This is a genomic window from Sneathiella glossodoripedis JCM 23214 (genome assembly GCF_000616095.1).
GTDB classification, from domain to species: Bacteria; Pseudomonadota; Alphaproteobacteria; order Sneathiellales; family Sneathiellaceae; genus Sneathiella; species Sneathiella glossodoripedis.
This window is the reverse complement of the sequence record NZ_BAMS01000003.1, coordinates 57,395-115,065: the sequence shown is the minus strand read 5'-3', so window position 1 is coordinate 115,065 and position 57,671 is coordinate 57,395. Positions and strand designations below refer to the sequence as shown.

Annotated in this window: 49 protein-coding genes and 9 pseudogenes (2 of these 58 running past the window's edge); 21 read left to right on the top strand and 37 right to left on the bottom strand. The window is 49.7% G+C overall.

Annotation, left to right across the window (positions count from 1 at the left end):
• Positions 1 to 857 carry the 3' portion of an MBL fold metallo-hydrolase gene (locus JCM23214_RS12800; protein ID WP_025899283.1) on the top strand. It extends 49 nt beyond the left edge of the window, so the window shows 857 of its 906 coding nt (coding positions 50-906); its start codon lies off the left edge, out of view; it ends in the stop codon at positions 855 to 857.
• Positions 858 to 871: 14 nt separating this feature from the next.
• Here JCM23214_RS12800 and JCM23214_RS12795 read toward each other — a convergent pair whose 3' ends face one another.
• The 9 genes from JCM23214_RS12795 to JCM23214_RS12755 form a co-directional block, all read right to left on the bottom strand.
• Positions 872 to 1,357: a YajQ family cyclic di-GMP-binding protein gene (locus tag JCM23214_RS12795; RefSeq protein ID WP_025899282.1), complete on the bottom strand. Its 486-nt coding sequence runs from the start codon at positions 1,355 to 1,357 to the stop codon at positions 872 to 874.
• A gap of 10 nt (positions 1,358 to 1,367) precedes the next feature.
• On the bottom strand, positions 1,368 to 2,957 hold the full coding sequence (locus tag JCM23214_RS12790; protein WP_025899281.1) for a peptide chain release factor 3: 1,590 nt from the start codon (positions 2,955 to 2,957) through the stop codon (positions 1,368 to 1,370).
• Positions 2,958 to 3,059: 102 nt separating this feature from the next.
• Complete coding sequence (locus tag JCM23214_RS12785; protein WP_148301880.1) at positions 3,060 to 3,656, bottom strand: GNAT family N-acetyltransferase; 597 nt, start codon at positions 3,654 to 3,656, stop codon at positions 3,060 to 3,062.
• 74 nt (positions 3,657 to 3,730) lie between these two features.
• Positions 3,731 to 4,741: an NADP-dependent oxidoreductase gene (locus JCM23214_RS12780; protein ID WP_025899279.1), complete on the bottom strand. Its 1,011-nt coding sequence runs from the start codon at positions 4,739 to 4,741 to the stop codon at positions 3,731 to 3,733.
• 94 nt (positions 4,742 to 4,835) lie between these two features.
• Entirely contained in the window at positions 4,836 to 5,399 is a 564-nt protein-coding gene (locus tag JCM23214_RS12775; protein ID WP_025899278.1) for a hypothetical protein, read from the bottom strand.
• A 1-nt stretch (position 5,400) separates the two neighbouring features.
• Positions 5,401 to 6,123, bottom strand: coding sequence for a M48 family metalloprotease (locus tag JCM23214_RS12770; RefSeq protein WP_025899277.1), 723 nt, complete (start codon positions 6,121 to 6,123; stop codon positions 5,401 to 5,403).
• Complete coding sequence (locus tag JCM23214_RS26050) at positions 6,120 to 6,572, bottom strand: M48 family metallopeptidase (protein WP_025899276.1); 453 nt, start codon at positions 6,570 to 6,572, stop codon at positions 6,120 to 6,122. Before JCM23214_RS26050 ends, JCM23214_RS12770 begins: the two co-directional genes overlap by 4 nt.
• Entirely contained in the window at positions 6,569 to 7,609 is a 1,041-nt protein-coding gene (locus tag JCM23214_RS22590; protein WP_025899275.1) for a hypothetical protein, read from the bottom strand. Before JCM23214_RS22590 ends, JCM23214_RS26050 begins: the two co-directional genes overlap by 4 nt.
• A 125-nt stretch (positions 7,610 to 7,734) precedes the next feature.
• On the bottom strand, positions 7,735 to 9,363 hold the full coding sequence (locus JCM23214_RS12755) for a 3-(methylthio)propionyl-CoA ligase (protein WP_025899274.1): 1,629 nt from the start codon (positions 9,361 to 9,363) through the stop codon (positions 7,735 to 7,737).
• A 175-nt stretch (positions 9,364 to 9,538) separates the two neighbouring features.
• Between JCM23214_RS12755 and JCM23214_RS12750 the strand changes: the two genes are divergently transcribed.
• Together JCM23214_RS12750 and JCM23214_RS12745 are read left to right on the top strand one after the other, a co-directional pair.
• A complete protein-coding gene (locus tag JCM23214_RS12750) occupies positions 9,539 to 9,952 on the top strand; it encodes a hypothetical protein (protein WP_025899273.1) in 414 nt (137 codons plus the stop codon).
• Entirely contained in the window at positions 9,949 to 10,857 is a 909-nt protein-coding gene (locus JCM23214_RS12745) for a sterol desaturase family protein (protein WP_025899272.1), read from the top strand. Before JCM23214_RS12750 ends, JCM23214_RS12745 begins: the two co-directional genes overlap by 4 nt.
• Here JCM23214_RS12745 and JCM23214_RS20710 read toward each other — a convergent pair.
• Positions 10,858 to 11,562: pseudogene (locus JCM23214_RS20710) on the bottom strand (alpha/beta fold hydrolase); the annotation flags it as partial. It lies immediately after the preceding gene.
• Complete coding sequence (locus JCM23214_RS24680) at positions 11,502 to 11,777, bottom strand: alpha/beta hydrolase (RefSeq protein ID WP_199899585.1); 276 nt, start codon at positions 11,775 to 11,777, stop codon at positions 11,502 to 11,504. The pseudogene JCM23214_RS20710 and the gene JCM23214_RS24680, both read right to left, overlap by 61 nt.
• 134 nt (positions 11,778 to 11,911) lie before the next feature.
• On the opposite strand from JCM23214_RS24680, the gene JCM23214_RS12735 reads away from it, so the two are divergent.
• The gene (locus JCM23214_RS12735) at positions 11,912 to 13,318 is read left to right on the top strand and encodes an aspartate aminotransferase family protein (RefSeq protein ID WP_025899271.1); all 1,407 of its coding nucleotides are present in this window, start codon (positions 11,912 to 11,914) and stop codon (positions 13,316 to 13,318) included.
• A gap of 28 nt (positions 13,319 to 13,346) precedes the next feature.
• Here JCM23214_RS12735 and JCM23214_RS12730 read toward each other — a convergent pair whose 3' ends face one another.
• Positions 13,347 to 14,084: an SDR family NAD(P)-dependent oxidoreductase gene (locus JCM23214_RS12730; protein ID WP_037493643.1), complete on the bottom strand. Its 738-nt coding sequence runs from the start codon at positions 14,082 to 14,084 to the stop codon at positions 13,347 to 13,349.
• A 134-nt stretch (positions 14,085 to 14,218) separates the two neighbouring features.
• Between JCM23214_RS12730 and JCM23214_RS12725 the strand changes: the two genes are divergently transcribed.
• Positions 14,219 to 14,554, top strand: a complete 336-nt coding sequence (locus JCM23214_RS12725) for a PilZ domain-containing protein (RefSeq protein WP_025899269.1) — start codon at positions 14,219 to 14,221, stop codon at positions 14,552 to 14,554.
• Here JCM23214_RS12725 and JCM23214_RS20705 read toward each other — a convergent pair.
• From JCM23214_RS20705 to JCM23214_RS12710, 4 genes and pseudogenes are all read right to left on the bottom strand, one after another.
• Positions 14,551 to 15,177, bottom strand: coding sequence for a sensor histidine kinase (locus tag JCM23214_RS20705; protein ID WP_304945157.1), 627 nt, complete (start codon positions 15,175 to 15,177; stop codon positions 14,551 to 14,553). The two genes, JCM23214_RS12725 and JCM23214_RS20705, sit on opposite strands and share 4 nt — an antisense overlap.
• Before the next feature lie 8 nt (positions 15,178 to 15,185).
• Positions 15,186 to 16,589 (bottom strand): PAS-domain containing protein, encoded by a 1,404-nt coding sequence (locus tag JCM23214_RS22585; RefSeq protein ID WP_051548163.1) that lies wholly within the window; start codon positions 16,587 to 16,589, stop codon positions 15,186 to 15,188.
• 156 nt (positions 16,590 to 16,745) lie between these two features.
• A pseudogene (locus JCM23214_RS20700) lies at positions 16,746 to 19,855 on the bottom strand (efflux RND transporter permease subunit).
• 49 nt (positions 19,856 to 19,904) lie between these two features.
• Positions 19,905 to 20,966: an efflux RND transporter periplasmic adaptor subunit gene (locus JCM23214_RS12710; RefSeq protein ID WP_025899268.1), complete on the bottom strand. Its 1,062-nt coding sequence runs from the start codon at positions 20,964 to 20,966 to the stop codon at positions 19,905 to 19,907.
• A 115-nt stretch (positions 20,967 to 21,081) separates the two neighbouring features.
• Between JCM23214_RS12710 and JCM23214_RS12705 the strand changes: the two genes are divergently transcribed.
• The 7 genes and pseudogenes from JCM23214_RS12705 to JCM23214_RS12680 all read left to right on the top strand — a co-directional run bounded on the left by JCM23214_RS12705 (position 21,082) and on the right by JCM23214_RS12680 (position 27,165).
• Positions 21,082 to 22,011 (top strand): histone deacetylase family protein, encoded by a 930-nt coding sequence (locus JCM23214_RS12705; protein ID WP_025899267.1) that lies wholly within the window; start codon positions 21,082 to 21,084, stop codon positions 22,009 to 22,011.
• 34 nt (positions 22,012 to 22,045) lie between these two features.
• Positions 22,046 to 22,297 carry an exodeoxyribonuclease VII small subunit gene (locus JCM23214_RS12700; protein WP_025899266.1) on the top strand — a complete coding sequence of 84 codons (252 nt, stop codon included), beginning with the start codon at positions 22,046 to 22,048 and terminating at the stop codon, positions 22,295 to 22,297.
• Positions 22,298 to 22,333: 36 nt separating this feature from the next.
• A complete protein-coding gene (locus tag JCM23214_RS12695; protein WP_025899265.1) occupies positions 22,334 to 23,224 on the top strand; it encodes a polyprenyl synthetase family protein in 891 nt (296 codons plus the stop codon).
• A gap of 68 nt (positions 23,225 to 23,292) precedes the next feature.
• A pseudogene (gene dxs / locus JCM23214_RS26740) lies at positions 23,293 to 25,169 on the top strand (1-deoxy-D-xylulose-5-phosphate synthase).
• Between the two features lie 5 nt (positions 25,170 to 25,174).
• On the top strand, positions 25,175 to 25,723 hold the full coding sequence (locus JCM23214_RS20685; RefSeq protein ID WP_199899584.1) for a TlyA family RNA methyltransferase: 549 nt from the start codon (positions 25,175 to 25,177) through the stop codon (positions 25,721 to 25,723).
• Positions 25,704 to 25,913: an SAM-dependent methyltransferase gene (locus tag JCM23214_RS26735; protein ID WP_369405906.1), complete on the top strand. Its 210-nt coding sequence runs from the start codon at positions 25,704 to 25,706 to the stop codon at positions 25,911 to 25,913. Before JCM23214_RS20685 ends, JCM23214_RS26735 begins: the two co-directional genes overlap by 20 nt.
• Complete coding sequence (locus JCM23214_RS12680) at positions 25,903 to 27,165, top strand: class I SAM-dependent RNA methyltransferase (protein WP_025899264.1); 1,263 nt, start codon at positions 25,903 to 25,905, stop codon at positions 27,163 to 27,165. The genes JCM23214_RS26735 and JCM23214_RS12680 overlap by 11 nt, the downstream gene beginning before the upstream one ends.
• A 121-nt stretch (positions 27,166 to 27,286) precedes the next feature.
• Here JCM23214_RS12680 and JCM23214_RS12675 read toward each other — a convergent pair whose 3' ends face one another.
• A complete protein-coding gene (locus JCM23214_RS12675) occupies positions 27,287 to 28,417 on the bottom strand; it encodes a YlbF family regulator (RefSeq protein ID WP_025899263.1) in 1,131 nt (376 codons plus the stop codon).
• A gap of 283 nt (positions 28,418 to 28,700) precedes the next feature.
• Between JCM23214_RS12675 and JCM23214_RS12670 the strand changes: the two genes are divergently transcribed.
• The gene (locus JCM23214_RS12670; protein ID WP_025899262.1) at positions 28,701 to 29,084 is read left to right on the top strand and encodes a hypothetical protein; all 384 of its coding nucleotides are present in this window, start codon (positions 28,701 to 28,703) and stop codon (positions 29,082 to 29,084) included.
• 66 nt (positions 29,085 to 29,150) lie between these two features.
• Positions 29,151 to 29,378, top strand: coding sequence for a sulfurtransferase TusA family protein (locus JCM23214_RS12665; RefSeq protein ID WP_025899261.1), 228 nt, complete (start codon positions 29,151 to 29,153; stop codon positions 29,376 to 29,378).
• Position 29,379: 1 nt separating this feature from the next.
• On the opposite strand, the gene JCM23214_RS12660 is transcribed toward JCM23214_RS12665, so the two are convergent.
• From JCM23214_RS12660 to JCM23214_RS12645, 4 genes are read right to left on the bottom strand one after another with little or no spacing between them, the layout of a single operon-like run.
• On the bottom strand, positions 29,380 to 30,585 hold the full coding sequence (locus JCM23214_RS12660; RefSeq protein ID WP_025899260.1) for a mechanosensitive ion channel family protein: 1,206 nt from the start codon (positions 30,583 to 30,585) through the stop codon (positions 29,380 to 29,382).
• Entirely contained in the window at positions 30,578 to 31,669 is a 1,092-nt protein-coding gene (locus tag JCM23214_RS20680) for a threonine aldolase family protein (RefSeq protein WP_234397729.1), read from the bottom strand. Before JCM23214_RS20680 ends, JCM23214_RS12660 begins: the two co-directional genes overlap by 8 nt.
• Positions 31,656 to 32,123 (bottom strand): M67 family metallopeptidase, encoded by a 468-nt coding sequence (locus JCM23214_RS22580; protein ID WP_025899259.1) that lies wholly within the window; start codon positions 32,121 to 32,123, stop codon positions 31,656 to 31,658. Before JCM23214_RS22580 ends, JCM23214_RS20680 begins: the two co-directional genes overlap by 14 nt.
• Positions 32,113 to 32,469: a hypothetical protein gene (locus JCM23214_RS12645; RefSeq protein ID WP_025899258.1), complete on the bottom strand. Its 357-nt coding sequence runs from the start codon at positions 32,467 to 32,469 to the stop codon at positions 32,113 to 32,115. The genes JCM23214_RS22580 and JCM23214_RS12645 overlap by 11 nt, the downstream gene beginning before the upstream one ends.
• 40 nt (positions 32,470 to 32,509) lie before the next feature.
• Between JCM23214_RS12645 and JCM23214_RS12640 the strand changes: the two genes are divergently transcribed.
• The gene (locus tag JCM23214_RS12640; RefSeq protein WP_025899257.1) at positions 32,510 to 33,481 is read left to right on the top strand and encodes an RluA family pseudouridine synthase; all 972 of its coding nucleotides are present in this window, start codon (positions 32,510 to 32,512) and stop codon (positions 33,479 to 33,481) included.
• Positions 33,482 to 33,600: 119 nt separating this feature from the next.
• Positions 33,601 to 34,478: pseudogene (gene rpoH, locus JCM23214_RS20670) on the top strand (RNA polymerase sigma factor RpoH).
• Positions 34,479 to 34,547: 69 nt separating this feature from the next.
• Here the strand turns inward: rpoH and nikR are convergent.
• A complete protein-coding gene (gene nikR / locus JCM23214_RS12630) occupies positions 34,548 to 34,949 on the bottom strand; it encodes a nickel-responsive transcriptional regulator NikR (RefSeq protein WP_025899256.1) in 402 nt (133 codons plus the stop codon).
• Between the two features lie 98 nt (positions 34,950 to 35,047).
• Here nikR and JCM23214_RS25520 point away from each other — a divergent pair.
• Positions 35,048 to 35,610: pseudogene (locus tag JCM23214_RS25520) on the top strand (HupE/UreJ family protein).
• A 64-nt stretch (positions 35,611 to 35,674) separates the two neighbouring features.
• Here JCM23214_RS25520 and JCM23214_RS12620 read toward each other — a convergent pair.
• The 7 genes and pseudogenes from JCM23214_RS12620 to JCM23214_RS20655 all read right to left on the bottom strand — a co-directional run bounded on the left by JCM23214_RS12620 (position 35,675) and on the right by JCM23214_RS20655 (position 44,148).
• On the bottom strand, positions 35,675 to 36,034 hold the full coding sequence (locus tag JCM23214_RS12620; RefSeq protein ID WP_025899255.1) for a putative quinol monooxygenase: 360 nt from the start codon (positions 36,032 to 36,034) through the stop codon (positions 35,675 to 35,677).
• Between the two features lie 60 nt (positions 36,035 to 36,094).
• The gene (locus tag JCM23214_RS12615; RefSeq protein ID WP_025899254.1) at positions 36,095 to 36,601 is read right to left on the bottom strand and encodes a hypothetical protein; all 507 of its coding nucleotides are present in this window, start codon (positions 36,599 to 36,601) and stop codon (positions 36,095 to 36,097) included.
• A complete protein-coding gene (locus tag JCM23214_RS12610; protein ID WP_148301879.1) occupies positions 36,602 to 38,656 on the bottom strand; it encodes a serine/threonine-protein kinase in 2,055 nt (684 codons plus the stop codon).
• 132 nt (positions 38,657 to 38,788) lie between these two features.
• A complete protein-coding gene (locus JCM23214_RS12605; protein WP_025899252.1) occupies positions 38,789 to 40,081 on the bottom strand; it encodes an adenylosuccinate synthase in 1,293 nt (430 codons plus the stop codon).
• Positions 40,082 to 40,110: 29 nt separating this feature from the next.
• Positions 40,111 to 41,256 carry an ATP phosphoribosyltransferase regulatory subunit gene (locus JCM23214_RS12600; protein ID WP_025899251.1) on the bottom strand — a complete coding sequence of 382 codons (1,146 nt, stop codon included), beginning with the start codon at positions 41,254 to 41,256 and terminating at the stop codon, positions 40,111 to 40,113.
• Positions 41,257 to 41,376: 120 nt separating this feature from the next.
• Positions 41,377 to 42,953: pseudogene (gene serA, locus JCM23214_RS20660) on the bottom strand (phosphoglycerate dehydrogenase).
• Positions 42,954 to 42,982: 29 nt separating this feature from the next.
• Positions 42,983 to 44,148 (bottom strand): annotated as a pseudogene (locus JCM23214_RS20655) (phosphoserine transaminase).
• A 337-nt stretch (positions 44,149 to 44,485) separates the two neighbouring features.
• On the opposite strand from JCM23214_RS20655, the gene JCM23214_RS12585 reads away from it, so the two are divergent.
• From JCM23214_RS12585 to JCM23214_RS20650, 4 genes are all read left to right on the top strand, one after another.
• Positions 44,486 to 45,631 (top strand): aminotransferase class V-fold PLP-dependent enzyme, encoded by a 1,146-nt coding sequence (locus JCM23214_RS12585; protein ID WP_025899250.1) that lies wholly within the window; start codon positions 44,486 to 44,488, stop codon positions 45,629 to 45,631.
• Positions 45,628 to 46,800: an aminotransferase class V-fold PLP-dependent enzyme gene (locus JCM23214_RS12580; protein ID WP_025899249.1), complete on the top strand. Its 1,173-nt coding sequence runs from the start codon at positions 45,628 to 45,630 to the stop codon at positions 46,798 to 46,800. Before JCM23214_RS12585 ends, JCM23214_RS12580 begins: the two co-directional genes overlap by 4 nt.
• A gap of 125 nt (positions 46,801 to 46,925) precedes the next feature.
• A complete protein-coding gene (locus JCM23214_RS12575; RefSeq protein ID WP_025899248.1) occupies positions 46,926 to 47,372 on the top strand; it encodes a hypothetical protein in 447 nt (148 codons plus the stop codon).
• Positions 47,373 to 47,389: 17 nt separating this feature from the next.
• Positions 47,390 to 48,121, top strand: a complete 732-nt coding sequence (locus JCM23214_RS20650) for a putative metalloprotease CJM1_0395 family protein (RefSeq protein ID WP_025899247.1) — start codon at positions 47,390 to 47,392, stop codon at positions 48,119 to 48,121.
• A gap of 6 nt (positions 48,122 to 48,127) precedes the next feature.
• On the opposite strand, the gene thiD is transcribed toward JCM23214_RS20650, so the two are convergent.
• The 8 genes and pseudogenes from thiD to tolB all read right to left on the bottom strand — a co-directional run.
• Positions 48,128 to 48,928, bottom strand: coding sequence for a bifunctional hydroxymethylpyrimidine kinase/phosphomethylpyrimidine kinase (thiD, locus tag JCM23214_RS12565; RefSeq protein ID WP_025899246.1), 801 nt, complete (start codon positions 48,926 to 48,928; stop codon positions 48,128 to 48,130).
• 20 nt (positions 48,929 to 48,948) lie between these two features.
• A pseudogene (gene glmM, locus JCM23214_RS26730) lies at positions 48,949 to 50,297 on the bottom strand (phosphoglucosamine mutase).
• A 47-nt stretch (positions 50,298 to 50,344) separates the two neighbouring features.
• The gene (folP, locus tag JCM23214_RS12555; protein ID WP_025899245.1) at positions 50,345 to 51,418 is read right to left on the bottom strand and encodes a dihydropteroate synthase; all 1,074 of its coding nucleotides are present in this window, start codon (positions 51,416 to 51,418) and stop codon (positions 50,345 to 50,347) included.
• Between the two features lie 9 nt (positions 51,419 to 51,427).
• Positions 51,428 to 53,358: pseudogene (gene ftsH, locus JCM23214_RS20640) on the bottom strand (ATP-dependent zinc metalloprotease FtsH).
• A 126-nt stretch (positions 53,359 to 53,484) separates the two neighbouring features.
• Positions 53,485 to 54,816, bottom strand: coding sequence for a tRNA lysidine(34) synthetase TilS (gene tilS, locus JCM23214_RS20635; RefSeq protein WP_025899244.1), 1,332 nt, complete (start codon positions 54,814 to 54,816; stop codon positions 53,485 to 53,487).
• A gap of 41 nt (positions 54,817 to 54,857) precedes the next feature.
• Positions 54,858 to 55,901, bottom strand: coding sequence for a tol-pal system protein YbgF (gene ybgF / locus JCM23214_RS22575; RefSeq protein ID WP_159104359.1), 1,044 nt, complete (start codon positions 55,899 to 55,901; stop codon positions 54,858 to 54,860).
• Between the two features lie 220 nt (positions 55,902 to 56,121).
• Positions 56,122 to 56,661, bottom strand: coding sequence for a peptidoglycan-associated lipoprotein Pal (gene pal / locus JCM23214_RS12535; protein ID WP_025899242.1), 540 nt, complete (start codon positions 56,659 to 56,661; stop codon positions 56,122 to 56,124).
• A gap of 131 nt (positions 56,662 to 56,792) precedes the next feature.
• Positions 56,793 to 57,671: the 3' portion of a Tol-Pal system beta propeller repeat protein TolB gene (tolB, locus tag JCM23214_RS12530; RefSeq protein ID WP_025899241.1), read on the bottom strand. 474 nt of this gene lie beyond the right edge of the window; 879 of the gene's 1,353 nt are visible here — the last part of the coding sequence; its start codon lies beyond the right edge, outside the window — the gene reads right to left on this strand; its stop codon occupies positions 56,793 to 56,795.

Here is a 57,671-nt window from a genome sequence, read left to right as displayed (position 1 = left end):
AGACAAGCCTGCTGAGCCCTTTGATCCGGCGCGTGATCGCCAAAAATCCCAGTGCCTTTACTCTGCATGGAACAGGAACCTATATCATCGGGAGCGGCAAACAGCTGGCGGTTATTGACCCCGGCCCGGCTGATAGCGAGCATATCGACGCCATTTTAAAGGCCACCCAAGGGGAGACGATCACTCATATTCTGATCACGCATACGCATATGGACCACTCGCCAGGGGCCGCTCTGCTCAAAGAAAAAACCGGTGCCAAAACATACGGTTTTGGCCCGCATGGCAGCGGTAAGCCCGGCATGAAAGCTGAAGAAGATGGCGATACCGACTTTGTGCCGGACGTAACTGTGAAAGATGGCGAGATTATTATGGCAGATGACTGGTCGGTTAGAGCCATCCACACGCCCGGGCATTTATCCAATCACCTGTGCTTTGAGCTCATTGAAGAGAACACTCTCTTTTCGGGTGATCATGTAATGGGATGGTCGACTTCAATTGTCTCCCCCCCCGATGGCGACATGAAACAGTATCTCGCCAGTCTGGAAAAGCTTCTGGATTATGAGCATACGCGATACTGGCCAACGCACGGCCCGGCGATTGACAATCCGCATGACCATGTCAAAGGCCTGATCGCTCACCGTCATGAGCGCATGAATCAGATCCGCACCTGTCTGCAACAGGGGCCCGCGAGCATTCCGCAAATGGTCAAGAAAATGTACACGGACGTGCCCGAATATCTGCATCCAGCGGCGGCACGGTCGGTCTATTCACATATCATCATGATGGTGGAAAATGGCGAGGTTGAAACTGACAGCGACATGCGTGTCAGCTCAACCTACCAGCTTGCAAAGCAATAAATCGGCTTTATCACTTAGTCTCTGAAATTGACATATTGCAGGGGCATTTCAGTATCCTGCTCTTTGCAAAACGCGATGACAGCTTGTAAATCGTCGCGTTTTTTGCCCGTCACACGCAATTCGTCACCCTGAATGGCAACCTGAACCTTGATTTTGCTGCCCTTGATCGCTTTCACCAGCTTTTTCGCCAGTTCTTTATCAATACCTTCACGCACAATGACCTGCTGGCGAACACTTTGACCGGCAGCCTTTTCCGGGTCCTTGTAATCCAGAACGCCCGCATCAACATTGCGGCGGGTCAAATGCCCCTGCAGCAGTTCATGCATTTGCCGTAGTTTCAGATCATCATCCGCATGAATGGTCAGCATATTTTCGGCCTGCTCAATTCTGCAGTTGCTTCCTTTGAAATCATAGCGGGTTTCAATTTCCCGACGAACATTGTTCAGGGCATTCCCAACTTCATTGAGATCAGTTTTCGAAACAATATCAAATGATGGCATCTATCTCTCCCTATACAAGCTGTTCCTTGGTTTTACAGAATTTGATATTTGGCCAGTCTTTTTCTGCCCGCTCCAAATGCCAGGCATTTCGCGCCAAAAACACGGGTGCATCATCATGGTCCTCTGCAAGCGAGGCCTGATTTGCGTCCAGAAACTTCTTCAGCTCATTATGATCATCCTGCTCAACCCATCTGGCGGTATAAAGCTCTGTGGGTTCAAAATTAACGGGAATGTCATATTCAGTACGAATGCGATCCGCCAGAACTTCAAATTGCAGGGCGCCGACCACACCAACGACCCAGTCAGAACCCATTCGGGTTTTAAAGGCCCGTGCAGCGCCTTCCTCGGCGATCTGAGTTAAGGCCCGGCCCAAATGCTTGGCCCGCATGGGGTCAACCGGCCTAACTTTCTGCAAAAGCTCTGGGGCAAAACTTGGGATCCCGGTAAATCGGATTGCTTCCCCTTCTGTGAGGGCATCCCCAATTCGAAGGTTCCCATGATTAGGCAGACCAATGATATCTCCCGGCCATGCCTCCTCCGCGAGTTCCCTGTCCTGCGCCAAAAACAAAACGGGGTTGTGAATGGCCAGAGTTTTGCCAGAGCGAACATGTTTCAGTTTAGCACCGCGCTTGAAATGTCCAGACACCAGCCTCATAAAAGCAATACGGTCGCGATGCTTTGGATCCATATTTGCCTGAATTTTAAAAATAAAGCCGGAAATTTTACTCTCGGTCGGCTCGATTTCACGCTCCACAGACGGCGCTGAGCGCGGTGAAGGCGCCATATGCGTCAGTCCATTGAGCAGCGTCTCAACACCAAAATTATTGATTGCACTGCCAAAATAAACAGGTGTCAGAGTGCCATCTAAAAATGCCTGCTGATCGAATTCGGGGCATAATTCACGCACCATTTCGACATCTTCACGCAGTTTTTCAACATAGTCTGCGGGCAAAAGCTCATCCAGTTTCGGGTCATTGACGCCGTTGCAGATAACACCTTCATCGAGATGGTTATCCTTGTCCTTGCTAACCAGAACCAGCCTGTCATTAAGCAGGTCATAACATCCCTTGAAATTTCGTCCCATACCGATGGGCCAACTGGCTGGAACAACATCCAGCGCCAAGGTCTGTTCGATATCGTCGATCAGCTCAAACGGGTCCAGAGCTTCACGGTCAAACTTGTTGATGAAGGTGACAATCGGCATATCGCGAAGGCGACAAACCTCAAATAATTTGCGGGTCTGACTTTCAATACCTTTAGCGCCATCAAGCACCATAACCGCACTGTCCACAGCCGTAAGCGTCCGATAGGTGTCTTCACTGAAATCTTCATGGCCCGGTGTATCAAGCAGATTGAAGGTCTTTCCCTGATAATCAAATGTCATGACAGATGACGCAACGGAAATACCACGTTCACGCTCAACCTTCATCCAGTCAGAACGCGCCCGTCTCTGTTCACCGCGACTTTTCACAGCACCTGCCAGCTGGATGGCACCACCAAACAACAGGAGTTTTTCTGTCAATGTTGTCTTACCCGCATCTGGATGTGCAATAATTGCAAATGTCCGGCGGTTAGATACGCGCTCTTCCAATATACTCATGACTTTTTCCGGAATGTGTAAGCCGACATTCCCTTAAATTTGAGAGTTATTCACTCATCGATGTAAAGATTGCAGAACATGTAGCTTTTATGAGGAAAGACTTCAATCTTTTTCCGGTTTTTGCAAATGCTTGTGCATCAACAACCAGCTATCACCCTCGAACGCGTCACCCATAGGAACCGCGTGCCGTCGATCAGCTATCCGATAGCCCCATTTTTCATAATAACCGACAACATATTCCTTGCTTTGCAATACAATTAAACTCAATCGCTCAATACCTGCAGTCGCAGCACATTCTTCTGCATCTTTAAGCAAGTGACTTGCGTAACCTTTACCTTGCCTGTTTTCGCGAGTGGCGATGAAATTTATGTAATAATCCCCCATACATTTCTCTTCCAATTCCTGTATGGGATCTGCAAAGGCAGGCCACGAAATAGTATCGCCTTGTGCAGCTTCTTCGGTCATGACAAAACTGTTTCGCATAGCCACAATCTGCCCCTTTTCGTCCGATGCAACCGCGCAATTGAGAAAACTGAACTCCCCTTGCGTGGCACAGATCAGTTCCTGCCCCACTTGCCAGGGGTCTGCACCATTTATCGCCAGCTGCCTCCAACGGGTGAGTGGCATTCCCGATCCGGCAAGATTGATTAATTTCGCAAGCCAGTCAGCATCTTCAATTGTTGCCTTTCGAATTATCATCACACGCCCAATAAAAAAGGCCGCAACCGTTATCAACTGATATCGCTGCGGCCCGGTAAAGATTTTTGCCGTGATCAGTCTTCGTTCACTTTCAGCACAAGCTTACCAAAATTTTCACCAGTAAACAGTTTCAGCAACGTTTTTGGGAAATTCTCAATTCCCTCATCCACATGCTCTTTAAATTTCAGATCCCCATTTGCATACCAGGTGGCAAGCTGTTTCATACCTTCGCCATACTGCTTCACGTAATCGAAGACAACAAAGCCTTCCATGCGGGCATGCTGAACCAGCAGGTTCAGGTAATTTGCAGGACCCTTCACCGGTGTGGTGTTGTTATACTGGGAAATGGCACCGCAAATCACAACGCGGGCATGTCTGTTCAATCGTGCCAGTGCGATATCCAGAATATCACCGCCAACATTATCGAAATAAACGTCAACACCTGTTTTGAGTGGCTCTTTCAGACTGTTCAGAAAGTCATCAGATTTATAATCGACACAGGCATCAAAACCGAGCTCATTGACCACGTAAGCGCATTTGTCAGCGCCGCCAGCGATACCAACCGCACGCGCACCTTTGATTTTTGCAATCTGGCCAACCATTGATCCCACTGCACCTGCCGCGCCAGAGACAAGAACCGTGTCCCCCTCTTTTACAGCGCCAACTTCCAGCAGTCCGAAATAAGCCGTAAGACCAGGCATCCCCAGCCCACCAATGTAACTTTGGACAGGAGCAAGATTTGGATCAATTTTCACCAGATCCTTGCCATCAGATTTTCCATATTGCTGGACGCCATGATATCCAGTCACAAAATCCCCAACAGCGAATGACGGGTTATTGCTTTCGATTACTTCGCCAACTGTCCCTGCACGCATAACCTCACCAAGTCCAACCGGAGGAATGTAGGATTTCGCATCATTCATCCAACCGCGCATTGCCGGATCCAGAGAGACATAATGCACCTTAACGACAACCTCGCCATCCCCTGCGGATGGGATGGCCTCGGTTGTGAATTCCCAGTCACTGTCTTTGGGGGTTCCCACAGGGCGAGCCGCAAGTCGGTATTGCTTATTCTGTAAAGTCATTTTTATTACCTTATTGTTTATCTTCGCCTACATCCAACAACCTTTGCGCGCAAAGATCAAGACCGATCATTCAAAATACACGATTGTGTGACGATCAAAACTTAATTGACGTAACGACATCCTGCACAAAATCTTGACGATGCTCAAAATAATGTGTGGCATGCGCGCCAAATTCGATCATATACAGTTTCTGCTCATGCTCGGTGAAATAAACTTTTGACTTGTAATCCTTGCCTTTTGGCGACGACAGGCTCGCGACAAATGTATAGCCCTGACCACCGCCCAGATTAACCGGTTCAAGTTCTGAAATCGCCGTCACGATAGTTCCGCCCAAGGTGTTACTGGACCGATACAGTTCAACAACTTCTTCAGGTGTCATACCTGAACGATATGTCGGCACCTTGCTTTCATTTTCTGATGAATAAATAAATGGGATTTTGTCGCCTTCTCCAATTGGCTTTAGAAAGCGAATCTGCTCTAGAAGAGGTCCATATTTTGTCCAGGAGACAAGTCCATCCAGCTTCATTTCATTGATATTTTCTGGCGTGGAAACGGTATAAGCATTCCACATCTTTGTATCACCGGATTTCAGAAGCTCATAGCTGGGTACACATCCAGCAATGATCATCAATGACACCAAAATCAGTATTTTTTTCATTCTAGTTCCCCAACTGTTTCATATAAACCCGCACCAGTTTTTCGTCAGAAGCGTCTGGATTTTGCTCCAGATAGGTTTCGAAATACTGCAGGGCTAAGGAATTATGGCCAAGACGTCTCTCGACGAGTGCCAGATGCTTGTACGTTTTTAAAGGTGCAGGCTTCATCTGCGCAGCTTTAAGATAATTCTCTCGCGCCTTGGCGAGATCTTCTTCTGTGCCATGACGCCTAAAACTCTCCCCCATGAAAAAAGCCACTTCATGCTCATCTCGACCACCAAGCTGCAAGCGCTTCAACACCACTTGGGCTTCATCAGGTGACGTTATCGCCACGAGATTTTCAGCCCACTTGTGCCAATGCCTGTTGTAAACGTCTTCGAACTGACGACCTTCCATCGGCAACTGACGCACCTGCGTTTTTTGCAACGCGGCGCTCTGATCTTTTAGGCGTTTAATGCGCTCTTGCGTAGGGGGATGGGAACGCCAAAAGACGTTTCGCTTTTCGCTTTCCGGGTCAGCCTCTTTTTCCGCCTTTACCAGCTCCCACATTGCAACGACTTGCTCTGTGTTATATCCGGCCTCAGCAATGAGCTCTAATCCAACTTGATCCGCTTCATGCTCAAACTCCTGTGAATAGGATTGCAAGGCACCCTGCGCACCTAATGAAACAGCGAGACCGGTTAGACCACCATCAAAGCCACCTGTCGCAATGGAAAAAAAGGTCAAAAACTCCAGCGTTGCTTTTGTTGTATTCCACTGTTTGAGCTATGTCGGTGAAGGTAGTGAGCCATTTCATGAGCAAGCACCGCCGCAAGCTGGTCTTCATTCTGCACTCGCAGCAATAATCCAGACCACACATGCATGGATCCATTTGGCGCCATGGTTGCGTTGAAGTAGGGATTTTTAATAATGAAAACCCGCACATCCTCGCAATGAGAGGGGGAAACTCTGCACAGAACACCGCGGACATATCTATTAAGCTCCGGATCACGTTCAACAAGCTCACTGTTCGCCAGTCGCCTTTCAAACTTGTCCATAGTCATCCACAGCCCCGCTTCTGTGGACTGCAGGGCTGGCCTGTAACCGGGCTCAACAGGCCCCTCCGGACTATCTGTGGCGCACCCCATCGATATTCCGGCCAGTAGCAGTAAACTGATCAGCGCGTTTTTTTTCACAGCGGAATGTCTTCAAACAGGGCATTAGTAGCATTAACCGCCGCCCTAAAGGTTCTCAGATCACCAGTTGTCGAAATGATCCGGTTGAACCATTCGACTTCACCCGTCTTTAAATTCACAAGTGAGGCAAATCCCACCTGAATACCACCCTGCACATGCACACCGAAAATCACGGACATTAGCAACTGTGCTGCCACGCGACTTCCGCTTGAATACTGATCCCTCAGATAAATGAACAGACTGTAATCAGCTCCATAACCCTTGGCCAAATCCTGCGTTGTCCGACCCAGATGCCAATCGAATTTCCCACTCTTCAGTGTTGGTAATTGTGTCAACGGGCTTTGCTGAAACTGAATAATGGAAATTCCTACATCTTCGTGTAAAGCGATCAAGTCCTGGCCCGTTTTTTCGGAAACTTCATTGCTGTCGTCCTGATAAATGGCAACGTCATATCCAAGTTTTTGAAAATACTGGGCTGAAATTTCAGTCACATAATTTGAAGCCATGGATGTCCAAAGCGCATTTGGCTCCTGCAGCGCTACGCCTAGCTCGTACAACTCTACGTCGGGACGCATGATCAGAATTCGTTTGCCCGACATATCTGCAGTTAACTTTCGCCCAAACAAAGCTTTTGTGGCGTCACTTAATTCAACCTTCCCCATAAAATTATCTTCGGGTTGATCATCGTGACCAGTGGTTGCATGAGTATCGGGCTGGGGTTTGACCAATCGAACCTCCTGGCAGTCGGCGGTATCATTGCATTGAAAATACCGGCGAGAAAAATTCTCCCCCATTTTGATAGTGACTTTGTCTTCATCACCCGCTGCATGCACAACGAGATGTGGTAAATTAGTTGAGTCCTCGGAACCGACCCGCGAAGCATCCACAATATCGCGTACCGACGCCACCTGAACGGTGGTTTGGCCCGGTGAATTTGTGGCAGTTGTGCGCTTGACCTCTGTGGAGGTGGTTGTGCAGGCAGTCAAAAGCGTTGCAGCCGCCAATGGCAGCAGAAGTGTTTTTAAAGTCGGTTTCATTTTCCGAAAGCCCCCAAAGCTCTATTTTTTCGTTCAACCTATAAGGGATAAACCCGATGGTCAACTGCAAATAGAAAAGGGCTGGAATATCCAGCCCTTAAACTGTGATGATGGTTTTACAAAATTTATGCTGTCGGCAATTTGTAATCTTTATACTGTTCCCGCAATGCCGTTTTTAGCAATTTGCCGGTTGCAGTATGGGGAAGTTCATCCACAAAAACAACATCATCAGGCAGTTGCCATTTTGCCAGCGTATTTTCGAGATGTGCGATCACGTCTTCTTTCGTGACTGGATGCCCTTCTTCTTTTACAGCAATCACAAGAGGTCTTTCGTCCCACTTTGGATGCGGTACCGCGATAACAGCCGCCTCGACAATTCCGGGGCACCCAACCGCTTCATTTTCCACGTCAATTGATGAAATCCATTCACCGCCGGACTTGATCACATCCTTTGACCGATCCGTGATCTGCATATATCCATCAGCATCAAGCGTCGCCACGTCACCGGTATCAAACCAGCCGTCCTCATCGATAATGCCGCCGCCTTCTGATTTGAAATAGCCGCTTGTTATCCAAGGCCCGCGCACCATCAAGCGCCCAAAAGCCACGCCATCATGTGGGAGTTCATTATTTTCGTCATCAACGATCTTGAGCTCTACACCATAAACGATACGACCCTGTTTCAGGCGAATGTCTATTTGCTTTTCTTCTGGCAACTCCTGATGTTTTTTGAGCAGATTTCCAGTTGTACCAAGAGGACTCATTTCTGTCATGCCCCACGCATGAATGACATTCACCCCATACTGCTTGACGAAGGTTTCAATCATCGAACGCGGCGCCGCAGATCCTCCAATAACTGTCCGTCTCATTGAAGAAAATTTCAGATTATTTTCCTTCACATACCCCAACAGCATGAGCCAAACCGTAGGAACACCCGCAGATAACGTCACGCCTTCAGCCTCCATCAACTCATAAATGGACTTACCATCCATTTCGCTGCCTGGCATGACCATTTTGGCGCCCGACATGGCCGCGGCGTAAGGAATACCCCAGGCATTGGCATGAAACATGGGAACAACAGGCAGAATGCTGTCAGCATTACACACACCCAAACCGTCATTTGTGCAAACGCAATAACTGTGCAGCACGGTTGAACGATGTGCATACAGCACTCCTTTAGGATTGCCCGTGGTACCGGATGTGTAGCACAGGCTTGAAGCTGTCATTTCATCAAATACCGGCCACTCATAATCACCATCCTCAGCCTCAACAAGTGTTTCGTAACACAATGCATTGGGCAGTTTGGTTTCCGGCATATGGCTCTCGTCCGTCATGATGACAAAAGCTTTTACGGAAGTTAGCTGATCTGCTATGGCTTCCAGAAGCGGAACAAATGTGAGATCGGTGAAAATCAACTTGTCTTCAGCATGATTGGCGATATAGGTGATCTGTTCGGGAAATAGCCGCGGATTAATTGTGTGGCAGACAGACCCCATACCAGAGACACCAAAATAAATTTCCAGATGTCGATAGCCATTCCACGCCAGCGTCCCGACCCGGTCACCAAATTCCACCCCAAGTTTCGCCAAAGCCTGCGCGAGTTTTTTTGACCGCAAATTCACTTCACGGTAATTGGTCCGATGAATTGGCCCCTCAATAGTGCGCGAGACAATTTCCACGTCCCCGTGATACTGCCCGGCATATTCAATTTGTGAGGAAATTAAAAGTGGACGATCCTGAATTAAGCCCTGCATGTTATAATCCCATATGTTTTTGTCATTTTTTCTGCGCAGAGGATACGAAAAGTAATTTCCACGGTAAAGTCGTTTAGTGGCCAACCAGATTACCATTGCTTTTTGGGTGAAATGATCACAGGATTTTTCAACAACCTAAAATCTGCTACACTCAAGAAAAATCAGGGTAAAATTTTTGCAGATAGACTTACATATATTACTTGGCGGTGCAGCAATTGCTGTCCTTCTCCTTGTTGCAATAATCCGTCTAATCAGCGGTGCCAGAGAGGCCGAGTTGAATGAAGAAGCGGTTAAGAAGTTTTTCATGGAAAACGAGCCAGACTTTACGATCAGGTTTTTATCCATAAACAAAAAATCGACTGCCGCCCTGATCCATTGCGAAGAAAATGAAGCCATATTTTTAATTCGGGCCTTTGGGGAAAAACTCGTTTTGCAACAGCTGCAAAATCTCAAATCCGTGCAAATTCAGGCTGACAAGATAATTATCTCCAGAGAGGGACTGGCCCACCCACCGCTTGCATTTGAATTTCAGAACCACGATGAATTCGAACTTTGGTCACCCGTATTTGCCATGAAAGAAGCCTCATGACGTTACCTGATCCTGTAACATTTGCCATACCTGCCTTTGTCCTTCTGATTATACTCGAGGCTCTTATTGGTAGATTTCGGCCTGAAAAATCACGGTATGAAACCCGTGACAGTGCCGCGTCCCTTTTTATGGGGCTTGGTAATTTTGCGATTGGGTTTCTCAACTTTGGCCTTGTCGCCGCCGTATCCCTTTGGGTTTACGAATACAGAATTTTTGAATTTGGCTACCAATGGTATGCATTTGTCCTCATCTTCTTTGCGGAGGATTTCTGCTATTACTGGTTTCATCGCTTGAGTCACGAGCATCGGATCTGGTGGGCAGCCCATATCAACCATCACTCATCGCAATATTACAATCTCTCTACAGCTTTAAGACAAACTTGGACGGGTGGTTTTGCTGGAACCTGGACGCCCTGGCTGCTTCTCTCTTTCTTGGGCTTTCCTCTGCCTCTTATCGCTTTTCAGCAGGGGGTCAGCCTCGTCTATCAGTTCTGGATACACACAGAAGCCATCGACAAAATGCCAAGGCATTTCGAGTTTTTCTTTAACACCCCCTCTCACCACAGGGTGCACCACGCCATAAACGCCAAATATCTGGATGCAAACTACGCCGGGATCCTCATTATCTGGGACAGGCTATTCGGGACCTTCGTTGAGGAGGACAAATCCGAGCCTTGCCGGTACGGGATCGTCAAACAAATCGCCAGCTTCAATCCCTTCGTTATCGCCTTTCACGAATGGTGGGGCATCATTAGCGATGTCACCAAAGCAAAAACAGTTAAAGGGGCATTCATGTATATGTTTGGCCCTCCCGGGTGGAGTGAAGATGGCTCACGAATGACATCCAGAATGATCAAGGAAAAGGCAGCGCAAAGATTATCACCGCCGCAACCTCAAGCGGATTGACTAGCGGATCACGGTCTTTAACCACTCGATCAAATCCGCAGTTACCTCATCGCGATTAGTCTCGTTCAGCAGCTCGTGGCGACCCTCTTCATAGAACTTATGGGTAACCGATGTAAATCCGTGCTTTTCATATTGCTTAAGCAGCCGCTTGACGCCTTTGGTCTTTTCACCCACGGGATCATCCGTACCTGAAAATACGTAAATCGGCATGTCCTTGTTCATCTTGACCATGGCGTCATCAGAAGCAATCCGTGTCATGGCATCAAGCAACCCGATCCATGTGGCGATTGAACAGTCAAACCCGCACAGTGGATCAGCCACATATTTGTCGACCTCATCCTCATCCCGGCTCAACCAGTCAAACTCGGTTCGGTTAGGGGCAAAGGCTTTATTGAACGCTTTAAATGACATATTGGCGAGCAGAGTACTATGGCCCTGATTGCCATTTCTAAGCTTTTCAATACGAGACACCAACTGCGCCAGCTTTCCAAGCGTTCCCGGCGGGCCATTTGTCGCCGACAAGGCCGCCGCCTGAATTGTATCTGGATAGCGCGCCATATAATCCTGCGTCATGAATGACCCCATGGAATGCCCCATCAGTATGACAGGAAGCCCCGCATGATTTTTCACTATTTCCTGATTAATCAAACGCAGGTCGTCAACCGCTTTAGACCAACCATAGCTATCAGCCATGTGCCCGGGCGTCTCACCTTGTGGTACCGATTTGCCATGCCCGCGATGATCCCCCGCATAAACGGCGAAGCTGCCGCGTTAAGGGCTTTGGCGAAACGTTCATAGCGTTTGGCATGCTCAGCCATACCGTGGGCAATATGAATTATTGCAACCGGTTCTGTCTCCGGTAGCCACTTGTAAACATGCAGCTTAAGGCCATCTGTGGAAGTCAGTTCAAGCTCTGTCATTGGTCCCCCGTTTTTTCTTTCATTATTCATGAAAAATCTGACTGCACAACCAAGATCATCGATTGACGAGGTTACAGATGAGGTCTAGCCTCGTTGCCAATAACAACCCATCAAACATCTAAAGGGGAATAGTCATGAGCAGCCCGGATTTACGCGAGGGAAACTCACTTGCCAGTCGTGATGTCAAAAGTCTGATCCACCCATATACCAATCTTTCTACTCATGAAAAAACCGGACCGCTCATCATAGAAACCGGAAAAGGAATTTATGTCTATGATGACGATGGTCGCGAGTATATCGAAGGTATGGCAGGTCTGTGGTGTACATCCTTTGGATTTGGAGAGCAGGAGCTTATCGACGCAGCAGTAAAGCAGATGCACAAGCTCCCCTACTACCACTCTTTTGCCAGCAAATCGACCGAACCCGGAATTGTACTCGCAGAGAAACTATTGGAAATTGCCCCTGCTGATTTTTCAAAGGTCTTCTTTGTCAACTCGGGATCAGAAGCCAATGATACAGTTGTCAAACTGATCTGGTACTACAACAATTCACGCAATCTTCCCAAGAAGAAGAAAATCATCAGCCGGCAGAAAGCCTACCATGGGGTTACCGTCGCAGCCGCCAGCCTGACAGGGCTTCCTCCTCTGCATAACGACTTTGATCTACCCATTCAGAATATTCTGCACACCAGTTGTCCCCATTACTACCGCTTCGCCCATGATGGTGAAAGCGAAGAAGACTTCTCAACGCGTTTGGCGCAGGAGTTGGAGGAACTGATCCTGAAAGAAGGTCCGGATACGGTGGCGGCTTTCATCGCCGAACCGGTTATGGGCGCTGGCGGCGTGATTGTTCCGCCCAAGGGTTATTTTGAAAAAATTCAACAGGTTCTTAAAAAATACGACATTCTGCTCGTTGCAGATGAGGTTATCTGTGGTTTTGGGCGAACCGGGAATATGTGGGGTACCCAGACAATGGGTATGAAACCGGACATTTTGAGCTGCGCCAAGGCCCTTTCAAGCGCTTACCTGCCCATAGCTGCCGTCATGATTTCCGAAGAAATATTTCAGGAAATGGTCCGACAGAGTGAAAAACATGGAAACTTTGCCCATGGATATACCTATTCTGGACATCCAGTACCCGCGGCTGTCGCCATCAGGACACTTGAATTGATGGAAGAGCGGAACATTGTCGAACATGTCCGCAGCGTTGCACCGGTGTTTGAAAAATGTTTCAAAGATCTTGAATCCCATCCCCTCGTCGGGGAGGTGCGGGTTTGCGGTCTGGTCGGGGCCGCAGAATTGGTGGCTGACAAATCAACCAAGCGATCTTTCGCAGCGAAATTGGCTGCAGGACCAACCGCTTATCAGTTTATGCAGGAAGAAGGATTGATCAGTCGCTCCGTGGCAGGTGACAATCTGGCGCTCTGCCCTCCTCTCATCATTACCGAGGATGAAATCAGGGATATGTTTGCAAAATACAAACGAGCCTTGGATCGCCTTGAAGAAATTGTAACTGCCAATAACTGGCGAGAGGAAGTCTAATACATCTCATCAAAGTCTGGCGGCGGCACTAAACGTGCTGCCCGCCATTGATATGAACTTCCGCGCCTGTAACGTAGGATGATGGAGCATCACACAGAAAGTATATTGTGGAGGCCACTTCTTCAGGCCGGCCCAAACGCCTCAACGGCAACTCTTTAATCAGCTCTTCGGTCCCCGGCGACAGGATGGATGTATCAATCTCACCTGGCGCTATCGCATTTACCCGAACGCCATGCGGCCCAAAATCGGCGGCCATTTCCCGCGTCAATGCTGCAAGCGCAGCTTTTGAAGTCCCGTAAGCGGAACCCGCAAAAGGATGTACCCGACTACCCGCAATAGATGTCACATTGACAATTGCTCCTTTTGACTGAACCAGTTCGTCAAATAATCCCTTCGCCAGCATCAACGGCGCAAACAGATTGACGTTATAGACATGCAGCCAGTCCTCGTAGTCGGAATTGAGCGTATTGAACCGCTCACCCGACGGGCCTTTGGGAGAAATTCCGGCATTATTGACAAGGGCGTTTAGGGGGGCGCCCTTCAATTTTGTCTTGATCGTTTCAATTCCCACGCGCAAGGCAGCCACATCCGCCAGATCAAGTTGAATGTGGTTTTCCTCACCGCCTTCCCAAGGGCAATGCTCGGAAAAAGCCTGTCTGGAGATTGTCAGCACACGCCAGCCAGCCGCACTGAATCTCTTAACAGTCGCATGTCCGATTCCGCGGCTTGCACCGCTCAATAGAAGCGTTTTTTGGGAATTAGACATATTTTTGTCCATTAGAAATTAACAAAATATTAGAATCTCTGGTCGAGAGTATATCCATCAACCTATTCATCGGATGATAATTTGCAAGATATCAGTGGTTCTGTGCAATCACAATTTTTTAATACGGGATACCCATGCCACCGTCACACATCAACGACAATCGGCGGAAATACTATCGGAACTCCACGCAAAAAGTAGTGCTGATTATTGATAACGAACCCTATCTGGTCAAAGACTGGTCCCCGGACGGGTTCAGCATTTTCTACGATGCTAAAAAATTTAATAGCGGTGATGAAGTCCAAGGGCAGATCGATGTCTATGATCTTGAGGACATGGGTGAATTCACTGGAACGGTCGTTCGCCATGATGATCAAAATGTTCTTGCTGTCCGTTTCACGAATTTAAGCAGCCATGTCTTCGTCAATTTTTGCGTAAATCTCGTAAATACCGACGCCGAAATCGACAACTAACCCCCCGGAATACTGACAATACAGGTTGTGCCGAAGCCCGGCCGACTTGTAATATTAAACTCACCTTCGTGAAGCTCACATAACGAAGAGACAAGGGGAAGACCCAAACCGGTTCCCGCATATTTCCGGTTAAAAGCATTTTCAACCTGACCAAAAGGTTGAAGCGCTGTTTCAATGGATTTCTCATCCATGCCAATGCCGGTATCACTAACAGCAATAGTTGCCCGCCCATCACTTTCCTGAGTCAGCTCGATCGTGACGGAACCGCCTCTTGGGGTAAATTTGATCGCATTGGAAAGCAGGTTATAACAAATCTGTCTGACAGCATTCTCATCTGCTTCTATATTGCCTTGCGAACCATCCCCTTTTAAAACGAGAGCAACCCCGGCCATCTCACTTTGATGCCGGAAATAGGCAACTATATTTGCGACCAGTGCTGACAGATTTAGCTGCGTTTTATGAAGCTTGAACTTTCCAGCTTCGGCCTTTGACAGGTCCAGCAGGTTGTTGATCAGACTTAACAGATGCGATCCACTGTCATTGATATACGCAACATATTCATCGTATTTTTCATGGCCAAGCGCACCGTAAACCTCGCTGCGCATCATTTCAGAAAATCCGATGATCGCATTTAACGGGGTTCGAAGTTCATGCTGATATTTGCCAGAAAATTCGTTTTACTCGCATTGGCGGCCTCTGCCTTGTCTTTAGCGAGACACAGTTCTGTTTCCCAGTTTTTCTGGGCGGTAATGTCGCTGATGGTCAGTACATTCGCACCGTTCTCCAACAACTTGCCTGAGAACCTGATCACTGCACCGTCATTGCAATAATGCTCGTAAGAGAAATCACCGGCAGCAGCATCCCAAGGGTTTTCTCCGTTGGCCTTCTCTGTACTGTCACCGCGCGCATACAAGGATGAGCACAACTCAACAATCGATGTTCCGGAGGCGAGCTCATCTTCGGACAAACGCAATATGCGGGCAACATTTTGGTTGCATTGTACAATTCTGCGCTCCTCATCCAGAAGAATGATGCCTTCGCTCATATTCTCAAAAGTCATACTCAGACTATTGAATGCTTCCTGCAGCCGTTCCTGAACCAGAAGCGCCCGAATAGTCTCGAGACTATATGCCGCCAGAATAAGCACCAGATCGCGATCATCCTTGGTGAAAATATCCCGCTTCTTGCCATGCAGTGAAAAGAGGCCTATCAACTCTCCAGAGCGTTCGACCAGAGGATACACGAGAACACTTTCGCCCTGATATCCCTGCCATCCACTACTGTATTCTCCGGGCAGTTCACTGCTCTCGGAAATAATGAGAGGCTCTTTGCTGCTATAGACCTGCTCAAACAGGGAACCTGTTGGCAGAGGCAACTCCAGAATTTCCGGCGCATGCCCCGGATCCAATGTATGCGCCCGGCGCAAAATATTACCATCCTGAAGGTATAGACTGCCACCAGTTGCGCCCAACGCATCTCCTACAGTCTCAAGAAGCCGTTCACACACAGCCTGCAATGTTCGGCAGCTGGATAATTCTTTTGCCGCTCGTACAACTTTCTGTACTTTGCGATGTAAACTCAAAATCTCGGGAGGCTTGTTACTTCCCCTTAGTACCGCAGGCTCGGGAATATCAAAAAGAATATCAAGACACGCCTGCTCCACCCTCACCGCGTGTTCACCGGCCTTGTCTTCATGAAATTCAGTGTAGTCACTCACCCCACATTTCATGAATTCCACAGCTCTCTCGACAGTTGGTGACCTGTCAAGAACCAGAATTTTAAGAGTTCCGCGCAAAACTTTGGCTGTTTTTATACCCGCAATCACGGGGGCAATATCGGGTGAGTTGACGATAAGCAATACAACATCGCTTTGTACTGACAAAGACGGAAGCATCCCGGTTTCAGTCACAATTGCGTTGCTTACAGATATTGCGGGGTCTGTCAGAAAAGAGAGCAGTTGTTCAGCGCACAGAGGGTCATCTGATACGACAGACAATGTCACACAAGCACTGGTATTTAACGGCAGCGCAGCCATCTATTTTCTTTCTTTAACTGGCGCGTATACTCGACGCCCCACCCCATCTAAACACGCTAAACGATTAAAATCGCAGCGCTTTTGCAGTGAAAATAGATAACCTTAACTTAAAATTTCGTTAAAAATTGTATTAAATGGTGTCCGCAACTTGAATGCCTAGTTTTCAACATCCGCATGCTTGCGCTCCAGTTGTTTGAGCCTGTCTGCAATATATCCGGTTGGTTTGCTGAACCGCGCGAGTAACAGATAAAAAACGGGCACAACACCAAGCGAGAGAATTGTTGAAAAAATAACGCCACCAATAATCACAATCCCAATTGCCTCGCGGCTTTCCGCACCAGCACCTGTCGCCAGAGCGAGAGGAACTGCACCCAATGCAGTTGAAATTGTCGTCATCAGTATGGGACGTAAGCGAATGACCGATGCTTCCACAACAGCCTCTGTTAAAGCCAATCCCTCTTCACGCAATTGATTGGCAAATTCCACGATCAATATAGCGTTTTTCGCTGTGAGCCCGATCAGCATGATCACCCCGATCTGGCTATAAACATTCAGCGAAATTCCGGAATACAGCATAGCGCCGAGTGCTCCGGTGATGGCCAGCGGCACTGATGTCATAATGATGACTGGATGAATGAAGCTTTCAAATTGCGCAGCAAGCGCCAAAAAAACAACGAGCAAAGCCGTCACAAATGTAAACAGCATGGCCTGATTGGATTCTTTGAAAGTTCGGCTCAACCCGCCAAAGGAAATACGTGCCTCATCCCCGGCTTCTTCCAGTACAAGCTGCTCAAGGTAATTAACTGCTTCATTCAGGGTGTACCCATCGGCCAGTGAACTTTCCAGTCGAATAGCCCGCAATCGATCAGTTCTTTTGAGCTCGCTGGCGCCTGCTGTCTCCGTCAGGCTAACGAAATTACTCAGCGGGATAAACTTCCCGGTTGTGCCGGATCGAACATAAACCTTGTTCAAATCATCCTGTGTCGTGCGATCCTCTGCTTGCGAGCGCAAAATAACATCATATTGCTTGCCCCCTTGCTCAAAGCGCGAAACAACCCGGCTGCCCATCAGGGCTTCCAGCGTACGACCAACTGTTTCAATGGTTACGCCCAAAGTTGACGCCCGATCCCGATCAATAGACACTTTGATTTGTGGTTGTTTTTCAGAATAGTCCTTCGTCAGGTTTAGCAGGTTTGGATTTTCTTCAGCGCGGCTAATCACCCGATCGACCCACTCATCAATCTCTGCATAGGAAGGCCCGCCCACAATAACCTGAACCGGCGCGCTAAAACCACGCTGCCCCAAACTCTTTGGATTGATCGCGAAGGCCCTGACACCTGGCACCGACAACAATGACGGGAAAATCGAAGACACAATCTGCTGTTGAGAACGTTCCCTGTCCTCCCAGGAAACAAGCCGGGAAAACATGAAAGCTGAATTTACCGGGCCGGGGCGAGAAAAACTGCCAACCAACGCAAACACACTCTGCGCTTCTCCATTTTCAACGAGTGGGTTGAGGATCTCCTCAATTTTCCGAACATTGCGTTCAGTATAGTCAAAGCTGGCCCCTTCTTCCGCTTTGACAGGAATGAAAAAATAGCCCCGGTCTTCAGTAGGTGCAAATTCCTTGGGTAGCGCTTCATACAGATTATAGGAAACCAACGTTACCCCACCTGCTACCGCAATAACCAGAACCGGGAAACGGATAGCGACGCCCAAGCCAAATCGATAGGCCCGCTCCAGCGCCTTGAACAGAAATTCCGTCGAATTGTAAAAAATGCCTTCTTTCTTTTGTTCCACCAGAAGCTTTGAACACAGCATGGGCGTCAAGGACAGTGCTACAAAGCTGGAAAACATGACAGCCGCCGCTACAGCAACACCAAATTCGCGGAACAGACGACCCGTTGTCCCTTCCAAAAACGAAATAGGTAGAAAAACCGCAATCAGGACAATCGTTGTCGCGATCACAGCAAAAGCGACCTGTTTCGCTCCCCTGTTCGCTGCCAATAAAGGAGGTTCCCCCAATTCAATGCGTCTGTGGATGTTCTCCAGAACCACGATGGCATCATCCACCACCAAACCAATTGCGAGTACCAACGCCAATAATGTCAGGACATTCACAGAATATCCAAGCGCTGCAAGCACCGTTAGCGTTGCAATGATGGAAACAGGGATCGCGACCGCAGGAATAAATGTTGCCCGAATGGAGCGCAGAAACAGGAAAATGACCGCCACAACCAGAGCCATCGCAATGCCAAGCGCAATAAAAACTTCCTTGATTGACTGGCTAATGAATATGGACTGATCATAGGATACTTTCAGCGTGACGCCCTGCGGCAATATTGATTGCAAGCGATTGACGACGGCTTTAACACCATCCGCCACTTCCAGCACATTGGATCCAGACTGGCGAATAATTCCCAATCCCACGTTATCATTACCATTGATACGAAGAGCCGTGCGTTCATTTTCGGCGCCAATCTCAACCCGTGCTACATCCCCAAGCCGCACCAACCCGGCCGCGTCATTGCGTAAAATAATCGCCCGAAACTCTTCCGGTGTCGTCAAGTTGGATTTCGTCCGGATATTGAACTCCCGGTTCAAAGACTCGATACGTCCTGATGGCAGTTGCACATTTTGAGCTCGAATGGCGTTCTCAATATCCTGAACGGTAAGACTGCGCGCTGCCATAGCTTCTGTATCAGCCCAGATTCTCATGGCGTAACGTCTGCCTCCGCCAACCCGCACACGCGCAACACCATTGACGGTAGACAAAGGATCTACAAGGTTTCGCTCAGCGTAATCGGTAAGCTCCAGCGGGTTCATCCTGTCACTGGAAAGCGACAACCACATGATTGGCCGAGCGTCACTTTCAGTTTTGGAAATACGCGGAACATCAGCTTCATCAGGCAACCGACCGAGGACGCGTGAAACCCGAGCCCGCACATCGTTGGTTGCAGACTCAATATCCCGAGCGATATCAAATTCGATATTTATTGAAGATGATTCTTCACGGCTGGTTGAGTTGATACGCTTTACGCCACTAATTCCGGCGATCGCATCTTCAATGATCTGGGTAATTTGACTTTCGATAATTTCGGCAGATGCGCAACATAGGTTGTTGTAACCGACACGTTTGGCGGATCAATATTCGGATATTCGCGAACGCTCAAACTCTGGTATGAAAACAATCCAAACAGAACAAGTACCAGCGAAAAGACGATTGCCAGTACGGGGCGCTTTATCGAAAGTTCTGAAAGCTTCATTGCGTAGCTCCGCCCTCCTGAAGATGCGCCTGATTATCATCTTCGATGGTCACTTTAACTGGCCCACCGTCCCTGATTTTCTGCAACCCTTCGACAATGACGACTGCATCTGGCTGGAGCCCACTGACGATTTGCACCCACCTTTCTGACGCTGGCCTACGGTAACGGGTTTGCGCACCGCAAGATCATTTTCAACCGTGAATGCAAAATGCCCGGCGGCGGAGACGGTGATCGCATGCTCAGGTATCATGACCGCGTTTCGCTGCATTCCGGTTTGCAAACTGACAGAGAGAAACATTCCCGGCTTCAACAGTCGCTTGTCATTCTCAATCAGGCCACGCACCCGAACAACCCGTGTGACCGGATCAACACGGGTCGAAATGCTGCTAACCGTACCCTGAAATATTGCATCCTTGAACGCAACACTGCTGGCCTGAAACATCTGACCCACAGTTACCTCTGCCAAATTCTTTTCTGGCAGATCAAAATCAAGCTTCAGCGTGGTTATATCATCAAGTGTCGTAATCACATCCGTTGGGCGCACCAAAGCCCCAACACTGACATCACGAAAGCCAACCACTCCTGCAAAGGGGGCGCGAATAATGTAATCATCAAGTCGGGCCCGATCTGCCTGCACTTTGGCCTCTGCCACCTGCATTTCAGACAACAGTAAATCCACGCGGGCTTTTGGCGTATTCCCACTTTTCAGCAATTTAAGCGCCCGTTCGTAGAGTTTTCGGCTGTTGTCCAGTTCCGCCTGCGACTCAGCAAGTTCCGCCCGGGCCTCGGTATCATCCAGACGGACAAGAGCCGCTCCTTGCTTCACCTGTTGTCCATCCTCAAAGGACAGCTCTTTGATCTTGGCTGTTACCTTCGCTGTTACGTCTATGGACTTGTTCGCCTGCAGGGTTCCAACGGCGGTTACCGTTTGTTTGAGGTCAATTAATCGGGCCTTGGTCGCAATCACAGGGACAGATCTAGCCGGGCGTTTCTGGGTTTGCGACTGCTCTGCCTCCTGCGAGAAAAAGGGTAGACTTTCCCTGTTCTCCCAGCCCCAGTAGCCAGCAGCGCCTATTATACTTATGATAACCAACTGGCTGATGATCTTCATTTTCGACTTTCGCTCTTATCTATTATTGGATGTCCGACGACAGAAATTGAATTTACGCCGAAAATCTGGCACATAGTTTCTACCAAAGGATCAATTTCGACAACAGGTTTTGCTTATGGCCACCCATTTAATTTCGCATCGGAACTGCCTGTTCCACGATACTGGATACGAACATGCCGAACGGCCGGATCGCTTGAGAATGGTCATGCAATATCTGGATGAAGAAACTTTTCCAGAACTTCAGCGCCATGAAGCCAGTTTGGCAAACGAAGAACTTCTTCTTTTGGCTCACACTCAGGAACATGTCCAAAATATTAAAGACAGGCGCCCCGCATCGGGGATCGTTCAGCTTGATCCGGACACATTCATGTCACCGGGCAGCTACGAAGCGGCTTTGCGTGCTGTTGGCGCGGCCATTGATGCAGTTGATATTGTCATGACGGAAAAAGACGCCAATGTGTTTTGCGCAACACGCCCGCCAGGACACCATGCAGAAGCAGATCAGGTCATGGGCTTCTGTCTTTTCAACAATGCCGCCATCGCTGCCTATTATGCCCGCCAAAAATATGGAATTGAACGCGTTGCGGTTATTGATTTTGATGTACATCACGGAAATGGAACCCAGCATATTTTTGAAAAGGACCAGAATCTGTTTTATGGCTCGACCCATCAGGCCCCTCCCTTTTATCCAGGCACTGGGCACGCCCATGAAACCGGTGTTGGCAATATTGTGAATGTCCCACTGGAGGAAGGCTCCGGCAGCACCGCCTTTCGCGACGCAATGACCTCACATGTTCTGCCCGCCCTTGAAAAATTTAACCCTGAGCTGCTCATAATCTCCGCTGGTTTTGACGCCCACCACAAAGATCCGCTTGCCAATATAAATCTGGTCGAGGAAGACTATGACTGGATCACCAAAGAGCTCAAACGAATTGCAAATAAATGTTGCGAAAACCGGATCGTATCCCTTCTGGAAGGAGGATATGATTTGCTGGGCTTGGCCCAAAGTGCCAAAACCCACGTGAAAGCGTTGCTAGACGACTAAAGGAAGAGTATAAGGTCCCCGAAAAGGAGAAGCCATGCCTGAAACAACCACGATACCGCAAGACATCCAACAACTGAGTTTCGAAGACGCGCTTAAAGAGCTCGAACAGATCGTCGAGAAGCTGGATTCTGGCAGAGTGGATCTGGATCAGTCCATTGACATTTATACCCGCGGCTCCCTACTTAAACAGCATTGCGAGGAAAAACTCCGCTCCGCACAGGATCGGGTTGAAAAAATCGTCTCGCAAAATGGCACGCTCAGCACGGAACCAACACAGATTGATTAATCTGTAATTTTAAGTACTGGAATCTGGAACGCATAGATGGAAGATACGTTTTCTGCTGCACTTCGGCAAACTGCAAACCTGATGGAAGAAGAACTTGGCAAGTTACTCCCAACGGGAACCGGTCCTGAAAAGAGCCTGCATGATGCCATGCGCTATGCCACTCTTTCCGGTGGTAAGCGGCTGCGTGCGTTTTTAGTCATACAGTGCGCTGATCTGTTTGATGTCGCCCGCGAATATTCTGTGCGCGTTGCCGCTGCGTTGGAGTTGATGCATACCTATTCGCTCATCCATGATGATTTGCCTTGCATGGATGATGACGATCTTCGCCGCGGCATGCCAACAGTGCACAAAAAATTTGACGAAACCATCGCCGTTCTTGCCGGTGATGCGCTACAGGCCCTGTCCTTTCAGGTTCTGGCAGATCCCAAAACCCATCCATCCGGCAGTGTTCGCGCTGCGCTGGTTCATAAACTTGCCATCGCGTCCGGCGCTCATGGAATGGTTGGCGGGCAAACCATGGATATTTACGCCGATGCGGATGAAGTCTCCATGCCCGTCATTACCCGGCTGCAACAACTTAAGACCGGTGCGCTGATTTCCTTTGCTTGCGAAGCAGGTGCCATTCTTGGACATGCCGCACCTGGTCAGATTTCAGCGTTAAAAGCCTATGCGCATGATCTGGGTCTTGCCTTTCAGATTACCGACGACATTCTGGACGTGGAAGGTGAAAGCAAAGAAATGGGCAAGGCCACCCGCAAGGATGTGGATGCTGGAAAGGCGACATTCGTCTCGCTGATGGGTTTGGAAAAGGCGAAAATCCATGCCAACATGCTGGCGACCCAAGCTGTCGGCCATCTGTCCATGTTCCGAAATTCTGCTGAACTGCTCCGCGAAGCTGCGCAGTTCACCGTGCAGCGCAAAAAATAACGACGAGTAGTTACGTGACTGAAACTTTTGAAACACCATTACTGGATCAGGTTAAGGAACCCCGTGATATGCGGGACTTCACGCTGGACCAGCTCATACAGCTTGCAGATGAACTTCGGCAGGAAACCATCAGCGCTGTTTCAGTCACCGGTGGACATTTGGGAGCCGGCCTTGGCGTGGTCGAGCTGACCGTCGCCCTCCACCACGTCTTCAACACACCCGAAGATCGCCTGATCTGGGATGTCGGACATCAGTGTTACCCCCATAAAATTCTCACTGGCAGGCGCGATCGAATTCGCACCCTCCGTCAGGAAGGTGGACTTTCCGGCTTTACCAAACGCTCGGAGAGCCCATACGATCCATTTGGTGCGGCCCACTCTTCCACGTCCATATCCGCCGGGCTTGGCATGGCCGTTGGCCGCGACATTCTCGGTCGGGAAAACAATGTGGTTTCCGTGATCGGTGATGGCTCCATGAGCGCGGGCATGGCCTATGAGGCCATGAATAACGCAGGTGCTATGGACAGCCGTCAGATCGTCATCCTCAATGACAACGACATGTCAATTGCGCCGCCAGTAGGAGCAATGAGCGCTTATCTGTCCAGGCTTCTCTCCGGGCGCTCCTATCGCAGCCTTCGCGAAGTCATGAAGCAGATTGCAGCCCGTCTTCCCGATCCGCTTGAGCGAACTGCAAAACGCGCTGAAGAATTTGCCCGCGGCATGATGACGGGCGGCACCTTATTTGAAGAACTTGGCTTCTATTATGTTGGTCCCATCGACGGTCATAACCTCGAACATCTGATACCGGTCCTTAAAAACGCCCGCGATGCCAGAAACGGACCAATCCTTATCCATTGTGTCACACAAAAAGGCAAAGGATATCCACCCGCGGAAGCCGCTGCAGATAAATACCACGGCGTTGCCAAATTTGACGTCATTACCGGCGCTCAGGCCAAAGCGACCCCCAATGCGCCGTCTTACACAAAAGTATTTGCGCAAAGCTTATTAAGGAGGCCACCAGCGATGAGAAGATCGTAGCTGTTACCGCGGCCATGCCAGATGGCACCGGTCTGGATCAGTTTGCCAAATCCTTTCCTGCGCGCTGTTTCGATGTTGGTATTGCCGAACAGCATGCGGTTACATTTGCCGCAGGTATGGCAACCGAGGGACTTAAACCATTTGTTGCCATCTATTCTACATTTCTGCAGCGCGCCTATGATCAGGTTGTTCATGACGTCGCTCTTCAGAACCTGCCGGTCCGTTTTGCCATTGATCGCGCCGGACTGGTTGGCGCTGATGGCGCAACACATGCAGGCTCTTTTGATACAACCTATCTTGCAACATTGCCCAATATGGTTGTCATGGCTGCAGCGGATGAAGCTGAACTGGTTCATATGGTGGCAACTGCGGCGGCTTATGATGCAGGTCCGATTTCCTTCCGCTATCCGCGCGGTGAAGGAGTTGGTGTCGATTTGCCCGAACAAGCTGAAATCCTTGAAATCGGCAAAGGGCGCATTCTGCGCGAAGGCTCCACCATTGCAATTCTCTCGTTTGGTACCCGCCTTGAAGAGGCGAAGCTTGCAGCAGAAACGCTCGACGAGATGGGATATTCTACAACAGTTGCTGACGCCCGTTTTTGTAAGCCACTGGACGAAAATCTTGTCACCGATCTTGCACAGAACCATGATCTGCTGATCACAATAGAGGAAGGATCAATCGGCGGCTTTGGCAGCCATGTCATGCAATTCCTTGCCCATGCAGGACTGCTTGATGGCAACCTGAAAGTTCGTCCGCTTTGCATGGCCGATCAGTATATTGATCAAGCCAATATCAAAAAGATGTATGACATTGCCGGGTTGAACGCAGAACAGATTGTCGAATGCGCCCGCTCCGCACTGAACATCCCTCAAAAAACTGACAAATCGACCGCGGCCTCATCGCGCTAGATGACATGAAACCTGTCAGGCTCGATCAGGCGATAGTTGAACGCAAATTGGCCAACAGCCGATCACGGGCTCAGGCCCTGATCGCGGAAGGCCGCATAACGCTTGACGGTCAGCCCGCTCAGAAAGCCAGCCAAAAAGTTCACCAAAGCAGTGTCATCGAACTGATCGGTGATGGGCCCGATTGGGTTGGTAGAGGAGCATTAAAGCTCCTCGCCGCGCTGGAACATTTTAACATCGATCCCGCTCAAAAGATTGCCGCAGATATTGGTGCGTCAACCGGCGGCTTTAGCGAGGTATTGCTGCAGCATGATATCAAACGGATTTATGCCGTTGACGTTGGGCGCGACCAACTGCACCCTCGTGTAAAAGCAGATCCACGTGTTCTGGACCTTTCCGGCTTGAATGCGAAAGACATTTCTCCGCAATTAATACCCGACCCACTCGATCTGATCGTCTGCGACGTCAGCTTTATTTCGCTGAAAAAAGCGCTGCCTGGAGTTCTTAAGCTATGTAACCGGAGTGCTATACTACTGACTGATCAAACCACAGTTTGAAGCGGGACCCCAAAATGTAGGCAAAGGTGGTATCGTTAAAAGCAATGACGTCAAGAAACAGGTTATCGGTGATATTGTTCACTGGATTGAGACGCTGCCCGGTTGGAAAAGTCTGGGTACAATTGAAAGCCCGATAAAAGGCGCCGATGGAAATCAGGAATTCCTGTTGGGAGCAAGATATGACGCTTAAACTGAAAATTGAGGAATTAGGCGCTGGCGGCGACGGAATTGCGCATACGGATGGGCAGGATTACTATGTTCCTTTTTCAGCCCCCGGTGACCAGCTATTGGCAACCCCCTTAAAAAAGCAGGGCTCCGGATATCTCGCGGAAATCTCTGAGTTACAGGAGCCTTCAAATGTCCGTAGCGCTCCGGTTTGTCGTCACTATGGAACCTGCGGCGGATGTAACCTCCAACATTTATCCGATAATTTTCTTGCAAGCTGGAAAGGCGAAGCGATTTCCCGCGCCCTTGAAAAGGTGGGAATTTCAAACAGTGTGATAACCCCTACCCTTACCAGCCCTGAAAAATCGCGACGACGGGTAGAGTTCATGGCGTCCAGACGCAAGAAAGGGGTCATGATCGGCTATCACGTGCGGAAAAGCCATCAAGTATTCGATGTGGGTGAGTGTCACGTCATCACACCAGCGCTGAAAAAACTCATCCAACCAATGCGCCTGCTCCTTGGCAACATCCTCCCCAGAAACAGTAAAGCAAGACTGACGCTGACAGAGTGCCTGAGTGGTATTGATCTGAAAATTGCCTGTGCGCTGTCTCCTGACCTTGAAATGCGGGAACTCCTTGCCAATTTCGCAAATGATCACGCTCTCTCCCGTATCACATGGCACGATACGGATACCAAGCTCGAAGAAGTCATCTGCGCATTGAAACCAAGTCAGATCGCGCTTGGCCCCTACAATGTACCTATTAACGCCGGCGGGTTTCTTCAGGCAACCGAACATGCACAAAACTGTCTTATTGATCTGACCTTGCGAAATCTTACCGATCATTCCACAGTTCTAGACCTGTTTGCGGGCTGCGGCAGTTTTTCAATTCCGGCGGCACAAAAGGCAAAATCAGTTGTCGCTGTTGAAGGAGATCCGGATCTGGTCGGATCACTCACTCGCGGTGCCAATCAACATATGTTGCCAATAACAGCCATTGAGCGGGATTTGTTTCGCGACCCATATCGGGCAGAGGAGCTGGACGATTTCGACTGCGTTATCATCGATCCGCCCCGGGCTGGGGCAAAAGCACAGGTGGGCGAACTTGCAGTTTCAAACATCAGCAAAATCATCTTCATTTCCTGCAATCCTGCAAGCTTCGCCAGAGATGCGAGAACCCTTATCGATGCAGGTTATGAAATGGGAGAAATTACACCTGTCGACCAATTCCGCTGGTCCAGCCATGTTGAATTGTTCACGACATTTTCAAAAGGCTAGTTTTCAAAGCGCTCTTTTCAGAGAAAGGGGGCAATCGGGTCGGCCTGGCATCCACCGATAACCGGGCCGCTCACATAATCTGTTCCGACGATAAACGCTCGCCGCGCCAAATCATCATTTTTTAGATTGCGCCAGCATCCGCGCAACCCATGTGACTTGGCTCTTTTGAACAGGTCTTCGATCCAGACCAGATCACTTTCACTCCGCCTCTGACCGAAAGGCCATATACGGGTAGATCTGAAATAATGGCAAAATCATTCCAGTTCTCGCCCACTTCGAAAGTGAACCCAAGCACCATCGGATTGAGGGCCGACAGAATTTGCCGCACACGGCTATTGAGCAGCCCGTTTTCAACACCCAGAATATTTATAATCATATGTTTGCGGGCAAAGGACGGTAGTTTTCTAAGGATATCCGCATAGTGCATTCGCCGATAAGCATGCGCCAGCGTTTCATATTCAACGGACACCATCACCAAAGGCTTGTTTTTAAGGCTACCCAGTTTTTTCAAGGCAACATCTGTATCCCGCAGGATTTTGAAATCAAGCTCAGCACGTAACTCAACCGTCCCGGTTATCAGCGGATCATCAAGTGGGATAACTTCCCATTTCCCGTTCTTCAGCCGACATGGCATCGCCTCAATTACCGACATCATTTTTTTGCCGTGATTGACCATGGGGCGATAACAAACGGTAAGCTCGCCTTCTGCTTCCTCAAATTTCTGTTTTTCTTCTTCAAGGGTCTCACTGTTATAACCTTGCAAATACTCAACAAGGTCTTCCATATTCTGGAACTCATCGATGAGCTCCATCAGGTTCACATCCAGTGTCATCGCTTTGATGGAAATTTTTTCCACTTCCGGGACTTCACCGAACAGAAGATGAAGCAATTCATCAGCAAGCCTGTTTGCTTTCTCCTCCCCTTGCTCACGGGTCGTATTGACAAAGATCAGGGCATAATTTCCAGTATCCAGACGCAGAAACAGATCCTTCTTTCCCATTTTCTTTGAAAAGAATGCTTCCACCGCGAAATCGATTCTTTTTTCAAGCGCATGCCAGCGACTACCAAACTTCTGACGTATTTCATCAAGCCCCAGAATCTGCAGGCTACTCGTCATCAGAGTTTTAAGGGCTTCATCCTTGTTTCGCCCGAATACCGCCAGAAAATGCGCAAGTTCACCAATCTCGTGATGTTGAATGACATCGCGAGCGGATTGGTCGCTGGCAGTATTTTTCGTCGTCGGATTATTCATACACGCAATAGAAATCGAATAAATTCAAAAAACCTAATTAAATTGGGCACATAACCCCATCTAAAAGTCACATAAACCAATGTAAAAATGGTTAATTCCGACCCAGAGTTCTGCTCTACCCCCAAAATTGCCAAATTTTTATATAAAATTTACCTCATATATAAACCAGCTGTTAATACCGCTGTGGCATAGTTTGATCCTGCCCAGAAGGCATTCACAGGACGGCGGCATCGCCAGTCATTTATCTGGATAAATCTGATAACTATCTGTTTGGATAAAGAAAATGGGACTGATCGTTAATTTTGAAACTTCTCATTTAAACCGCAACAGCAACAGTGCGTCCGACCTGATTCTAACCCAGCCACTGGACAGCTCCCATATAGGCAGATTGGGTCAATGCTTTGAAAAATACCATTCAGCAAATCATTGGCATGGCTATGCGATTTTGGATCATATACCGGAGTGTCTAACCGGAATTGTGATGTCTGCAAGAATCGAAACCAGTTTGGGGGCAGCCCTGTTTTGCGCCTCCGGCGATGAACTGCTCTTCCTGTTTCGCGATCTGCAGGAAAACTTTCGCCTCCTTAATCAAGATGGCTTTACCCTCATCATGCAGGACCATATCGAAAGCTTGATCGCAGAATTGCACAAAATGGGTAGTGCCTGACTTACACACTTGCCGTTAGAATAATCCTTCGTATATTGGGCCCTCAAACAAGAGAGTTCCAACCATATGTCCGATCATCGTCTTGATACCAGTGGGCTCAGTTGCCCGCTGCCAGTACTGAAAACCAAAAAGCTTGCAGCGTCCTTAAGCCCAGGCGACAAACTGACTGTAATTGCCACCGATCCCGCATCATCGATCGACTTCGACCACTACTGCCACGTTGCCGGGCACAAACTCCTCAGCAGCAGTGAAAAGGATGGCACTTTTACATATATTATTGAAATAGGCGGCTAATCTAAACGCTTTCGCCTTCACTTCCGATCGCATCGGCATTTGCTGAAGCCCCATCATGTTTGGCTTTAGGCGGGATATAGGCTTCTGGCTGGTCCGCACCTGCACCGGTATAGATGGTCATGGACGGGAAGGCAAAACCGGTGCCAGCCCCTTCAACAATTGATTTGATGGCGTAGGCAAAATCCTGCTTGATTTCCAGCCATTCACCCCAGTTTGTCGTCTTGGTGAAACAGTAAATCATAATATCGATACTGCTATCATTAAAACTGTCTGTTACAACAAACAGAGTGGCTTCTTCGGGTTGGGCGAAGTCCTCATTTCCAATCAGATAATCCCTGATCTTTGTCGTGATTTCCTGCAGCTGGGCAACACTGGTCGAATATTCAACACCAATTTTCCAGTAAATCCGCCGATAGGTCATTTCAGAAAAATTGGTGACCGCTTTATCTGCGAAAACCGCATTTGGCACGATGGTCGGTGCCTTGTCGAAGCGGCGGATCATGGTGGATCGGAATCCAATTTTCTCAACTGTACCCTCGACAACTCCGCTGACCAGAACCCAATCACCAACACGAAAACGCTTTTCAGCAAGAATGAGAAACCCGCTGATCAAATTCTTGAATAGATCCTGCGCGCCCAAAGCAACTGCCACACCGACAAGGCCAAAACCGGCAATAATCGGACCGACTTCGATGCCCCACAGCTCCAGAACAGTGGCAACCCCAAGCCCAATGATCACCCCTTTCAAAATCTTGACAATAAAAGAGACCATTTCAACAGAGAAAATCTCTTCAAGTTTGCCAAGCAGGAAAGACAGAGGGTTTACCAGACAGAACAGCACCCAGAAAATATTAAAAACCACAAGTGATCGCACGAAATTATTGGCAAAAACTTCAAAGCGCTCTACTTCGGCAAAGCCGCTGATTTCCAATGCGGCATAGATACCGATCAATACCGGCACAAAACGGATAGGTCCGCGTATAGCGCCAATTAACTGATCATCAATGGCATTGCGGGTCCTCGCGGTGAAAGCAACCAGACGGTTAATCACAAAGCGGGTAAATACGCCTCGCAGCGTCAGGGACACCAGCAATGCCCCAAGCGCAATCAGGATGTTGTCGATCCCTAGTCCCAGAACATCCTGCCGCCAAACTCCTTCAACGATTGAAAAGAATTTATCGATGCTTAGCTGTAGATTACTATCCATTGATCTGCTTGCCCTGTCGATGCACGTGTTTTGTCTGGCCCATTGACCTAATTGGTCGACGCCACGATATCAAGCAGTTTATCCACCTCTGCTTCCGTAGTATTCCAGGACGTGACCAGTCGGCTTTGCCCTGTGGCTGATCCATCACATAAAACAGAAAACCTGCGTCGTTCAAAGCCGCAATCGTATCTGCAGAAAAGCGGCAAAACAGCATGTTCGCTTGAACTGGAAATAAGGGCTCGCATCCTTTGATGCGCGATAAGCCTGTAGACAGGCGCGTTGCCATGCGGTTGGCGTGCTCCGCCAGTTTCAGCCACAAACCTCCCTGTACATATCGATCAAGCTGAGCGGATAAATATCGCGACTTGGAAAACAGATGCGCACCGCGTTTGCGCCGAAACTCAAACTCCTGTGCTTTTTCCTGATTAAAGAATACGACAGCTTCAACGGCCATAGCCCCGTTTTTCGTTGCCCCAAACGACAATACATCCACTCCGGCCCGGCCCGTAACATCTGCAGGATGACAGCCCAGCGCCGCTATGGCATTTGCAAATCTCGCACCGTCCATATGAACCGAAAGATCAAAGGACTTTGCAACTTTCACCAGACTCTGCACTTCCTCAGGCGTATAAACTGTCCCACTTTCCGTGACCTGCGTGAGACTAAGCGCCGCTGGTTGCACATGATGCACCGTCCCTCGGCCGGATTTCTCCAGCGCGGCTTGCAACCTGTCTGCTTGCAATTTCCCATCTTCTCCGTCAAGCAGGACCAGCTTCGCACCGCCAGTAAAAAACTCAGGTGCCCCGCACTCATTCCCTTCAATATGGGATAGTTTGTGGCAATAGACAGAACCCCAAGGCGGTGTCATGACGCTCAGCGCCAGCACATTCGCAGCCGTGCCTGTTGCAACAGGAAAGACCCTCAAATCCTGATCAAACAGCTCTTTAAGGTTTTCCTCCATCCGCTCTGTCGTCGGATCATTGCCATATCCCATCGCGGGGCCTGCATTTTCTTCAAGCAAAGCTTCCATCAATTCAGGGCAGACTGGTGCTGCGTTATCGCTTGCAAAGTTAATTTTCGTCATCTAAATCTTTTCCGTCTGTTTCGCGCTGAACAAGTGCCAGCTCCCTAAAATCTCCTGCCCCTGTTGGCAAAAAGACCCTCGTCTCAACTATTTCCTGCTGATCAACCGATGAAATCAACCACAGCAGATCCTGCTCAATCACCATTTTACGGTCAGTTTCCGAAGGCATCGCCTGTCCATCCGGATGCGAATGGTAGACACCAAGCACCCGCTGCGAACTATTGCGAAGTTTCTTCTCCAGCAATATGCGCAGCGCAGGATCTACTTCGAAAAACCTGCCTTTATCGGACGCTACATTGTCACAAACCGCAACCTCGGTGACCCTGTAAGATCCGTCTGTGCGCGCCTCCCCGACCAGCAAGGCACAGGCTTCTTCGGGATAACAGGTGCGTGCGTGATCCTGAAGCTGCTTAAGGTCAAAGCTATCAATCTGAACCGGTTGCTTAGTTATCAAAGACGAATTGTCCCATTACTTTACCTGCCCCAGCGTCCAAAACAATTACGCCGCGGGGCTCTTCATCCTCTGTCCCATAGGTAACATACAGAAAACGGCCCGCTTCCGCGATGTCCAGAACCGGCATATCACCGGGTATTTTTACATCAACCGTGCCAAATTCGCTCGCTGGTGCAGGCGATATCACCGCCGGGATCTCCGCTTGATCCGCAGATTTATCACTGGCCGCTGTCGCCCGTTTATACAAGATAACGCCTATTGCCGATGCAACACCGATGATTAAAATACCAAGTATCGCGACAACCCATTTCAAAAAAGTGGTGTTTGGAACGTCTTCTTCTGTCATAAGAACATTTATCCATTAAAAATTTACCGGTTTGAATCATATGCCATCACCTGAAGGTACACATCAAGTTGAAGTTTCAGAAAACCATGTCGGCGAACGGCTGGACAGGTTTCTGGCCGAAAAACTGGGTGGACTATCCAGAAACCGTGTAAAGCCGTTAGTCAAAGATGGCTTGGCGCTTTTGGATGGCGTTGTCGTGAATGATCCTTCCCGGCGCGTCAAACTGGGAGAGATCTACCAGATTACCGTTCCCGAGGCTGTGGATCCCGATCCCAAACCACAGAATATCCCGCTCGATATTGTATTCGAAGACGAACATCTGATTGTGGTGAACAAACCCGCTCGCATGGTTGTCCATCCGGCTGCCGGAAACTGGTCAGGAACATTGGTCAATGCACTTTTGTTTCATTGCGGCGATAGCCTTTCAGGTATTGGTGGGGTCAAACGACCAGGTATTGTCCATCGCATTGATAAGGAAACGAGTGGCCTGATGGTGGTTGCGAAAACGGACGCCGCTCATCAGGGGCTGGCAAGTCTGTTCGAAACCCATGATATTGAACGCACTTACCGTGCAATCGTCTGGGGGCGGCTCTATCCAACATCTGGCCGAATTGAAGGCAATATCGGACGTGATCCTCACAATCGAAAACGCATGACTGTGCTCACCAGCGGCGGTAAACACGCCGTAACTCATTACAAGGTCGAAGAAAATTTTGACGATATTGCCGCACTGGTTACCTGTAATCTTGAAACTGGTCGCACCCATCAAATCCGCGTCCATATGGGACATATCGGGCATCCCTTGGTTGGGGATCCGGTATATACACGCCCCAAGCTAAGCCGAATAAAATCGCTTCCCACCGCGCGGCAAAACGTTATTCGCAAGTTCCCAAGGCAAGCTTTGCATGCCCAAACATTGGGATTTGTGCATCCCGTCACATCCAAACCCTTGAAATTTGAGGCAGAGTTCCCATCTGACATCAATAAATTGCTTGCGGCATTCAGAGGATAGAAATCGTCACAAAAATGGCGAATTTTTAGTCTTTAATGCGTAAGTACAGGGGCTGACAGAAAATCTGACTTCTGTAAGTGGATTGGTTCAGTTCGCTGAGAAACGGAGAGGGTTAAATTATGAGTAACGTTACTTTACCAACACTTTCACCTGAAGGTGGATTATCCCGTTATCTTCAGGAAATCCGCAAATTCCCCATGCTGGAAGCGGATGAAGAATACATGCTGGCCAAAGCCTGGAAAGAGCGCGGTGATTCAGAAGCGGCTCACAAAATGGTCACCAGCATTTGCGCCTTGTGGCAAAAATCGCCATGGGTTATCGCGGATATGGTCTCCCCGTGGGCGAACTCATTGCCGAGGGCAATGTGGGTATGATGCAGGCTGTGAAACGTTTTGAGCCCGAAAAAGGGTTCCGCCTTTCCACATACGCCATGTGGTGGATCAGAGCCGCAATTCAGGAATATATCCTGCGGACATGGTCTCTTGTGAAAATGGGAACCACGGCAGCACAGAAAAAACTGTTTTTTAATCTGAGAAAGATTAAAGGCCAGATCGAAGCCATCGAAGAAGGCGATCTCAAACCTGAACATGTGGAAACCATTTCAACGAAACTCGGTGTTTCCGAAGAAGAAGTGGTGAACATGAACCGTCGCCTCACCGCCCCGGATCACAGTCTCAACGCCCCCATGCGCGCGGACACTGAAGGGGAATGGATGGACTGGCTTGAGGATGAAACACCGGATCAGGAAACCGTTTACGCAGAAAATGAAGAGCTGACCCGCCGCAAAGAGATGCTTCTGTCGGCCATGGACTGCCTGAACGAGCGGGAACGCCATATCCTTACCGAACGGCGTCTTCGTGATGATCCTCTAACCCTGGAAGATCTTAGCCAGGAATATAACATCAGCCGCGAACGTGTCCGCCAGATTGAGGTTCGGGCGTTCGAAAAACTTCAAAAAGCGATGAAAAGTCGCGCGTTTGAAGACCGCATAAACTAATCCCCCGCAAGAGCCGCCTCACCATTTTGGCGGCTCTTTTTTGTTATCGCGAAATTAAACCGGTTAATATTATTTAACTGGAATTATATGCAACCTTCCATATTCCACGCCGGTTTGCGACATGATTTCATCGGCAACAGACTGAACCTGCCGACCACTTCCCTTTAAAATAGTCGCCTCCATGCAATGCTCCGCATCAATATGTAAATGAAGTGTCGCGGCCGGAATATCTGGGTGGCTGTGGTGCTTCTCAACCAGTTTGGAGGAAAGCGCCCTTTCCTGATGGTTATAAACATAGGATAGGCAGCCAACACATTGCTGATCATCAGCATTATCATCTCTCGCATGTGACAGCATATGACGCAAGGCATCACGGATGCCTTCAGACCTGTTGGCATAGTTTCTCCGGGACAGATATTGATCAAATTCGGCCAGCAGGTCATCCTCCACCGTGATTGTTATTCTCTCCAACTGTCCCTCCGATGTTGCAATTGCGAAATAAGAAAGTATGATAAAAATCAAAATTTATCATACCAAGTAATCTTCATCCATTATACGGGGAGCCTCAAATGAAAAACACGATTTATCTGGCCACAGCCCTCACTCTTTTGACTGCAGGTCCAGCCTTTGCTCATCCAGGGCACACAGTTACAGGTGATTTTACCGCCGGCTTCATTCATCCTCTTGTTGGCCTTGATCATATTCTGGCCATGCTGGCTGTTGGCTTGCTGGCAGCTCAGAACACCGGAAAATCCTTGGTTCTACTGCCTGCGCTGTTTGTCGCGGTGATGGCTGTTGGTGGCATCCTTGGCCTGTCAGCTTGAATGTTCCCTATGTAGAACAGGGAATTCTGGCTTCAGTTGTCCTGCTTGGCGCAGTCGTTGCCTTTGGTAAACGCCTACCTTTGTTTGCTAGCGCCACCATGGTTGCTCTGTTTGCCGTTTTCCACGGCGCTGCACACGGCATTGAAATGCCTGCAGATACAACTGCTGCAGCTTATGGCATCGGCATGATGCTCGCGAGTGCGGCCCTTCATGCAGGTGGTGTCGCAGTCGGCCGTTTTGCCCCATATGCGCTGCGGTACGCAGGTGCGGCTGTCGCTTTCGCAGGCATTGGTCTGGCTGCAGTCTAACTTTGAAAAAAGGAATGGCAGGCGATTAATATTGCCTGCCATTCAAATGCTTTTGCCTGTTAAATTAACGCGAAAAACCAGCTGCAGAAGCAAGGTAGACAGCACCCAATGGCTTCATCGCTTTTTGCACACGCTCATCCGGTGCCCCATACAATCTGCACCGCTTAGGTTTCAAAACAGACATAAACTGTTTCGCAAATTTGCTTCCAAAATTTCCCATATGCACCATCGTGGCATCACTATCTTGATAGCGCTCGAAAATATGGCACTCTGTCTCATCCGCGCTTAACGACCATTCATAATTAAGCGCACCGGGCTCATCAGCTTCAGTCGCCGCTGACATCTCCTGCATGAGTGATTTAAGCTCGTCTAACTTGCCCGGAACAATATCGGCCTCAATGATCCAATACACGTGATCTGACATTTTTATACCCCCTCGCTTTTAAAAAAAGGCAATATATCAGCTCCGATGTAATGAAACAGTTTATTTATCAGGAGTTCCCTTTGCCGCAGGCGCGTCGGGATTCGCAGGAAGAATTTTCGCATCGGCAACAATCTGCCCGCCCCATTCCTCAATCATGCGACTGCGGCGTTTCTCCAAGCGTTTAATATATTGCCGTGCCTGCATTTCATATCCGCCTTGCACCACAAGAGGTACGCCCCATAACAGAAAAGCAGCCATTCCCGCACCACCATACATCATCAGCCACATATATACGTCTGAGAGTAGCCGGAAAGCCTGTTCAATCGTGTGGCCTCTGTCATATAAAATTCCAAGAACTGGTACTATACCGGCCAGATTGAACGCCGCCATTGCAGCAACAGTCCCGCGCACTCTGTTGGGATTTGCAAAACGTGCGACGAATGTGGGAACCATACCGACTCCCAGAATAATCACCGTTGGCGGTACAAACACTGCACCCAACCCCACACAAATCAGAAGCTTGGCAACACTGCTGGATCTTTTTTTAATTTGCGCCTGATCAACCATTTAAAAACCTACGAAATGCAAATAGGAAAAGCCAAAACTGCTGAGCAGTGCCGCGATGGAAATGACGGAGGCAATCCACTGCCCGTATTTTTTAGCGGCATAAGCCCGCGCTTTGCCCCCATTTTCCAAGGATTGTATACCTGTATTGATATCAATAAATTCCTTGATCGCCTGCTCATATTCAGAGGAGTCCCGGCGCAAATTATTTTCAAGATCTATTTCTTTTAGAATCCTATCAATATTTCCGCTTTCCATCGCATTTTCGAGTTTCTTGAGCACAAATTCCCGCCGAATACTGGAATGGATTTTTTTGATAACAGGCTTAAGAACAACTTGAACCCACATACATAACCCGGGCTTTGGCGACGGACTTTTTGCATTTTGCAATCGTCCCATCATTTCGATAAGCATAATCGTATAGGCAACACTATCGGGCGCCAGAGACGACAGTTTTTGAAAATTCTTCGTCAGGGTTTTAGTTCGGGTCGCGATAAAAGCTGCAGTATGGCGATCTAACGGATTAATCTTGCCATCCAGTTTAAAAGCCCGCTCCTCCAGAATATCCATCAGCTTTTCGACATCTTTGGCATAGGCCCCTTGCAAGGTCGAACTCATGCAGGAAATGGACGGGTTCAGTTCATACAGGCATCGCTCCAACCCAAAACCCAGTAGATCCCGCTTTTCCATAAATTCATAGCAATCTGTAATCCTGCCAAGCGTCACCCAACTATTGTCTTTTCGCCGCCCGGCCTCACTTCGATCCAGATCCACATAAATTGCATCCAATAAAACGCCACTTTCCAGCATCTCGGCAATTGCAGTTTTAACCGGTCCGTCACTTCTGAACGCGTGAGCAATCAAGCCGCCAAGGCCCCCGCGCGAAAAAGTGACTTCCCTATACCAGAACGCTCCCGTGTTATCTAAAATGGCACTCACACGAGAAACACATTGCAATTCACGTCGCCGTGCACCACCGCTTATTCGCATTCGGCCGCTGATAGTATCGGCAATACGGGCGCTTGCATCTTTATCATTGAGCGAGTTTCGAACCCAGCTTTCTACCTTCCCACCTTCCAGCAGAATATATGCCTGAGCCGGCTTTTTCGTCATGGCAAGTGATAGCAAACGCGGAGATAAATATTCCTCACCCTCGAAAATAATCGGGCCGGGTGCCTGCCGGTCGCCAAATCCCGGGCGTGGCCGTTCATAGACACCATCCCGCCAACGGATGAGAACTTCCGTATTCCACCGTCTGCTCGGATCATCATTGAGCAATCCAGCCAGCAGAAATCCAACCCGCGAAGATGCCGGTATTTTCGGTACAAGCACCGCATAGGATCCATGCGCAAGTTTCAAGGCATAAAGTTCAGTCGCGGTCCGCCCCTCACCGGGCAGAACCCCACCCAGCATATGCACAATCATCACACCAAGCGCGTATATATCGCTCATGACCGTACCCGGGCCCCGACCATCTGCAAGTGCATTTGCACTTTCCAAGGGCTCATACACTGCTGGCTGCAGGGAACCGGGCGGACAGCTCACACATTCACCAAGCGCAATCCCGGCTTTTTCGTTATCCATATAGAAAACATTATCAGCGCGAATATTTCGATGCGTCAGCTCTCTTGATGCAAAATTGATGATGACATCGACAAGCTTGGGAACGATAACGTTGAGGACCTGCTGCTCTGACAGACCACCCTGCCCTTCCTCAAAGACACGTCCTCCCACAGGCATATCATGAACAAATACATAGCGGTAATCCGTGTTCCCAAAATGGACAACACCGTGGGAATGAAGGGACGTCAGGCTCGGGGTATTTCGCGAAGTTAATGGCTCAACGATGTCGTCCCGAAAAGGAACGCCATCACCGACCACCAGCGCATAAAGTATATTATTAGAGTCGCGCAGATCCTCGACCTTGTAGGCCTTGTTTTCACCGCTATCATATTGGGGTAGTGGTTGCTGAAGAAGAACTTTGTACCTCCCCCGCAATGTACCCTGCTCATCCGCACCGCTCATTTCCGACCATCCAGCCGCAGTTATCTGCGACATTCTACTGCACAAACTAACAAACTGCCTACAAAATGCAGAATTACAGTTAATATGGCGTTAAACGAGTAGCCGCAGCGCCACAAAAAAAGCGGCAGATGCCTGCCGCTTTTTTATGAATACCTGAATGTCCGATCAATCCAGAAAAGGATCCTTGACCAGAATGGTGTCTTCCCTCTCGGGGCTTGTGGAAACCAGTGCGATCGGGGCTTCAATCAATTCTTCAACACGGCGAATATATTTGACGGCTGTCGCTGGCAGATCATCCCAGCTACGGGCACCAAATGTGCTGTCTGACCAGCCTTCCAATGTTTCATACACAGGCTCCACTTCGGCCTGATCCGCCATATTTGACGGATAATAATCCAAAACCTTGTCACCCAATTTATAGCCGACACAAACTTTCAGCTCATCCATGCCATCCAGAACATCCAGCTTGGTCAGCGCGATGCCGGTAATGCCACCCGTTTTAACAGCTTGGCGAACCATGACAGCGTCAAACCAGCCGCAGCGGCGTTTACGTCCGGTGACAACACCAAACTCTTTACCCCGCTCTCCAAGACCTTGCCCTATATCGTCAAAAAGCTCAGTAGGAAAAGGTCCTTCGCCCACACGAGTTGTGTAGGCTTTGGTAATTCCAAGAACATAACTCACCGCTCCCGGGCCTACACCACTTCCAACGGCGGCTTGCCCCGCAACGGTATTGGATGAGGTTACAAACGGATAAGTACCGTGATCATTGTCAAGCATTGCGCCTTGTGCGCCTTCAAACAGAACAAGCTTTCTGTCCCGCTTCGCTTCATCCAGTCGGCGCCAGACAATATCGCTGAATTCCAGAATCTTTGGGGCAATCTCCTGCAGTTTTGCCAGCAGATCAGCACCATCAACTTCTTCTGCGCCAAGCCCGCGGCGCAGTGCGTTATGATGGGCCAGCAAAGTATCAATTTTTTTCGCCAGCAATTCTGGATCAGCCAGATCACTGACACGAATAGCCCGCCGGGCGACTTTGTCTTCATAAGCCGGGCCAATACCGCGGCGTGTCGTTCCGATCTTCACAGCTGCTGTCGCATCTTCACGCAGCGCATCCAGTTCACCATGCAGCGGCAAAATCAGTGTCGCGTTTTCAGCAATTTTCAGATTTTCCGCCGTGATGGTAACATCCTGACCACGCAGGGTTTCAATCTCCTTGAGCAACGCCCAAGGGTCAATAACCACACCATTGCCAATAATCGACGTTTTACCACCTCGAACAATACCAGATGGTAACAGGCTAAGTTTGTAGACTTTTCCATCAATTACCAAAGTATGTCCCGCATTGTGCCCGCCCTGAAAGCGAACAACCACGTCGGCCCGCTCAGACAGCCAGTCTACCAGCTTTCCTTTGCCCTCATCTCCCCACTGGGAGCCGACCACAGCAACATTAGCCATATCAAAAAGTCCTTAATTCACATCAATAATCAGTTGAGTTCGATAATCTCGCCGTCTTTGAGGATATGCGTGCATTCCATACGATGGGCATCCTCTGTGACGTTCAGGCTCTTGCCATCCTGCAAGCCTGCAATTGTAATCCATCCCTGCTGGCGAAGGGCAAAACCTTCTTCGCGGGAAGTCCCGGCTGGAAGATAGAGACGCTTCTCCTTCGCTGGTGCAGGCACCGCCCGCAGCAAGCTGTCGAGAAATAGCGTGAAACCGGTTGCCGTTTCGCCATCCATTAACTGATAGCGACCACCACGTCCCAATTCACCGCGTACGTTTCTTGCAAAAAATGTAAAGCTGATACCGGTTTGATATTCAAATCCCCGATACTCACCCGGATCAATAGTCAGCACCAGATCCGGCGCGGAAAGCTGCAATGTCTCGACAAGTTTTCTAAGCTCCTGCAGTTGGGCATTTGCCTTTGTTGGCAAATCCAGCTTTGCCAATTGCGCCAACGCATTCGACGCAGGACCTGCAGCTTTTAACAACCGCTTGAGGATCGGCGATAATTCCTCACCAAACTCGTCCAGCACGGCAGCATCCTTGTGATCAAGCGCTTCACGAGCGGCCTTGGATGTGTCCTCATCAATGCCCAGTTCCTCGCAAAGTGTCGGCATTAGGGTCGGAAGGGTTAAATCCACCGAATAATGCTGAATGCCCAGCGAACTCAGCGCTTCAGCCGCCAGCAGAATCAGTTCCGCATCCGCGGCTATCCCCTCATGACCGATCAGTTCAACACCGGCCTGAGTAAACTGTCTTTCTGGTCGCAACTGGGAGCCATATACGCGAAGGACCTGCCCGCAATATGACAATCGGAGCGGCCTTTCTTCCTGTTTTAACCGTGTGGTTGCGATACGGGCCACCTGCGGTGTCATATCGGTGCGAATACCCATCATCCTGTGCGATGCTGGATCCATCACCCTGAACATTTTCGAAGACAGGGCCTCACCGGCACCTTCAAGAAGATGTTCTTCAAATTCAATGAGAGGAGGTTGCACGGATTGGTAGCCATTGGCATTGAACACTTTCATAAGTGCTTCACTTGCTCTGGCTTCGGCAGCGGCTTCGGGTGGCAACATGTCCGCCAGACCAGCGGGCAGCAACCCTTTTTCAGTATAGTTGTTCATCACATGCGCCTATAAAGCATATTTCGCGCAATAGTCCAACAAGAACAGCAAAAAAGCGGTACTTTTTCCGCACCGCTTTCTCACCTGTTTAATGAATTCACTGTAAACTCAGGACTGTGCCTAGAATTTGAGCGTTTTCACCTGTTGAACATGGGGCAAGGATTGCACCTCAGCAACCGTCTCAGGGCTCAGCTCCGAATCTACCTCGATCAAGGCAATCGCTTCACCCTGCGCCTCGTTCCGACCCAGATGGAATGTCGCGATGTTGATATCATTTTTCCCAAGCAGAGTTCCCAGCGCACCAATAAAGCCAGGTTTATCCTTGTTAGTGACATAGAGCATATGCGGCCCCATTTCGGCCTCCATGCTGATGCCCTTGATATTGACTATCCGTGGGCTCTTGTCCCCATACAATGTTCCGGCAATATCGCGGCTGCGTTTTTCTGTTGTAACCGTAACGCGGACCAGTGTCTGATAATCATCAATCTTGTCATTGATGCTCTCGGTGACGTCGATACCGCGTTCTTTAGCGACAATTGGCGCATTCACCATATTCACACTATCAAGCAATGGCCCCAGAATGCCCTGCAGGATAATCGCTGTCAGAGGTTTGATATTCAAACCTGCCGCCTGACCCTCATATTCCACATGAACTTTCTTAATGCCAGTTTCCGTGACTTGCCCGACAAAACCACCCAGTTGCTTGGCCAGCTCCATATATGGCTTCAGCTTTGGTGCCTCCTCCGCTGTCACCGATGGCATGTTCAAGGCATTTGTGACAGATCCGACCAGCAGATAATCCGCCATCTGCTCAGCAACCTGAATAGCAACATTCACCTGTGCTTCGTTGGTTGAAGCGCCCAGATGCGGGGTGCAAACAACATTTTCCATTCCAAAGAGAATATTCTCTGTCGCAGGCTCCTCGGCGAACACATCAAGTGCTGCCCCAGCAATTTTGCCGCTTTCCAGTCCTGCTTTCAGATCGGCTTCCACAACCAGTCCGCCTCGGGCGCAGTTGATCAGGCGAACGCCGTCTTTCATCTTGGCAATATTTTCAGCATTGATGATATTGCGTGTGCTGTCAGTGATCGGTGTGTGCAGTGAAATATAATCAGCGCGAGCCAGCAAATCTTCCAGCTCGACCTTTTCAACACCCAGTTCCACCGCACGCTCTGGCGATAAAAACGGATCAAATGCGATCACTTTCATTTTCAGGCCGCAAGCCCGGTCCGCAACGATTGAACCAATGTTGCCGCACCCAATGATACCCAGAACCTTGCCATAAAGCTCCACACCCATGAATTTGGATTTTTCCCATTTTCCTTCCTGTGTGGACTGGTTCGCCGCAGGTATGTGGCGAGAGAGGGAAAACATCATTGCAATTGCATGTTCTGCAGTCGTAATCGCATTTCCAAAAGGTGTGTTCATAACGCACACACCTGCAGCGGTGGCAGCCGCAATATCCACATTATCCACGCCGATACCGGCGCGGCCAATGACCTTAAGATTTGTAGCCGCCTTGATAATTTCTTCTGTCGCCTTGGTCGAAGAGCGAACGGCAAGCCCATCATAGTCTGCGATACAGGCTTTCAACTCCTCAGGTGTCATGCCTGTGATTTCATCAACCTCTACACCGCGCTGGCGAAAAATTTCAGCCGCTTTGGGCTCATCTTGTCAGAGATAAGTACTTTAACCATTTGTCAGATCCTCATTCGTGAAGGATGAATTATTTGAAAGTTTTCTTTAGCTCGGCGTAACCCCAGTCAAGCCAGGGCATTAAAGCAGCCAGATCATCAGCTTCTACCGTCGCACCGGCCCAGATCCGAAGACCTGCAGGTGCATCCCGGTAAGCACCAATATCCAGCGCCGCCCCTTCTTTCGCCAAGAGCGAAACCAGAGCTTTCGCAGCTTTTGCCTGATCGCCTTCATCAAGGTCAGTAAACCACTGATCCGTGATTTTCAGACAAATCGACGTCGTGCTTCTGCTTTCTGGGGTTTTAGCTAGAAAATCGAGCCAGTCAGAGGCTTCAACGAAATCAGAAATAATCTTTGCATTGGCATCGGCCCGGGCGATCATACCCTCAAGGCCGCCTATGCTCTTGGCCCATTTCAGCGCATCAAGAACATCTTCAACCGCCAGCATGGATGGCGTATTGATGGTCTCCCCTTTGAAGATACCCTCGATCAGTTTTCCACCTTTCGTCATGCGGAAAACTTTAGGCAATGGCCAGTCGGGAGTGTAATTTTCAAGACGCTCGACCGCCCTTGGGCTCAAAACGAGCATGCCATGCGCAGCTTCACTGCCTAGCACTTTTTGCCAGGACCATGTCACAACATCGAGCTTTTCCCAAGGCAGGTCCATGGCGAACACAGCAGATGTCGCATCGCAGATGGCAAGCCCTTCACGGTCATCTGCAATCCAGTTTCCATCCGGAACACGAACCCCTGATGTGGTGCCATTCCACGTGAAAACCACGTCCCGCTTCCAGTCAACAGCACCCAGATCAGGCAGCTCACCATATTCGGCTGTAACCACCTCGCATCCGCCAGTTTCAGCTGCTTGACCACATCTGTTGCCCAGCCAGAGCCAAAACTTTCCCATGCCAGAATGGTCGATGGACGTGCTCCCAGAAGTGACCAAAGAGCCATTTCCACGGCACCTGTATCCGACCCCGGCACAATACCGATTTTATAGTCAGCAGGAATTTTGAGAATTTCGCGATGTTCTTCGATTACCGATAACAGGCGTGCTTTTCCCTCAGCAGCTCTGTGCGAGCGACCAAGAAATGCATTTTCAAGAACTTGTGGGGACCATCCGGGGCGCTTTGCGCAAGGGCCGGATGAAAACAAAGGAGAGTTAGGGCGTCTCTCCGGACGCATTAAGTCTGTCATTTTAATACTAAACCTTCCAGTCTAGAGCATCCCGGTGGGGGGATGTGGCCCACAGCGGATACTATGGATGCAACTTACGATGTCAAATGCTTTTTGTGCAGTGCAGTAAAAAATATTCTGAAGCTATCCGGCTCTTCTCGCGGCAAAGCGTGATCGGATCTTGCGCGCAACTCTCCCTTAAACTTCCCCATCAGAGCCAAATCAAACCGACTACCGGACAAATTCCTCATCCACTTAAGCCGTTGAACAAACTTGTAAATTGTCTCAATGACAAATTAACGCTGGCCTATTTGGGATGGGCATATAAAAATGGACATCAAACAATCAGAGGTCCCCGATGCTGGCAAACAAAAGACATCTTTTCGACATCCCAGAGGATGTTGCCTATTTCAACTGCGCCTATATGTCCCCCCTTTCAAAACAGACAACTGCTGCAGGCATTGAAGGGCTTTGTCGCAAATCCACCCCCTGGCAAATGACCTCAGAGGATTTTTTCACCGAGTCGGCCTATCTGAAAAAACTGTTCGCCAAATTGGTCAATACGAAAAGCGACAATATCGCGATTATTCCTTCTGCCTCCTACGGGCTCGCCATTGCGGCTCGCAATATCACCCTATCCCGGGGGCAGAAAATACTTGTGCTCGAAGACCAGTTTCCAAGCAATATTTACTGCTGGCAAAAGCTCGCGGCTGACAGCGGCGCAGTGATCGAGGTTGTAGATACACCTGCGGATCGCGACTGGACACGAGCGGTCTTGGACAGGATTGACGATACTGTTGGCCTTGCAGCACTTGCCAACAATCACTGGGCGGACGGTGGCTTCATCGATCTGGTTCAGATTGGCAGCGCCCTAAGAGCGGTAGGCGCAAAACTTGTGCTCGATGTAACCCAGTCACTGGGGGCGCTCCCCCTCGATATACAGGCTGTTCAGCCGGATTTTCTGATTGTCGCAGCCTATAAATGGCTGCTCTCCCCCTACTCCATCGGCATGATGTATGTTGCACCTCACCAGCAGGATGGGGAACCAATCGAATATAACTGGCTGAACCGGGCTGGTTCTGAAAATTTTGCAGGTCTGGTGAATTATCAGGCTGATTATCAACCCGGGGCAACCCGCTTTGATATGGGACAACGGGCAAATTTCGCACTCCTTCCCGCTGCTATCAGTGCGCTTGAGCAGATTTTGGACTGGGATCCGGCAAATATTTATGAAACGCTGGGCCAGATCAACAAGAGGATAGCAGAACAGGCATCGGCAATTGGCTTGACGTCACCACCAGAAGAGTTCCGCGCCAAACACTTTTTGGGTCTGGAAAGTCCGGGTGGGTTTCCAGCAGATTTGCTGGACAGTCTGGCTGCACAAAAAATATTTGTTTCCATTCGGGGAAATTCCCTTCGGATCACACCGCATTTATATAACACACAACAAGATTGCGACCGTTTGCTAAACGCGTTGGAAAATTTACTGGGGGCCAATAAATGAGTTTTAACCTTGAGACAATCCGAAGAGATACGCCCGGAACACAAAGCGTCATCCATCTGAATAATGCAGGTTCTGCTCTCATGCCAAGTGCAGTTCATAGCGCTGTGCTTGAACATCTCGATCTTGAATTGAAAATTGGCGGATATGAAGCACATGCCCGCGCCATGCCCGCGTTTGAACGAACCTATGATGCAATCGCGGAACTGATCAATTCTGATCGGAGCGAAATCGCGCTTGTTGAAAACGCCACTGCGGGATGGATGATGGCCTTTCATGGCCTGAACCTGAAAAAGGGCGATGTAATCCTCACCGCCGAAGCAGAGTATGCCAGCAACGTCATCACCTATTTGCAGGCGGCAAAGAACAAAGGCGTCAAAATCGAGGTTGTCCCCTCAGATGCAAGCGGCCAGTTGGATGTAAACGCACTGGAGCAGTGCATTTCTGACAAGGTAAAGCTTATATCCATCAGTCACATCCCGACCAATGGGGGCCTCATCAATCCCTCAGCCGAAATTGGGAAAGTCGCCAGAAAACACGGAATTCCTTATCTTTTGGATGCCTGTCAATCTGTTGGGCAAATCCCAGTAGACGTAGAGGAAATCGGATGCGACATGCTGTCTGCTACCGGTCGCAAATATCTTCGCGGCCCTCGTGGCACTGGTTTTTTATATGTTCGCAAAAGCTTTATGGACCAATTGGAGCCGCCCTTTCTCGACCTGCACAGTGCCACATGGACAGGCAAGGACAGCTATGAGATGAGAGCCGACGCCCGCCGCTTCGAAAATTGGGAATTTAACATCGCAAACGTCATTGGACTGGGCGCTGCCGTCGACTATTTATTGAATATCGGCATTGAAACAGCGTCAAATCGTCTTCGCAAACTGGCAGCTAGCGCCCGCGAAAGACTGTCCGCTCTTCCAGATGTCACAGTTCACGACATCGGATTGGAAAAGGGTGGCATGGTCACTTTCAGCCACGCGACATATGACGCGCTCGCGATCAAGAAACATCTGGCCAATTCATCTATCAATGTTTCAACTTCCAGCATTGTCTCCACCCGCTATGACATGGAACGCAGAAATCTGGGAACAATTGTTCGTGCCTCTTTTCACTATTACAATAGCGAAGAAGAGTTGGATAAGTTCATCTCTGAAGTCGCGGCACTATAAGTGTGGTTTTGTTGATTCTGTCCGTTAACCTTATTTCTTAAGAGTTAGTTAACAGTTTCATATTAGTAATTAAAGATAAGTGCCAGAAGGCCCTTTAAAGGTATAGAAATCCGAAAGGATAAGTAATGTTATCTGCATCAATTGGTGCACCCAGCGCCAATCTCCCCGTTCGCGGGGCAGAAGCCAAACCAGAAATTCCGGAGCAGCATTTTGACTCGCCCGCCGCTGAGGAAGCGAAGGGTCAGGCAGGCTCAAACGCTCCCGTTGTTCCATCTACCAATAGTGCCCAAATCTCCGTCGAAGCTGTCACAGCCCTTCAGCAGGTTCAGGAAGACTTGGCCGTTTCTGAACAACGTTTTGTAACGACATCACAAGATACTGAAAATGCCGTCGCAGAGCTTGGCGCTCAAAATGATGAGCAGAACGGCGTAGCCGCTGCAACAGCCGAGGTTCAGGAACTTGAAGAAGAAGCCGCACAGTCTCGCAGCAACAGCGCTGATGAGGTTCCCGTCGGTGAAGACACCGACTCTGCCGGTCGATCTGCAAGAAACCCCTTGAACCTGCAGATTTAACGATCTAGCGGTCTTTGATGATCCAGTCCGCCAGTCTCCCCCAACTTACTCTGGCACATAGTGGCTTCGCGTCCTCGCAAGCTACAACCGCAACTGCTGCGCCTGCGTCCAACGTCTCGGTCACAGAAATAGCGGATCCCGCTCCCGCGCCTGCACAAGGTGAAAAAGCAACTTCCGAAAATTATACCCCAGGCGGACAGTTATCAGCAGCCAACATAACTGCCCTGCAAGGCGAAGAAGTTGATGAAACTGGCGATAAGCAGCAAAAGGATCAGGTTTCTCGTGCGGAGGAAAAACAACTGGAAGCCAAAGAAGAAGCGGAGCAGGAGCAAATCGACACACTCAAAGCGCGCGACCGTGAGGTTCGAGCGCATGAACAGGCCCATGCCGCTGTCGGTGGTCCTTATGCCAGCGCGCCTACCTATGAGTATCAAACGGGACCTGATGGCGAACGATATGCTGTTGGCGGTGAGGTCAAGATTGACACCGCGCCCGTCCCTGATGACCCCGCAGCCACTGTCGCAAAAATGGAAGTGGTCATTCGGGCCGCTCTCGCACCTGCTGAACCCTCTGCTCAGGATAAAGCAGTTGCCGCAGCAGCAGCCAAACAGCGAAATGAAGCTCAGGCTGATCTAATCGCGGAACGTCAGGCGGAACGCGCAGGCGAAACCGAAGACACAGATCAGGAAGCCGCCAACGGGAACACACCTCCGGCCAGCGCGGAGCCGATAATCAATCTGATTGCCTGAAAATACTTAAAATGGTGAAACAGTGTGCCCGTGATTTAAGGGGCCATGGCCTTTTCCATAGCCGGGCGCCGTCTCAATCGCAATCTCCACATAACGAAGCGCCCTCTCGACACTGTCTTTAAGGCTCATTTGTTGGGCAAGTCCTGTTGCAATAGCTGACGACAGTGTACAGCCAGTACCATGGGTATGTTCACTATAAATGCGAGGATGCTCAAATCGATGTGTAGCCTCCCGCGTCATAAGCAAATCAATCACAGACGGCCCCTCCATATGTCCGCCTTTCAGCAGAACCGCACCGGGCCCCATATCCAGCAACTGCTCAGCCGCTTCTTTCATATCAGCTTCTGTTCTGATCTCATGACCAACCAGTTTTTCAGCCTCTGGAACATTGGGGGTGAGCAGTGTTGTGTGGGTCGATACCAAGCGGGTAACAACGGCTTTTTCAGCATCGCTTTTCAGCAGAGCTGCACCGCCTTTTGCAATCATCACCGGATCCAGCACAATCGGTGGCAACTCACTGGTTTCGTCAAAATAGTCGGCAATGGCGTTAATAACTTCAACGCGGTGCAACATACCAATTTTGATTGCATCAAGACCAATATCTTCTTTGACAACGCGGATCTGCTCAACCACGAAAGCAGGATCAATCGCCATGATATCAGTAACACCCAAGGTATTTTGGGAAGTCAGCGCCGTCAGGGCCGAAGCGCCAAAACCGCCAAGAGCTGTAATCGCTTTTAAATCGGCCTGAATTCCGGCGCCGCCACCGGAGTCAGAACCAGCAATCGTTAAAACACGTCCCTTCATCGCATCTCCCCCCAAGGTGATCAACTGGATACCTGCTCCACTTCGCCAACAATATCGTCGACCACTGCTGTTACCAGATCAACATCCACCCCTTCACCCATTACACGGATAAGCGGCTCGGTGCCGGATTTACGGATCAGCAGCCGCCCGCTGTCACCCAGTTTTTCCTCACCAGCAGCAATCGCATCCTGAACCCGATCCGCATTCAAAGGATCTGTGCCTGAAAAGCGCACATTTTTAAGAATTTGCGGATAAGGATCGAAACTTCTGCAAATCTCGCTAACTGGCTTTTTCTGCTCAACAATCACCGATAACACCTGTAGCGCCGCGATCAATCCATCGCCTGTGGTGGCGAAATCGCTCATCACCATATGACCGGATTGTTCACCGCCCAGATTATAACCATTTGCCCGCATATGTTCGACTACATAGCGGTCCCCAACTGCGGTTCGAACCAGATCCAGTCCTCGCTCATTCAGAAACTTTTCCAGCCCCATATTGGACATCACCGTTGCAACAAGGCCACCTCCCTGCAACTGCCCGCGTTCGGCCCAGCTGGCAGCGATCAACGCCATAAGCTGATCGCCGTCAATCAGCTCCCCTTTTTCATCGCACATGATCAACCGGTCCGCATCTCCATCAAGAGCAATACCAAGATCCGCCCCCTCCTTCACGACGCGTGCGCACATGGCTTCAGTCGCGGTGGAGCCGCATCCCTCATTGATGTTAAAGCCGTCGGGGGTAACACCCATGGAAACAACCTCAGCTTCCAATTCCCACAAAACGGTTGGGGCGACCTTGTAGGCTGCACCATTGGCGCAATCGACCACGATCTTAAGCCTTTGAGCAACTGATTTTTAGGAAAGCTGCTTTTGGCAAATTCGATATAGCGCCCCCGCGCATCCTCCAGACGTGTGGCGCGGCCCAACTTTGCCGGCGCCGCCAGCTCAATATCCTCTGATTTCTCAATAGCCGCTTCGATCTGCAATTCCACCTTGTCAGACAGCTTGTAACCATCCGGGCCAAACAGTTTAATCCCATTATCTTCGAACGCGTTATGCGACGCTGAAATCATGACACCCAGATCCGCTCGCAGCGACCGGGTCAGCATTGCAATAGCGGGGGTTGGCAGCGGCCCCACCAGAATGACATCCATACCAACAGAAATAAATCCGGCGGTCAGCGCCGGTTCGATCATGTAGCCAGACAGACGTGTATCTTTTCCGATCACCACGCGGTGGCGAAAATTCCCACGCCCGGCAAATCGCTTTCCCGCGGCCTTGCCAACTTTTAGGGCAATTTCGGCCGTCATGGGCTCCTTGTTGGCGGTGCCACGGATGCCATCTGTTCCAAAATACTTGCGACTCATTTTCGAATATTTACCCCTCAACGGGCGACCCGCAGGTCCCGCCCCGCCTAATCTATCAATGAAGTATCGTCCATAGCCCGCCAAATTGCAATTGCCTGGCGGGTCTGTGCAACATCATGAACCCTGAATATCTGAACGCCGGCTCGAAGCCCCATCAATACCGCACTCAAGCTTCCGCCGATACGCTCCTGAGGATGCGGTGGCGCCATTTGATCGATCTTTCCAATAAAGGATTTTCGCGATGCCCCGAGCAACACCAGACACCCAAGGGAGTGAAAAAAATGTAACCCTTTAAGCAGCACCAGATTATGTTGAACCGTCTTGCCAAACCCGATACCCGGATCAACAATGATCCTGCTTTTATCCAGTCCTGCATTTTCACATACAGCAATTCGCTCTTTCAGATAATCAATAACGTCAAAAAGAACGTGATCATAACTTGGATTGTCCTGCATGACCTTAGGATCAGCAGAACTGTGCATCAGGCACACGCGGACATTATTTCGCGCCGCGATTTGCAGGCTGCCCTCTTCATATTCAAGCGCCGTTACGTCATTGATCATATTGGCACCCGCCTGAATGGCAGCATCCATGACTTCAGCTTTTCGGGTATCGGCTGACAGGAACGGGGCAAAACCCTTTGCTCTTTCAATGACCGGCACAATACGCTTTATTTCCGTTCCGACTTCAACAAGATCGGCGCCCGGGCGGGTACTCTCCCCCCCGAAATCCAGAATAGTCGCACCTTCTTCTGCCAATTTTCGGGCATGGGCTATGGCACGCTCGGTGCTATCAAATTGCCCTCCATCCGAAAAACTGTCCGGTGTGACATTCACAATCCCCATAATCTCCGGCCCTGCTTGCTGCTTTTGCAGTCGCAGTCCATCATATGCGGCCAAGGCGTCCAGCTGCCTCGTCACATCCTCTGCATGTGATTGAAGATTACGGCTCCAGGCTTTAACATCCGCCCGCTCAAAATCAGCCATAAGCCGGACAACAGCGCCCTCGCGGATGGCTACCGTCAGCATATCACCTGTTTTTGTCTGACTGGGCGCAAGATACACCCTTTCAGATTCAGAAAGGCTCCGCGGCAAAGCGGAGCCTTTTGTCAGATTTGTCATCACCAAACCTTATGAGCCCGGCTGTGGTTCGGGCTCAAGCCCGCCCCCTTCTGGTCCGGATTTTTTATGCCCATCAGCTTCAGGTACGGTTGAGCCCGGTCCCTGATCAATGGTTGGATCGTCATCTTCTGGCCGATGAATATCACCGCCGTCCATCAGGATTTTGATCTCGTCGCCTGACAGGGTTTCATATTCCAGCAGACCTTTGGCAATCCGATGAAGCTGCTCGATATTTTCTGTCAAAATCTTACGGGCAGTCTCTTCGCCTTCCTCGACGAAGCGGCGCACTTCCTGATCAATCAGCTGAGCTGTCGCATCAGAAACGTTTTTCTGTTGCGCAACAGAATGACCAAGGAATACTTCTTCCTGATTGGCGCTATACATCAACGGCCCCAACTTGTCAGAAAGTCCCCATTCGGTCACCATCCGGCGAGCCATATCTGTCGCCATCTTGATATCACCTGAGGCACCGGTTGTTACCGCATCATGACCAAAGATCATCTCTTCGGCAATACGGCCACCCATGGCCACCGCCAAGTGAGCAAGACACTGGTCACGGCGCAACGAATAACTGTCTTTTTCAGGCAGGCGCATCACCATACCCAGTGCACGACCCCGCGGAATAATCGTCGCCTTGTGGATCGGATCGGATGCCTTCATATGCATGCCAACCAGCGCATGGCCACCTTCATGATAGGCGGTCAGCTTTTTCTCCTCTTCGGACATCACCATGGAGCGACGCTCTGTGCCCATCATGACTTTGTCCTTGGCTTCTTCAAATTCCTGCTGGGTAACCAGACGGCGTGATTTACGCGCTGCCAGCAACGCAGCCTCATTCACCAGGTTGGCAAGATCAGCACCCGAAAAGCCTGGTGTTCCGCGCGCAATAGTTCTCGCATTGACGTCATTGGCAAGGGGAACTTTACGCATATGCACTTTCAGGATCTTCTCGCGGCCGATGATATCAGGATTTGGAACAACCACCTGACGGTCAAAACGACCCGGACGCAATAACGCAGGATCAAGCACATCAGGACGGTTGGTCGCTGCAATCAGAATGACACCTTCATTAGCTTCGAAGCCGTCCATCTCAACCAGTAACTGGTTCAATGTCTGCTCGCGTTCGTCATTGCCACCACCAAGGCCAGCACCACGATGACGTCCAACTGCGTCAATCTCGTCAATAAAGATGATACAGGGAGCGTTTTTCTTACCCTGCTCGAACATGTCGCGAACACGGCTCGCGCCAACACCGACAAACATTTCCACAAAGTCAGAGCCGGAAATGGTGAAGAAGGGAACATTGGCTTCACCTGCAACAGAACGTGCAAGCAATGTCTTACCAGTACCCGGAGGGCCCACCAGCAGACAGCCTTTTGGAATTTTACCGCCAAGACGCTGATATTTTTGCGGATTTTTCAGAAAATCCACAACTTCCTCAAGCTCTTCCTTGGCTTCTTCAATACCCGCGACATCTTCAAAGGTCACTCGGCCCTGCTTTTCTGTCAGCAGTTTTGCTTTTGATTTGCCAAACCCCATGCTTTACCGCCACCGCCTTGCATTTGACGCATGAAGAAGATCCACACACCAATGAGCAGCAGCATCGGGAACCATGACAGCAATGTCGCCATCAACAGGCTTCCCTCTTCCACTGGAGCTGCAGTGATACTTACGCCGCGCTCGGTAAGGCGCTCGACCAGCGAATTATCATTGGGGGCATAGGTCGAGTAGTTCATCCCACCGTCATTCTGCCCGGTAATCTTCTGGCCCTGAATGGTGACAGCAACAATCTCACCGTTATCCACTTTTTCAAGGAACTGCGAATAAGGCAGGTTCTGCCCTGCGGTGCGCTGACCCGGGTCACTAAAGAGGTTAAACAGGATGACGGCAAGCATGCCAATAATCACCCAAAGCACTAAATTTTTTCCAAAAAGATTCACAGACAATCTTCCCATATGAAATCCGCTGTCAATTGCAACAGCGGATCGTAATTGAAACACCCCGATCATCGGGGAAATATCTTAAATATAAGTCAATATACATGACTTCCAAGGGGACAGATCAGTTTAAGACGACCTTTTGGCACCCACTGTTGGAATGAATACCATTTCCAAGGCGTCATTTGCAATGCCTAAGCCTGCGTTTTCTGCCAAAATCAGCGGTGCCGCTACCAGTTTTTCACCCTGCCAGAGTGACGGAAGATTTTTACGGATCTGCGCAGGAAGCTTCTTCGCTTCCTCTAAAAGTTCCAGATCGGCAATCTGTTGCCAGCCATCTTCCCCAATAACCCGTATCCTGAAAGAGTCCAACCGATCTGAATTTGACACTATTTCAGGTGCACAGGATACACAAAAGCGATTATCCCAAATCAGCTTACCCCCGTTATAAGGAAGTATTTCCAGTCCCGCTCGCCCCGGCTCCCGGCTGATACGCAACTGCCCCTTCGTCACTTGAAGCAGGCACCCCGATAATGTGCTCGAAAATTGATCCTCGCCTGAGACGATCCTGTCATACAGGCGTTCAATTTCCTTCAATCTCGAATACCCATCCTGACCATTAACCACTGAAATCGCCCGCTGAAGACATCGAAGCGCAATTTCTTTTGCTTCACTTTCAACCAATTGAGCATCAACGGTTGCAAAACCGAATTCGCTAACGGATATCCATGTGTCCCACGCCTTTTGCGCATAACTATTCAAGGCAGCGTCTGCACTTTGCAGCCGATTAATCGAAAGAGACAGCTTTTCCAGACTACTCTCTGGCAGCGCTGCAATATCGCGCACAACACGCCCCAGTGCAGTCCGGGTATATTTTGGATCCTCGTTGCTGGGATCTTCAATCCAGTCCTGTCCGTTTTGGGTGAGAAAATCTCTCAGACTTTTACGCCGAACCCCCAAAAGCGGCCGCAAAATCTGCAACCCATCCCGCGTCGTCACCTCGGACATGGCCCTGAGCCCGCTCAGCGCACTTCCCATTGCAAATCGCTGAACGAAAGTCTCCAACTGATCTTCCAGTTGGTGCCCTGTAAACAGGTGATCAATTTCTCGGTTTTTACAAAATTCACTGATCAGCCGGTAACGTGCATCGCGGGCGAACGCCTGAATACCAGATTGCGGCACCTCTCCCTGCCGGGTCAGAATACAATGTTCAATCTGGTACCGGGCAAGCCATTGGCCAACCAACTGCGCTTCCTCTTTGGCTTCTGCTCGCAGCGCATGATCAACCGTGATCCCAACAAGCGATACATTATTCTTGCGCGCCCATTGGTCCAATAACAGAACAAGCGCCATACTGTCCGATCCACCGGACACAGCAACCGCCACAGTTTCAGGGCATGCGGAGCCTTTGAAATTCCGTTCCATGGCAGCAGTGAAAGTCTGCTCAAGGGGCTGTAGCATATGCCTCACTCGCTCAAAACACTGCCCGGGTTAAACCAGATTTACGGACAGTTGAATTTCTGTTTCTCACGGGCAGCAATCTGTTTAAGACGGCTTGGCAAAATATCAAACTGACGATCAAGCTGCACAAAAGTAGCACAGGCCTCTTCAATCTGATCCATACGTCCCAGCGTCATACCAAGCTTGAGCAGATTATCCGCCGCCTTTGAGCTGTCAGGATAGTTCTGATATCCGTTTAAAAACGAGGACGCGGCATTATTGTAATCACCGCGCACATAGTAGGTCTCACCCAGCCAATATTGTGCATTTCCCGCCAATGTATGCTGCTGATTCTGCTCCAGAAACTGGACAAATGCCTGCTCTGCGCCTGCGTAATCGTCTTTGCGAATTAGGCTCATCGCCAGATTATACTGCTCCTCAGGTGCAAGGGTGGCAACCGAACTTGCAGCGGCTTCCCCCGCGGCTTCCCCTGCAGTTGGCGCTGTGCCTGATGCCGCACCAGACGCTGGCAAAGTGCCTAAAAGTTTTGTCCCTTGCGGCAACTCTCCGCCCTCTGCAACTCTGGACGGATCCACTGGTTGAGAGGTTACCGCTGGCGAATTAGGCACTGCCGCCAGTGTATTTGCCTGCTGATCTTGAGGGGCATTAGGATTAGCCTGTCCCACCACGCTCTGATTGCCGCCATCAAGACGCCGTTCAATTTCGCTCAAGCGATAATCAATATCCAATATCAGCTTATCGAGCCGGGATTTCAACTGATCCAGCCTGAAATTCACTTCTTCGGTTGACCCGGTTACGCGGCGTTGCTCCTGCTCAAGCGCATCAACGCGGGCCGATAGCAGTGCAATGCCTTCATCACTTCCGGTATAGCTGGGCGTCGTTCCTGATGACGAAGAAGAAGCGGGAACACTCTGCCCCTGAAAAACTTTGCGCTGCACACTGTTCAGGTCAGCTTCCAACCGGTTCATCCGATCCAGCAGCGCACGAACATCACTGCTCTGTGCATGCAAAAGTTCAGGTACTGACACCGTAAGAACGGCCATCGCAATCAGAAATACCGCAGGTTTCAAGAGTGTCTTTCTCATTTCACCACTATTCCAGTTAGAAGTTACTTTCAACATCGCCCAAACTGAGACTCGCGCCAATATCAGGCGCAAGGCCCATCAAAGCACAGCCACAAGATAGGAGCCCATTGTGACAAAAGCGAGGCTTTTAAAGAAAACCAAGGACCAGATACAGAAAACCCGCCTGCAACTCCAGCAGGGCTGGCTCACAGGCGGGTTAATCAATTCCGTTTAAATGGCCTTAGTTTACGACCATTACACCACGGCGGTTCTGCTGCCAGGCTTCTTCGTTATGGCCAAGGGCAACTGGACGCTCTTTACCATAGGAAATTGTATCAACCCGAGAGGAAGAAACACCCAGTGTTACCAAATAGTTTTTAACCGCTGTCGCACGACGATCGCCAAGCGCAAGGTTGTATTCACGTGTGCCACGCTCATCCGCATGCCCTTCGACAGTTACTGTCACACTTGGGTTTGCTTTCAGCCATTCTGACTGACGCTGGATTGTGGAGCGGGCTTCGGCTGTCAGGTTATACTGATCAAAACCAAAGAACACACGATCACCCACATTCAGGACCAGATCTTCCTGGCTGCCTGGCTGCACGCTGGAGCCGCTGTTGGATGAAGAAACTGATCCGCTGGAACCAGAAGAAGAGCTAGCCTGGGACGTTGCCCCGCTACCAGAGCTGTCGCCTGAATCAGTCGGCGCAGTTTCACAGGCTGCGACCAACGTTAGCGCAGCAATCATACTCAAGAATTTTAGGCCAAGATTGAGCCGCATTTACTTAACTCCCATGCTATGGAAATTCATATTTTTGGGTATATCTGGTAAAGTCATGTCAATACAGTCGTATTGGATGCTGCTAAACTGGATAAACCCCCCGAAAAAATTTGTACCACTATACGTTTGCTCTAATCCAGAATCAAGGGCGACCACGCCGGATCGGAACCATCTCTTGGAGTAAGCACTTCTCTTTCGTTATAGCCTGTTAAGTCTATAGACCACAAGCGAACTTTGTCCTGTGCATTTTTTCCTTTGCCCGGAATTTGCCTGAAAAACACAAGAACACGTCCATTAGGCGCCCATGATGGCCCCTCATTATGAAAACCTTCGGTCAAAATCCGCTCTTGTGAGCCATCCGTGCGCATAACGCCAATAGAAAACTTGCCTCCCGTCAGCTTGGTGAACGCGATCAGATCCCCCCGTGGTGACCACACAGGTGTGCCATAATTGCCACGTCCGAAGCTGATCCGCTTGGGGTTACTCCCATCAGAATTCATGACATAAAGCTGCTGTCGCCCCCCTCGATCAGATTCAAACGTGATCTGTGTGCCATCCGGGGAAAAGGAAGGCGCCGTGTCAATGCCCGGGTGCTTGGTCAAGCGTTTGATGGCTCGGGTTCGCAAATCCATCAGATAAATATCCGAATTGCCATTTTCCGCCATGCTCATCACCACCTGATTGCCTGATGGTGAAAATCTGGGTGCAAATGTCATTCCCGGAAACTCTCCCAGCACTTCCTGCTGGTTAGTATCAATATTCAAAAGATAAACCCGCGGCTTTCTATTGAAATAAGACAGATACGTAATTTCCTGCTGACTGGGAGAAAAGCGGGGCGTTAGAACAAGATTATCCCCATTGGTCAAAAACTGGTGACGCTCCCCATCCTGATCCATGATGGCAAGACGTTTGACCCGGCGATTTGCAGGCCCACTTTCGGACACATAAACAATTCTGGTATCAAAATATCCATCCTCGCCCGTCAGCCTTTTATAGATCGCATCCGCAAC

Coding starts and splice junctions, on each gene's coding strand:
- JCM23214_RS12680 (WP_025899264.1), top strand. CDS start 25,903: ATGACGCTTAAACTGAAAATTGAGGAATTAGGCGCTGGCGGCGACGGA.
- JCM23214_RS12695 (WP_025899265.1), top strand. CDS start 22,334: ATGGAAGATACGTTTTCTGCTGCACTTCGGCAAACTGCAAACCTGATG.
- JCM23214_RS22590 (WP_025899275.1), bottom strand. CDS start 7,609: ATGAAACCGACTTTAAAAACACTTCTGCTGCCATTGGCGGCTGCAACG.
- JCM23214_RS12600 (WP_025899251.1), bottom strand. CDS start 41,256: ATGAACAACTATACTGAAAAAGGGTTGCTGCCCGCTGGTCTGGCGGAC.
- JCM23214_RS12575 (WP_025899248.1), top strand. CDS start 46,926: ATGTTATCTGCATCAATTGGTGCACCCAGCGCCAATCTCCCCGTTCGC.
- JCM23214_RS12775 (WP_025899278.1), bottom strand. CDS start 5,399: ATGAAAAAAATACTGATTTTGGTGTCATTGATGATCATTGCTGGATGT.
- JCM23214_RS22585 (WP_051548163.1), bottom strand. CDS start 16,589: ATGGCTGCGCTGCCGTTAAATACCAGTGCTTGTGTGACATTGTCTGTC.
- tilS (WP_025899244.1), bottom strand. CDS start 54,816: ATGCTACAGCCCCTTGAGCAGACTTTCACTGCTGCCATGGAACGGAAT.
- JCM23214_RS12610 (WP_148301879.1), bottom strand. CDS start 38,656: ATGTCGCAGATAACTGCGGCTGGATGGTCGGAAATGAGCGGTGCGGAT.
- JCM23214_RS20650 (WP_025899247.1), top strand. CDS start 47,390: ATGATCCAGTCCGCCAGTCTCCCCCAACTTACTCTGGCACATAGTGGC.
- JCM23214_RS12615 (WP_025899254.1), bottom strand. CDS start 36,601: ATGGTTGATCAGGCGCAAATTAAAAAAAGATCCAGCAGTGTTGCCAAG.
- thiD (WP_025899246.1), bottom strand. CDS start 48,928: ATGAAGGGACGTGTTTTAACGATTGCTGGTTCTGACTCCGGTGGCGGC.
- JCM23214_RS12585 (WP_025899250.1), top strand. CDS start 44,486: ATGCTGGCAAACAAAAGACATCTTTTCGACATCCCAGAGGATGTTGCC.
- JCM23214_RS12675 (WP_025899263.1), bottom strand. CDS start 28,417: ATGAATAATCCGACGACGAAAAATACTGCCAGCGACCAATCCGCTCGC.
- JCM23214_RS12640 (WP_025899257.1), top strand. CDS start 32,510: ATGCCATCACCTGAAGGTACACATCAAGTTGAAGTTTCAGAAAACCAT.
- JCM23214_RS12790 (WP_025899281.1), bottom strand. CDS start 2,957: ATGAGTATATTGGAAGAGCGCGTATCTAACCGCCGGACATTTGCAATT.
- JCM23214_RS12605 (WP_025899252.1), bottom strand. CDS start 40,081: ATGGCTAATGTTGCTGTGGTCGGCTCCCAGTGGGGAGATGAGGGCAAA.
- JCM23214_RS12710 (WP_025899268.1), bottom strand. CDS start 20,966: ATGAAGATCATCAGCCAGTTGGTTATCATAAGTATAATAGGCGCTGCT.
- JCM23214_RS12700 (WP_025899266.1), top strand. CDS start 22,046: ATGCCTGAAACAACCACGATACCGCAAGACATCCAACAACTGAGTTTC.
- JCM23214_RS12785 (WP_148301880.1), bottom strand. CDS start 3,656: ATGATAATTCGAAAGGCAACAATTGAAGATGCTGACTGGCTTGCGAAA.
- ybgF (WP_159104359.1), bottom strand. CDS start 55,901: ATGAGAAAGACACTCTTGAAACCTGCGGTATTTCTGATTGCGATGGCC.
- JCM23214_RS12745 (WP_025899272.1), top strand. CDS start 9,949: ATGACGTTACCTGATCCTGTAACATTTGCCATACCTGCCTTTGTCCTT.
- JCM23214_RS12645 (WP_025899258.1), bottom strand. CDS start 32,469: ATGACAGAAGAAGACGTTCCAAACACCACTTTTTTGAAATGGGTTGTC.
- JCM23214_RS12665 (WP_025899261.1), top strand. CDS start 29,151: ATGTCCGATCATCGTCTTGATACCAGTGGGCTCAGTTGCCCGCTGCCA.
- JCM23214_RS12725 (WP_025899269.1), top strand. CDS start 14,219: ATGCCACCGTCACACATCAACGACAATCGGCGGAAATACTATCGGAAC.
- JCM23214_RS20680 (WP_234397729.1), bottom strand. CDS start 31,669: ATGACGAAAATTAACTTTGCAAGCGATAACGCAGCACCAGTCTGCCCT.
- JCM23214_RS20685 (WP_199899584.1), top strand. CDS start 25,175: ATGAAACCTGTCAGGCTCGATCAGGCGATAGTTGAACGCAAATTGGCC.
- JCM23214_RS12620 (WP_025899255.1), bottom strand. CDS start 36,034: ATGTCAGATCACGTGTATTGGATCATTGAGGCCGATATTGTTCCGGGC.
- folP (WP_025899245.1), bottom strand. CDS start 51,418: ATGACAAATCTGACAAAAGGCTCCGCTTTGCCGCGGAGCCTTTCTGAA.
- JCM23214_RS12735 (WP_025899271.1), top strand. CDS start 11,912: ATGAGCAGCCCGGATTTACGCGAGGGAAACTCACTTGCCAGTCGTGAT.
- JCM23214_RS12670 (WP_025899262.1), top strand. CDS start 28,701: ATGGGACTGATCGTTAATTTTGAAACTTCTCATTTAAACCGCAACAGC.
- pal (WP_025899242.1), bottom strand. CDS start 56,661: ATGCGGCTCAATCTTGGCCTAAAATTCTTGAGTATGATTGCTGCGCTA.
- JCM23214_RS12660 (WP_025899260.1), bottom strand. CDS start 30,585: ATGGATAGTAATCTACAGCTAAGCATCGATAAATTCTTTTCAATCGTT.
- JCM23214_RS12705 (WP_025899267.1), top strand. CDS start 21,082: ATGGCCACCCATTTAATTTCGCATCGGAACTGCCTGTTCCACGATACT.
- JCM23214_RS12580 (WP_025899249.1), top strand. CDS start 45,628: ATGAGTTTTAACCTTGAGACAATCCGAAGAGATACGCCCGGAACACAA.
- JCM23214_RS12755 (WP_025899274.1), bottom strand. CDS start 9,363: ATGCAGGGCTTAATTCAGGATCGTCCACTTTTAATTTCCTCACAAATT.
- JCM23214_RS12730 (WP_037493643.1), bottom strand. CDS start 14,084: ATGTCTAATTCCCAAAAAACGCTTCTATTGAGCGGTGCAAGCCGCGGA.
- JCM23214_RS12780 (WP_025899279.1), bottom strand. CDS start 4,741: ATGACTTTACAGAATAAGCAATACCGACTTGCGGCTCGCCCTGTGGGA.
- JCM23214_RS12795 (WP_025899282.1), bottom strand. CDS start 1,357: ATGCCATCATTTGATATTGTTTCGAAAACTGATCTCAATGAAGTTGGG.
- JCM23214_RS24680 (WP_199899585.1), bottom strand. CDS start 11,777: ATGACAGAGCTTGAACTGACTTCCACAGATGGCCTTAAGCTGCATGTT.